Origin of the sequence: Shinella zoogloeoides (genome assembly GCF_003574625.1) — a bacterium.
Taxonomy (GTDB): Bacteria; Pseudomonadota; Alphaproteobacteria; order Rhizobiales; family Rhizobiaceae; genus Shinella; species Shinella zoogloeoides_A.
Map to the genome: position 1 here is coordinate 113,549 of NZ_QNUJ01000002.1, position 56,731 is coordinate 170,279.

At 64.5% G+C, this 56,731-nt stretch carries 55 protein-coding genes and 1 pseudogene (1 of these 56 only partly in view); 23 read left to right on the top strand and 33 right to left on the bottom strand.

Features of this window, described 5'->3' with window-relative positions; genetic code table 11:
* The 9 genes from DSD28_RS04010 to DSD28_RS04045 all read left to right on the top strand — a co-directional run.
* Positions 1-364, top strand: the end of a protein-coding gene (locus DSD28_RS04010) for an ABC transporter substrate-binding protein (RefSeq protein WP_162911241.1). The gene continues 593 nt to the left of window position 1, outside the view; the window shows 364 of its 957 coding nt (coding positions 594-957); its start codon lies off the left edge, out of view; it ends in the stop codon at positions 362-364.
* 63 nt (positions 365-427) lie between these two features.
* The gene (locus tag DSD28_RS04015) at positions 428-2,410 is read left to right on the top strand and encodes an ABC transporter permease (protein ID WP_119255072.1); all 1,983 of its coding nucleotides are present in this window, start codon (positions 428-430) and stop codon (positions 2,408-2,410) included.
* Positions 2,403-3,437, top strand: coding sequence for a quaternary amine ABC transporter ATP-binding protein (locus DSD28_RS04020; protein ID WP_119255073.1), 1,035 nt, complete (start codon positions 2,403-2,405; stop codon positions 3,435-3,437). Before DSD28_RS04015 ends, DSD28_RS04020 begins: the two co-directional genes overlap by 8 nt.
* Before the next feature lie 450 nt (positions 3,438-3,887).
* Entirely contained in the window at positions 3,888-4,139 is a 252-nt protein-coding gene (locus DSD28_RS04025; RefSeq protein WP_119255074.1) for a hypothetical protein, read from the top strand.
* Positions 4,140-4,314: 175 nt separating this feature from the next.
* A complete protein-coding gene (gene mgtA, locus DSD28_RS04030) occupies positions 4,315-7,029 on the top strand; it encodes a magnesium-translocating P-type ATPase (RefSeq protein WP_119255075.1) in 2,715 nt (904 codons plus the stop codon).
* An 80-nt stretch (positions 7,030-7,109) separates the two neighbouring features.
* Complete coding sequence (locus DSD28_RS25755; RefSeq protein ID WP_162911242.1) at positions 7,110-7,394, top strand: hypothetical protein; 285 nt, start codon at positions 7,110-7,112, stop codon at positions 7,392-7,394.
* Positions 7,395-7,424: 30 nt separating this feature from the next.
* The gene (locus DSD28_RS04035) at positions 7,425-8,141 is read left to right on the top strand and encodes an MgtC/SapB family protein (protein WP_119255076.1); all 717 of its coding nucleotides are present in this window, start codon (positions 7,425-7,427) and stop codon (positions 8,139-8,141) included.
* Between the two features lie 65 nt (positions 8,142-8,206).
* On the top strand, positions 8,207-9,277 hold the full coding sequence (locus DSD28_RS04040) for a sensor histidine kinase (protein WP_119255077.1): 1,071 nt from the start codon (positions 8,207-8,209) through the stop codon (positions 9,275-9,277).
* Positions 9,274-9,909, top strand: a complete 636-nt coding sequence (locus tag DSD28_RS04045) for a response regulator transcription factor (protein ID WP_119255078.1) — start codon at positions 9,274-9,276, stop codon at positions 9,907-9,909. Before DSD28_RS04040 ends, DSD28_RS04045 begins: the two co-directional genes overlap by 4 nt.
* A gap of 13 nt (positions 9,910-9,922) precedes the next feature.
* Here DSD28_RS04045 and DSD28_RS04050 read toward each other — a convergent pair whose 3' ends face one another.
* Positions 9,923-11,173 carry a Zn-dependent hydrolase gene (locus DSD28_RS04050; RefSeq protein ID WP_119255079.1) on the bottom strand — a complete coding sequence of 417 codons (1,251 nt, stop codon included), beginning with the start codon at positions 11,171-11,173 and terminating at the stop codon, positions 9,923-9,925.
* 248 nt (positions 11,174-11,421) lie between these two features.
* On the opposite strand from DSD28_RS04050, the gene DSD28_RS04055 reads away from it, so the two are divergent.
* From DSD28_RS04055 to DSD28_RS04075, 5 genes are all read left to right on the top strand, one after another.
* On the top strand, positions 11,422-11,673 hold the full coding sequence (locus DSD28_RS04055; RefSeq protein WP_119255080.1) for a hypothetical protein: 252 nt from the start codon (positions 11,422-11,424) through the stop codon (positions 11,671-11,673).
* A gap of 184 nt (positions 11,674-11,857) precedes the next feature.
* A complete protein-coding gene (locus DSD28_RS04060; RefSeq protein WP_162911243.1) occupies positions 11,858-12,307 on the top strand; it encodes a hypothetical protein in 450 nt (149 codons plus the stop codon).
* Positions 12,304-12,933, top strand: a complete 630-nt coding sequence (locus DSD28_RS04065) for an OmpA family protein (RefSeq protein ID WP_119255082.1) — start codon at positions 12,304-12,306, stop codon at positions 12,931-12,933. The genes DSD28_RS04060 and DSD28_RS04065 overlap by 4 nt, the downstream gene beginning before the upstream one ends.
* Before the next feature lies 1 nt (position 12,934).
* Positions 12,935-13,162 carry a hypothetical protein gene (locus DSD28_RS04070; RefSeq protein ID WP_119255083.1) on the top strand — a complete coding sequence of 76 codons (228 nt, stop codon included), beginning with the start codon at positions 12,935-12,937 and terminating at the stop codon, positions 13,160-13,162.
* Between the two features lie 43 nt (positions 13,163-13,205).
* The gene (locus tag DSD28_RS04075; protein ID WP_119255084.1) at positions 13,206-13,589 is read left to right on the top strand and encodes a DUF6180 family protein; all 384 of its coding nucleotides are present in this window, start codon (positions 13,206-13,208) and stop codon (positions 13,587-13,589) included.
* A 40-nt stretch (positions 13,590-13,629) separates the two neighbouring features.
* Here the strand turns inward: DSD28_RS04075 and DSD28_RS04080 are convergent, their stop codons facing one another.
* The 6 genes from DSD28_RS04080 to DSD28_RS04105 all read right to left on the bottom strand — a co-directional run bounded on the left by DSD28_RS04080 (position 13,630) and on the right by DSD28_RS04105 (position 20,085).
* Positions 13,630-14,424, bottom strand: coding sequence for an ABC transporter permease (locus DSD28_RS04080; RefSeq protein WP_162911244.1), 795 nt, complete (start codon positions 14,422-14,424; stop codon positions 13,630-13,632).
* A gap of 67 nt (positions 14,425-14,491) precedes the next feature.
* Positions 14,492-15,337 carry an ABC transporter permease gene (locus DSD28_RS04085; protein ID WP_162911245.1) on the bottom strand — a complete coding sequence of 282 codons (846 nt, stop codon included), beginning with the start codon at positions 15,335-15,337 and terminating at the stop codon, positions 14,492-14,494.
* A gap of 53 nt (positions 15,338-15,390) precedes the next feature.
* Positions 15,391-16,434: an ABC transporter ATP-binding protein gene (locus DSD28_RS04090; protein WP_162911246.1), complete on the bottom strand. Its 1,044-nt coding sequence runs from the start codon at positions 16,432-16,434 to the stop codon at positions 15,391-15,393.
* A 63-nt stretch (positions 16,435-16,497) separates the two neighbouring features.
* Positions 16,498-17,640, bottom strand: coding sequence for an ABC transporter substrate-binding protein (locus tag DSD28_RS04095; RefSeq protein WP_119255088.1), 1,143 nt, complete (start codon positions 17,638-17,640; stop codon positions 16,498-16,500).
* A 97-nt stretch (positions 17,641-17,737) separates the two neighbouring features.
* Complete coding sequence (locus DSD28_RS04100) at positions 17,738-19,696, bottom strand: FAD-dependent oxidoreductase (RefSeq protein ID WP_119255089.1); 1,959 nt, start codon at positions 19,694-19,696, stop codon at positions 17,738-17,740.
* Between the two features lie 35 nt (positions 19,697-19,731).
* Complete coding sequence (locus DSD28_RS04105; RefSeq protein ID WP_119255090.1) at positions 19,732-20,085, bottom strand: cupin domain-containing protein; 354 nt, start codon at positions 20,083-20,085, stop codon at positions 19,732-19,734.
* 279 nt (positions 20,086-20,364) lie between these two features.
* Between DSD28_RS04105 and DSD28_RS04110 the strand changes: the two genes are divergently transcribed.
* A complete protein-coding gene (locus tag DSD28_RS04110) occupies positions 20,365-20,964 on the top strand; it encodes a helix-turn-helix domain-containing protein (protein ID WP_119255091.1) in 600 nt (199 codons plus the stop codon).
* A gap of 28 nt (positions 20,965-20,992) precedes the next feature.
* On the opposite strand, the gene DSD28_RS04115 is transcribed toward DSD28_RS04110, so the two are convergent.
* The 9 genes and pseudogenes from DSD28_RS04115 to leuA form a co-directional block, all read right to left on the bottom strand.
* Positions 20,993-21,400 carry a GNAT family N-acetyltransferase gene (locus DSD28_RS04115; protein WP_205536160.1) on the bottom strand — a complete coding sequence of 136 codons (408 nt, stop codon included), beginning with the start codon at positions 21,398-21,400 and terminating at the stop codon, positions 20,993-20,995.
* 33 nt (positions 21,401-21,433) lie between these two features.
* Complete coding sequence (locus DSD28_RS04120) at positions 21,434-21,643, bottom strand: DUF2945 domain-containing protein (protein ID WP_119255093.1); 210 nt, start codon at positions 21,641-21,643, stop codon at positions 21,434-21,436.
* On the bottom strand, positions 21,640-22,920 hold the full coding sequence (locus DSD28_RS04125; protein WP_119255447.1) for an NAD(P)/FAD-dependent oxidoreductase: 1,281 nt from the start codon (positions 22,918-22,920) through the stop codon (positions 21,640-21,642). Before DSD28_RS04125 ends, DSD28_RS04120 begins: the two co-directional genes overlap by 4 nt.
* Before the next feature lie 23 nt (positions 22,921-22,943).
* Entirely contained in the window at positions 22,944-23,744 is an 801-nt protein-coding gene (locus DSD28_RS04130) for a family 1 encapsulin nanocompartment shell protein (protein ID WP_119255094.1), read from the bottom strand.
* Positions 23,737-24,789, bottom strand: coding sequence for a Dyp-type peroxidase (locus tag DSD28_RS04135; protein WP_119255095.1), 1,053 nt, complete (start codon positions 24,787-24,789; stop codon positions 23,737-23,739). The genes DSD28_RS04130 and DSD28_RS04135 overlap by 8 nt, the downstream gene beginning before the upstream one ends.
* A gap of 52 nt (positions 24,790-24,841) precedes the next feature.
* The gene (locus tag DSD28_RS04140) at positions 24,842-25,036 is read right to left on the bottom strand and encodes a hypothetical protein (RefSeq protein WP_119255096.1); all 195 of its coding nucleotides are present in this window, start codon (positions 25,034-25,036) and stop codon (positions 24,842-24,844) included.
* A gap of 59 nt (positions 25,037-25,095) precedes the next feature.
* Complete coding sequence (locus DSD28_RS26145; RefSeq protein WP_205536168.1) at positions 25,096-25,350, bottom strand: DUF2171 domain-containing protein; 255 nt, start codon at positions 25,348-25,350, stop codon at positions 25,096-25,098.
* 105 nt (positions 25,351-25,455) lie between these two features.
* Positions 25,456-25,707 (bottom strand): annotated as a pseudogene (locus DSD28_RS26470) (hypothetical protein); the annotation flags it as partial.
* Positions 25,593-27,275 (bottom strand): 2-isopropylmalate synthase, encoded by a 1,683-nt coding sequence (gene leuA, locus DSD28_RS04150; RefSeq protein WP_119255098.1) that lies wholly within the window; start codon positions 27,273-27,275, stop codon positions 25,593-25,595. The gene leuA and the pseudogene DSD28_RS26470, both read right to left, overlap by 115 nt.
* A gap of 305 nt (positions 27,276-27,580) precedes the next feature.
* On the opposite strand from leuA, the gene DSD28_RS04160 reads away from it, so the two are divergent.
* Positions 27,581-28,354 (top strand): AraC family transcriptional regulator, encoded by a 774-nt coding sequence (locus DSD28_RS04160; protein WP_119255100.1) that lies wholly within the window; start codon positions 27,581-27,583, stop codon positions 28,352-28,354.
* Between the two features lie 8 nt (positions 28,355-28,362).
* Here DSD28_RS04160 and DSD28_RS04165 read toward each other — a convergent pair whose 3' ends face one another.
* The 4 genes from DSD28_RS04165 to DSD28_RS04180 all read right to left on the bottom strand — a co-directional run bounded on the left by DSD28_RS04165 (position 28,363) and on the right by DSD28_RS04180 (position 33,746).
* Positions 28,363-29,154, bottom strand: a complete 792-nt coding sequence (locus DSD28_RS04165) for a hypothetical protein (protein WP_162911248.1) — start codon at positions 29,152-29,154, stop codon at positions 28,363-28,365.
* Between the two features lie 193 nt (positions 29,155-29,347).
* Positions 29,348-30,595, bottom strand: a complete 1,248-nt coding sequence (locus DSD28_RS04170; protein ID WP_432430838.1) for a diguanylate cyclase — start codon at positions 30,593-30,595, stop codon at positions 29,348-29,350.
* Positions 30,596-30,829: 234 nt separating this feature from the next.
* Positions 30,830-32,128, bottom strand: a complete 1,299-nt coding sequence (locus DSD28_RS04175) for a TadE/TadG family type IV pilus assembly protein (protein WP_119255103.1) — start codon at positions 32,126-32,128, stop codon at positions 30,830-30,832.
* Positions 32,129-32,414: 286 nt separating this feature from the next.
* Positions 32,415-33,746 (bottom strand): dicarboxylate/amino acid:cation symporter, encoded by a 1,332-nt coding sequence (locus tag DSD28_RS04180; RefSeq protein WP_119255448.1) that lies wholly within the window; start codon positions 33,744-33,746, stop codon positions 32,415-32,417.
* 223 nt (positions 33,747-33,969) lie between these two features.
* Here DSD28_RS04180 and DSD28_RS04185 point away from each other — a divergent pair, with 223 nt between their 5' ends.
* A complete protein-coding gene (locus DSD28_RS04185) occupies positions 33,970-35,808 on the top strand; it encodes a sensor histidine kinase (RefSeq protein ID WP_119255104.1) in 1,839 nt (612 codons plus the stop codon).
* Positions 35,805-37,151, top strand: coding sequence for a sigma-54-dependent transcriptional regulator (locus DSD28_RS04190; protein WP_119255105.1), 1,347 nt, complete (start codon positions 35,805-35,807; stop codon positions 37,149-37,151). Before DSD28_RS04185 ends, DSD28_RS04190 begins: the two co-directional genes overlap by 4 nt.
* Before the next feature lie 89 nt (positions 37,152-37,240).
* Here DSD28_RS04190 and DSD28_RS04195 read toward each other — a convergent pair whose 3' ends face one another.
* The 7 genes from DSD28_RS04195 to kdpF are packed head-to-tail and all read right to left on the bottom strand — an operon-like array spanning position 37,241 to position 45,324.
* Positions 37,241-37,933, bottom strand: a complete 693-nt coding sequence (locus DSD28_RS04195) for a response regulator transcription factor (protein ID WP_119255106.1) — start codon at positions 37,931-37,933, stop codon at positions 37,241-37,243.
* Positions 37,930-40,635 (bottom strand): sensor histidine kinase, encoded by a 2,706-nt coding sequence (locus DSD28_RS04200; RefSeq protein ID WP_119255449.1) that lies wholly within the window; start codon positions 40,633-40,635, stop codon positions 37,930-37,932. The genes DSD28_RS04195 and DSD28_RS04200 overlap by 4 nt, the downstream gene beginning before the upstream one ends.
* 47 nt (positions 40,636-40,682) lie before the next feature.
* Positions 40,683-41,249 carry a potassium-transporting ATPase subunit KdpC gene (gene kdpC / locus DSD28_RS04205; RefSeq protein WP_119255107.1) on the bottom strand — a complete coding sequence of 189 codons (567 nt, stop codon included), beginning with the start codon at positions 41,247-41,249 and terminating at the stop codon, positions 40,683-40,685.
* Between the two features lie 11 nt (positions 41,250-41,260).
* Positions 41,261-43,309, bottom strand: a complete 2,049-nt coding sequence (gene kdpB / locus DSD28_RS04210; protein WP_119255108.1) for a potassium-transporting ATPase subunit KdpB — start codon at positions 43,307-43,309, stop codon at positions 41,261-41,263.
* A 29-nt stretch (positions 43,310-43,338) separates the two neighbouring features.
* On the bottom strand, positions 43,339-43,485 hold the full coding sequence (locus DSD28_RS25760) for a hypothetical protein (protein WP_162911249.1): 147 nt from the start codon (positions 43,483-43,485) through the stop codon (positions 43,339-43,341).
* 9 nt (positions 43,486-43,494) lie between these two features.
* On the bottom strand, positions 43,495-45,198 hold the full coding sequence (kdpA, locus tag DSD28_RS04215; RefSeq protein WP_119255109.1) for a potassium-transporting ATPase subunit KdpA: 1,704 nt from the start codon (positions 45,196-45,198) through the stop codon (positions 43,495-43,497).
* A gap of 36 nt (positions 45,199-45,234) precedes the next feature.
* Positions 45,235-45,324 (bottom strand): K(+)-transporting ATPase subunit F, encoded by a 90-nt coding sequence (kdpF, locus tag DSD28_RS04220; RefSeq protein WP_119255110.1) that lies wholly within the window; start codon positions 45,322-45,324, stop codon positions 45,235-45,237.
* Between the two features lie 466 nt (positions 45,325-45,790).
* Between kdpF and DSD28_RS04230 the strand changes: the two genes are divergently transcribed.
* Positions 45,791-47,479, top strand: coding sequence for a sensor domain-containing diguanylate cyclase (locus DSD28_RS04230; RefSeq protein WP_245424741.1), 1,689 nt, complete (start codon positions 45,791-45,793; stop codon positions 47,477-47,479).
* A 121-nt stretch (positions 47,480-47,600) separates the two neighbouring features.
* Here DSD28_RS04230 and DSD28_RS04235 read toward each other — a convergent pair whose 3' ends face one another.
* Positions 47,601-48,020 (bottom strand): MarR family winged helix-turn-helix transcriptional regulator, encoded by a 420-nt coding sequence (locus DSD28_RS04235; RefSeq protein ID WP_119255112.1) that lies wholly within the window; start codon positions 48,018-48,020, stop codon positions 47,601-47,603.
* Positions 48,021-48,213: 193 nt separating this feature from the next.
* Here DSD28_RS04235 and DSD28_RS04240 point away from each other — a divergent pair, with 193 nt between their 5' ends.
* Positions 48,214-50,031 carry a chloride channel protein gene (locus tag DSD28_RS04240; protein ID WP_119255113.1) on the top strand — a complete coding sequence of 606 codons (1,818 nt, stop codon included), beginning with the start codon at positions 48,214-48,216 and terminating at the stop codon, positions 50,029-50,031.
* 37 nt (positions 50,032-50,068) lie between these two features.
* On the opposite strand, the gene DSD28_RS26205 is transcribed toward DSD28_RS04240, so the two are convergent.
* A complete protein-coding gene (locus tag DSD28_RS26205) occupies positions 50,069-50,359 on the bottom strand; it encodes a hypothetical protein (protein WP_245424742.1) in 291 nt (96 codons plus the stop codon).
* A 213-nt stretch (positions 50,360-50,572) separates the two neighbouring features.
* Between DSD28_RS26205 and DSD28_RS04250 the strand changes: the two genes are divergently transcribed.
* The 3 genes from DSD28_RS04250 (at position 50,573) to DSD28_RS04260 (ending at position 52,196) form a co-directional block, all read left to right on the top strand.
* Positions 50,573-51,262, top strand: a complete 690-nt coding sequence (locus tag DSD28_RS04250; RefSeq protein WP_119255114.1) for an RNA polymerase sigma factor — start codon at positions 50,573-50,575, stop codon at positions 51,260-51,262.
* A gap of 83 nt (positions 51,263-51,345) precedes the next feature.
* The gene (locus tag DSD28_RS04255; RefSeq protein WP_119255115.1) at positions 51,346-51,867 is read left to right on the top strand and encodes a DUF4142 domain-containing protein; all 522 of its coding nucleotides are present in this window, start codon (positions 51,346-51,348) and stop codon (positions 51,865-51,867) included.
* Positions 51,864-52,196, top strand: a complete 333-nt coding sequence (locus DSD28_RS04260; protein ID WP_119255116.1) for a cupredoxin domain-containing protein — start codon at positions 51,864-51,866, stop codon at positions 52,194-52,196. The genes DSD28_RS04255 and DSD28_RS04260 overlap by 4 nt, the downstream gene beginning before the upstream one ends.
* 20 nt (positions 52,197-52,216) lie before the next feature.
* Here DSD28_RS04260 and DSD28_RS04265 read toward each other — a convergent pair whose 3' ends face one another.
* The 4 genes from DSD28_RS04265 to DSD28_RS04280 all read right to left on the bottom strand — a co-directional run bounded on the left by DSD28_RS04265 (position 52,217) and on the right by DSD28_RS04280 (position 56,490).
* On the bottom strand, positions 52,217-53,116 hold the full coding sequence (locus tag DSD28_RS04265) for a homocysteine S-methyltransferase family protein (protein WP_119255117.1): 900 nt from the start codon (positions 53,114-53,116) through the stop codon (positions 52,217-52,219).
* Positions 53,117-53,272: 156 nt separating this feature from the next.
* A complete protein-coding gene (locus DSD28_RS04270) occupies positions 53,273-53,941 on the bottom strand; it encodes an aspartate/glutamate racemase family protein (RefSeq protein ID WP_119255118.1) in 669 nt (222 codons plus the stop codon).
* 87 nt (positions 53,942-54,028) lie between these two features.
* Entirely contained in the window at positions 54,029-55,069 is a 1,041-nt protein-coding gene (locus tag DSD28_RS04275) for a DUF6282 family protein (RefSeq protein WP_119255119.1), read from the bottom strand.
* Positions 55,070-55,140: 71 nt separating this feature from the next.
* Entirely contained in the window at positions 55,141-56,490 is a 1,350-nt protein-coding gene (locus DSD28_RS04280) for an MFS transporter (protein ID WP_205536161.1), read from the bottom strand.
* Positions 56,491-56,731 lie beyond the last annotated feature (241 nt).

The following is a 56,731-nucleotide window of genomic DNA, read 5'->3' on the forward strand; positions in this document are numbered from 1 at the left end:
GCCGATCATCCTTTGGGTCTACCAGCCGCATTGGGTGCCGTCGGTCTTCTCCGGCTCCTTCGTCAAGTTCCCCCCGTATGAGGAAGCCTGCTACACGGATCCGTCCTGGGGCGAAAACAAGACGGCGACCCATGACTGCGGCAAGCCGGAAGGCTGGATCAAGAAGATGGCCTGGGCCGGCGGCGAGAAGGTCTGGCCCTGCGCCTATGATATCGTGCGCAAGTTCACCCTCGACGGCAAGGAACTCGGCGATCTCGTCTACGAGGTCGATGTGAAGGGCCGCGCCGTCAACGAGGTCGCCATGGAATGGGCGAAGACCAACGAAGCCAAATGGCGCTCCTGGGCGGCCTGCGCTGAAAAATAACCGGATGGCCGGGGCTGGCAGATCCGGCCCCGGCCAAAACGTCCACTCTGGGAGGAGCATGACATGGCGGATGTCCTGGCAAGGCCGAAGGATGCGACAGGCGGGCACGGCCTTTGGATTGGCCTTGCGCTGACGCTGGTCGTCGTCGCTGCCAGTCTGCTGATGCCGGCGTCCTTCACGCATCTTTCCGATCAGGCACTCCTGCCGGTTTCCGACTGGGTCGGCACCGGCATGAACTGGTTTGCCCGCGATGCGGCGATCTTCGGCGTCAAGATCGCCGATCTCACCCGCGCGCTGGCCGCCGCGGCGCAGATGCCGATCGACTGGCTGAAATTCATGCTGGCCGACGGCTGGGTGAAGGGGGCGGGCTTCAACAAGGTCCATCTCGCGCCGCCGCTGAGCTGGCTCGGCGTGATCCTGACTGCCGCGCTGCTCGGCCTTCGCCTTTCCGGCCGCGGCCTTGCCGTCCTCACGCTTCTCGCCGGCGCCTATCTCGTCTTCTTCGGCCTCTGGGCTTCGGCCATGACGACCCTCGCCTCGGTCGTCATCTGCGTCGTCGCGGCCCTCGTTCTCGGCCTTGCCATGGGTATCTGGGCCTATCGCTCCGCCCATGCGGAGATCTGGCTGCGGGCGATCATGAACGTCATGCAGACCGTGCCGATCTTCTCCTACCTGCTGCCGACGCTGCTGCTCTTCGGCTACGGCCCGAGCGCTGCCCTTTTCGCCACCGTCGTCTATGCCCTGCCGCCCATGGTGCATGCCACGGTGCTGGCGCTGCGTTCCGTGCCGTCCGAAACGCTGGAGCTCGCCCGCATGACCGGCTGCAGCCGGGCGCAGACGCTGTGGAAGGTCGAGCTGCCGGTGGCCGCGCCGCGCCTTGCCATCGGCCTCAACCAGGTGGTGATGATGACGCTCAACATGGTGATCATCGCCTCGATGATCGGCGCGGGCGGCCTCGGCTACGACGTGCTGAGGGCACTGCGCCGCCTCGATTTCGGCGCCGGCTTCGAGGCCGGCATGGGCATCGTCGCGCTCGCCGTGGTGCTCGACCGCCTGACGCAGGCCGCCGCGCACAACCAGTCGACGGGACGGCAGGGCCTGTGGAGCCGGCGCGACACGCTGATCGCCGCGCTCTTGCTCATCGTACCGACCGTTGCCAGCCTCGCACTGCCCGCGCTTTCGGCCTGGCCCGGCGCCTGGACGCTGACGACCGCTCCCTTCTGGAATGGCGCCGTCAGCCTGATCAACCAGAACTTCTACGAGCCGCTGGAGGCGATCCGCACCGGCATGCTGCTCGGCGTGATCAACCCCTTCCGCAATCTACTTCAGTCCGCGCCCTGGAGCTTGGTCCTCGCCGCGCTGGCGCTGGCGGGCTATGCACTGGGCGGCGTGCGCACCGCGCTTACGGTCTTCCTGCTGCTGCTCTTCGTGCTGGTCACCGGCTATTGGCAGGCAGCCATGTCCTCGATCTATCTCACGGTGCTCTCGGTCGCGCTGGCGCTCGCCATCGGCCTGCCCTTCGGCATCTGGGTCTCGGGCCATCCCCGGCTGCACCATCCGGTGCAACTGGCGCTCGACACGCTGCAGACCCTGCCGACCCTCGTCTATTTGCTGCCGGCCGTCATGCTCTTCCGCAATGGCGACTTTTCCGCGCTGATCGCCATCGTCTCCTATGCGGTGGCGCCGGCCGTGCGCTACGGCATGGCCGGCATGGCGCATGTGCCCTCCGAGCGTATCGAGGCCGCGCTCATGTCCGGCTGCACGCCTTGGCAGTCCTTCCGCTTCGTGCGCCTGCCCGCCGCCCTGCCGACGCTCATTCTCGGCGTCAACCAGACGGTGATGATGGCGCTCTCGATGCTGGTCATCGCCGCCCTCGTCGGCACGCGCGAATTGGGGCAGGAAGTCTACACCTCGCTTTCCCGCGGCGAGACGGGGCCGGGCATCGTTGCCGGCCTCTGCGTCGCGGCCATCGCGCTCGTCGCCGATGCATTGCTGAAATCCGGCGCGATGCGCGCTGCAAGACACGAAGGAGAGGCCCATGCCTGACGCCGCACCCGATCGGAATGCACCGGCCGCAATCGACGCGAAGGGCATCTGGAAAGTCTTCGGCCGCGATGCCGGCGCGTTCCGTCGCCTGCCGGCAGAGGCGCGCACGCCGGAAGCGCTCGCCGCCGCGGGCCTTGTCGGCGCGGTACAGGACGCCACCTTCCAGATCGGCCGCGGCGAGGTTTTCGCCATCATGGGCCTGTCGGGCTCGGGAAAATCCACGCTGCTGCGCTGTCTGACCCGCCTCATCGAGCCGACCGCCGGCGAAATCGCCTTCAACGGCCGCGATGTCCTGAAACTCGGCGACAAGGAACTGGTCGAGCTGCGCCGCCAACGGATGGGCATGGTGTTCCAGCATTTCGCGCTCCTGCCCAACCGGACCGTCGTCGGAAATGTCGCCTTCCCGCTCGAAGTGCAGGGAATGCCGCGCCCGAAAGCCGAGGCCCGCGCCATGGAACTGATCGAAACCGTCGGGCTGAAGGGCCGGGAAGCGCGCTTCCCGGCGCAGCTCTCGAGCGGCCAGCAGCAACGCGTCGGCATCGCCCGCTCGCTCACCACCAATCCCGAATTCTGGTTCCTCGACGAACCCTTTTCGGCCCTCGACCCGCTGATCCGCGCCGACCTCCAGGCCGAAGTGCTGCGGCTCCAGAAAACCCAGACCCGCACCGTCGTCTTCGTCACCCACGACCTCGACGAGGCCATCCGCCTCGCCGACCGCATCGCCATCATGGAAGCCGGCCGCATCATCCAGATCGGCACGCCGGAAGAACTGGTGACCGAGCCCGCCACCGACTATGTCCGCCGCTTCGTCGCCAAGGTCCCGCCCGCACGGGTCGTCAAGGTGGCATCGATCATGACCCCCGACACCGGCCCATCGACATCCGGCGTGAACGCCGGTGCCACGATCGCCGAGATCGCCCCCGACCTCGTGGCCGCGGAAGGCCCCCTCCCCGTCGTCGAAGGCGGCCGCCAGATCGGTTGGCTCGATCGCTCGGCCGCGCTCAAAACGCTGGCCGCACAGGTCTAGGCGGATCGGCGGGAACGGCTTCGAGCCTGCCGCCCGGAGGAGGTCTCGCTTCCTGAGGCCCCATCGTGCCGTTCCCGTGCCACGGCCTCCGTTCCGGGCCTTCCCCACTCGGAGGCGAGGCAGCCCAGCTCCGCCCTGACCCCAGCGTCATCCCGTGGTGGCTGCGAACCTTGCGCGACGGCACTCCCCCGACTGCAAGCATATACCTTGGTATATCCCAGAGAAGCGAACGTATAGCGTTCAATCCCCATGGATGCTGGCGCGAGCCTGCAGACAGGCGTAAGCCAGCAATCGTCAGCCGGACGGGTTCTCCCCGGCCGGAACATTGGAGAAAGACCGAACCATGCCAAGCGACAGTAGTCGAGAAAGCACGCCGTTGCGGCCGGCCGGTCGAGCCTGACATGTTCAGTCTCACCCCCGGGGCGCCGCGACGGCCCCGCGAGGTGAGACATGAAGATCAAGAACCCCTTCCACTGCTGGGCCCATATCCTGGCGCGCCTGCTGCCCGGCGTTCCGGCGCGACCGCGGACACGGATCTCCCACCCGTCCGCGCCTCGGCGCGGCCCGACCGCACGCTGGCGGACGAACCCGGTATCCGGCCGGCTGGAATGCCGCTGGATCATCGCGGACGTGTCCGCGCCTTGCCGCGATCCGTTCGCCAAGCGCGCGGCCATCCGCCATATGCAGGACCAGTTCCCGTGACCGGTCCTATCCCCGTTTACCCGCGCCCGCCGCGACGAAGCCCGTCCGCCGCTCCCTGACAGACAGGCGCGGCGGACGCTCTCCCCAACCGACTTCGCAGAAACCGGCCGTAATCGCACCGCACGGCACGACCCCGCTCGTCCACATGCAGGCGAGCGATACGAGGAGCAAGACGATGAACATGATGATGAAAGGCAAGGCCGCTGCCGCGCCACGCAAGGAACACAGGGCGCTTTCGATGCAGGCGGTCCTTGAAGCCCGCAACGACATCCAGACCACGCTCGCCAATTTCAGGGGCCGCCTCGACGGCCTGACCGACGCGGAGGCAGCAGAGCGCCTTGCGTCGGACGGCCCGAACGAGGTCGCACATGACAAGCCGCCGCACGCAGTCGTGCAGTTCCTGCTGGCGTTCGGCAATCCGTTCATCGCCGTTCTGGCCGTCCTCGCCGCGATCAGTACGGTCACGGATATCATCCTGCCGCTGCGCGCCGGCAAGGATGCCGATTATGTCGGCGTGGCGATCGTCGTCATCATGGTGTTTCTCAGCGCGTTGCTGCGCTTCTGGCAGGAATACCGTTCGAGCAGGGCGGCGGAAGCGCTGAGGGCCATGGTTCGCACCACGGCCACGGTGCTGCGCCGGCCGACAGCGGAGGCCACGCCCGCAATGTGCGAAGCGCCTATGGCGGGAATCGTGGCCGGCGACATCGTGCGGCTCTCGGCCGGAGACATGGTGCCGGCCGATATTCGCCTCATCGAATCGCGCGACCTGTTCGTCAGCCAGGCCGCCCTGACGGGCGAGGCCCTGCCCGTCGAGAAATACGACGCGCTCGGCGCCGTTGTCGGGAAATCCGCCGATGCGGATGCCGTCGCCGCACACCAGGCGGATCTTCTGGACCTGCCCAATATCTGCTTCATGGGCACCAATGTCGTTAGCGGCACGGCGACGGCCATCGTCGTCGCCACCGGCCCGCGCACCTATTTCGGCTCTCTCGCCAGGGTCATCGCCGGCTCCCGGGCGGAGACCGCCTTCGACCGCGGCGTCAACAGCGTGAGCTGGCTGCTCATCCGCTTCATGCTGGTCATGGTCCCGGTCGTCTTCGTCATCAACGGCCTCACCAAGGGCGACTGGATGGATGCCTTCCTGTTCGCGCTCGCCGTCGCCGTCGGCCTCACCCCGGAAATGCTGCCGATGATCGTCTCGTCCAACCTCGCCAAGGGAGCCGTGGCGATGGCGCGGCGCAAGGTCGTCGTCAAGCGGCTCAACGCCATCCAGAATTTCGGCGCGATGGACGTGCTGTGCACCGACAAGACCGGCACGCTGACCCAGGACAGGATCATCCTCGAGCATCATGTCGACATCCACGGCGAGCGCAATGACGGCGTCCTGCAACTCGCCTGGCTGAACAGCCGGCATCAGAGCGGCGTGAGAAACCTGATGGACCAGGCCGTCCTGCGTTTCGCCGGACCGGCAGGAGAACCCCTGCTTCCGCACTATCGCAAGGTAGACGAACTGCCGTTCGACTTCGTGCGCCGCCGGCTGTCGGTCGTGGTCGAGGGAGAGCGGGGCGAGCATCTGCTCGTCTGCAAGGGCGCCGTCGAGGAGATGCTGGCAATCTCGGCGCATGTGGAGGAACAGGGCGTGTTGCGCGATCTGGACGAGGCCGAGCGCAAGCGGCTGACCGCGCTCGCCCGCGCCTACAATGCCGACGGGTTCCGCGTTCTGGTCGTCGCCACGCGCGCGATACCCGGCACCGAAGCCAGAACGCGCTACGACATCGAGGACGAATGCGGCCTCGTCGTCCAGGGCTTCCTCACCTTCCTCGATCCTCCGAAAGAGACCGCGGGCCCGGCGATCGCCGCCCTTGCCGAGCATGGCGTGGCGGTAAAGGTGCTGACCGGCGACAACGAGGTCGTTACCGCGAAAATCTGCCGCGAGGTCGACCTCGAACCCGGCCAGCCCGTCATCGGGCGCGACATGGAGGCCCTCGACGACATGGCCTTGCGGCAGCTTGTCGAGGAGCGCACGATCTTCGCCAAGCTCACGCCCCTGCAGAAGTCGCGCGTGCTGAAGGCGCTTCAGGCGAACGGCCACACCGTCGGTTTTCTCGGCGACGGCATCAACGACGCGCCGGCCCTGCGTGACGCCGATGTCGGGATTTCCGTCGACAGCGGCACCGACATCGCCAAGGAATCCGCCGACATCATCCTGCTGGAGAAAAGCCTGATGGTGCTCGAGGAAGGTGTCGTCAAGGGGCGCGAAACCTTCGGCAACATCATGAAATATCTCAACATGACCGCGAGCTCCAACTTCGGCAACGTGTTCTCCGTGCTGGTGGCCAGCGCCTTCATCCCCTTCCTGCCGATGCTGGCGATCCATCTGCTGATCCAGAACCTGATGTACGACATATCCCAGCTTTCCCTGCCCTGGGACCGCATGGACAGGGAATTCCTGAAGACGCCGCGCAAATGGGACGCCCGCAACATCGGCCGTTTCATGCTCTGGATCGGCCCGACCTCGTCGATCTTCGACATCACCACCTTCGCGCTCATGTGGTACGTCTTTTCCGCCAATGCGCCGGAACACCAGTCGCTGTTCCAGTCCGGCTGGTTCATCGAGGGCCTGCTGTCGCAGACGCTGGTCGTGCACATGCTGCGCACCCGAAAGATTCCCTTCATCCAGAGCACGGCGGCACTACCCGTCATGCTGATGACGGGGCTCGTCTGCGCGCTCGGCATCTATATCCCCTTCTCGCCGCTCGGCGCGATGGTTGGCCTGCGGCCGCTGCCATGGGCCTATTTCCCCTGGCTGGCCGCGACCCTCTTCTCCTACTGCGTCGTCGCCCAGACGATGAAGACCATCTACATCCGCCGCTTCGGCCAATGGTTCTGAACGCGGCCCGCAGCCCCGATCGGGCGGCCGAAGCCGCCCGATCGCAACCTCCATTTCGCAATGCCGAGGGGAGATTCGATATGCCCGTCGATCGTTTCATGCCACGCCCGTCATCCGTTCCTCCATACGGCAAGAAAGGCCGCTCCGTGCCGCATCCGTCATCTCGCGGGCTCGCGCGGCAGGCGGAGGCTGTCGACCGCTGGCTCTGCTGGGCCTTCGCGGCCGCCGGCGCGGTGCTGTTCAGGTCTGCCGTTCGCCTTTCCCGTCACGGCCTTCTGAACCGGCGGCAAACGCTGCGGCTGGTCCGCTGGTCGACCCATCTCCACCGCGTTGCCATACGGCTGCTGCGGCAAGGCCGATGGTAGAGGCCGCCCTTTCCCAAAGGACCACCCGACATGAAATTCCTGCAGACATTCGATCTTCTACCCTTTCTCGACACGGCGGCTGCCTTCACCGCCGCCTTCCTCCTCGGCACGCTGATCGGTGCGGAGCGCCAGTATCGGCAGCGCACGGCGGGGCTGCGCACGAACGTCCTCGTCGCGGTGGGAGCCGCCGCCTTCGTCGATCTCGCCCAGCGGATCGCCGGCACGACGGAAGCGGTCCGGGTGATTTCCTATGTCGTCTCCGGCATCGGCTTTCTGGGCGCGGGCGTTATCATGAAGGAAGGCATGAACGTGCGCGGGCTGAACACTGCCGCGACGCTGTGGTGTTCGGCGGCGGTCGGCGCCTGCGCCGGCACCGACATGCTTGCCGAGGCGGTGCTGCTGACCGTCTTCGTGCTTGCCGGGAACACGCTGCTCCGTCCGCTCGTCAACATGATCAACCGCATTCCCATCGACGACCGCACGACGGAAGCCACCTACGAGGTCAGCGTGATTTCGAGCCGCGAGGCCATGCCCGAAATGCGCGACCTGCTGGTGGAGCGGCTGGAACAGGCGAACTATCCGGTCAGCGATGTCGAAGTCGCCGATCGCGGAGACGATACGGTCGAGATCGTGGCAACACTCGTTTCCACCGCGGTCGATCCGCGTGAAATCGAGGCCGTCACCGCCTTTCTGGAAAGGCAGGCGCCGGTCTCCGACGCCTCCTGGGACGGAAGCACCAGGGATTGAGGTCCGATACAAGCGGCGCGCGCTATGATATTCCCGAAACGAGCACAACTGGACGGCCGGCCTCGATGACAAACAGCGGAAAATTCAAGTTCGAACGCAGGCTGGTGCTCACCATCGTCCTGTTGCCTGTCGCCATGGTCGTCATCTTCGTGGGCGATACCGTAACCGACTATGCGATTGCGGCAGCCGTCTTCTATACGCCCGTCATCCTCGTCGCGACACGCCTGCTTCCGGCGGGCACCGTCGTGGCTCTCGCCTTCGCCTGCGTGGCGCTGACATTGCTGAGCTTCGCCCTCACCCATTCCGGTGCCTACGAGGTGGGCATCGTCAATACCGGCATCAGCATCGTGGCAATCGGCGTGACCACCTATCTTTCCCTGAAACTCGTGGCCGCCGAGGCAGCCGCCCATGAAAGCCGGGAACGATTGCTGCGCATGGCGCGCATCACCAGCCTCGGCGAATTGACGGCATCGATCGCCCACGAGGTGAACCAGCCGCTCGCAGCGATCGCCACCAGTGCCGGCGCGTGCCGGCGATGGCTGGCCCAGGAGCCTCCAGCCATCGCGAATGCGCAGCGCGCGGCGGACAGGATCGTGGAGGATGCGAACCGCGCCAGCGCGGTGATCGCGCGGGTGCGCGGCCTTGCCAGCGGCAAGGCGCCCCACAGGGAGCGGTTCGATTTCAACGCCCTGGTCCGCGAGGTCGTAGCGCTTGCCGGTGAGCGCGGTGAGCGGAGCGGCATAACGGTCCGCCTCTCCCTTCAGCACGACCTGCCGGCGATCCTCGCCGACCGGGTCCAGGTCGGGCAGGTCGTCGGCAATCTCCTGTTGAACGCCGTCGAGGCGATCGAGGCGAAAACAGGCGGCGCGAAGACGCTGGAAATCGTCTCGGAGACGGAAGACGGTAATCGCATCCGCTTTTCCGTCATCGACAGCGGCGCGGGGTTTCGCCAGGGCGAGCTCGAGCACCTCTTCGATGCCTTCTGGACCACCAAGAAGGACGGCGTCGGCCTCGGCCTGACCATCAGCCGCTCGATCATTGAGGCCAATGGCGGCCGTATCTGGGCGGAGACCGGCAGGGACGGCGGGGCGATCGCCCGGTTCAGCCTGCCGGCGGGGATCGGAGCAATCGAATGAAGCCGCAGCCGCCCACGGGAAATTTGGCAGAACCCACCGTCTACATCATCGACGACGACCGCTCCGTCCGTGAGGCGCTGGAAGATCTCCTCGCCTCGGTCTCGCTGCGCGCCAAATCGTTCGCATCCGTCCAGGACTTCCTCGCTTTCGATTTGCCCGGCGCACCCGCCTGCCTCGTCCTCGACGTGCGCATGCCGGGCCAGAGCGGCATGGACTTTCTGGAACACATGACCGAATACGGGCTGTACCTTCCCACCGTGATGATCACCGGCCACGGGGATATCGCCATGGGCGTCAAGGCGATGAAAGACGGGGCAATCGAATTCCTGACCAAGCCGTTCCGCGATCAGGACCTGCTCGACGCTGTCCATCGCGGGATCGAGGCCGACCGCACAAGACGTCTGCGGGAGGCGGCGAATGCCGATGTCGCACGACGCTGGGCCTCGCTTTCCAGCGGCGAGAAAGACGTGGCGCGGCTGGTCGCGACGGGCCTCCTCAACAAGCAGATTGCCGCGGATCTCGGTGTCAGCGAAATCACCGTGAAGGTGCGCCGCGGTCACCTGATGCGCAAGATGAATACGCGCACGCTGGCCGACCTCATCCGCTTGCTGGACCGGATTCAGCCGACATGATCGCTTTTGAGGTCTATGACTGCGGCGTGGCGCCGGCAAGCTCGCAAAGCGCCAGGAAGAGCACGTCCACTCCCCTGGCGAGCTGGTGGTAGCTGGTCCACTCTTCCGGTGCATGCGAGATGCCGTTGCGGCTCGGCACGAAGACCAGCCCGGTAGGAGCGAAATCGGCCATGATCATCGCATCATGCCCCGCACCGCTGACCATGGTGCGACGTTTCAGGCCGAGCGTATCCGCGTGACGCGACAGGGCTTCATGCAATTCCGCCGAAAGCGGAACCGGGGGAAGGAATATCTGCTCCTCGACATCAACGCCCAGTCCGTTGCCGCCCACCCGTTCGATTACCGAACGGGCCTGGTCGATCAGCGTGCGGACGACCTCTTCCCCGGGCGCGCGGATATCGACGGTGAAGGATACGAGATCGGGGATCACATTGGCCCCGCCCGGACGGACATCCATCTTGCCGACGGTCAGCACCGCATCCTGACCGATGGCGCGCGCAAGGTCCGGCAATTGCGACAGCGCCGCCACCGCGCCGACAAGCGCGTCACGGCGCACGTTCATCGGCGTCGTACCGGCATGGCCCGCCTGACCTCTGAACGTCGCCCTAATCTGGCCGAGGCCCACGATACGATCGACGATCGCAACATCGTCAGCATGGGCTTCCAGCACGGGGCCCTGCTCGATATGCAATTCAAGGAAGGCATATACGGAACCGGCTTCGCGCACAGCCAGAGGCGCCTGTGCCGGATCCAGGCCGTAAGCCTGCATCGCATCCGCGACCGTGACCCCCGCATCGTCGGCAAAGGCGAGGAACTCGTCCATATCCACTTTGCCGGTCATGACGCGCGAGGCCAGCAGTCCGCCGCCGAAGCGCGTGCCTTCTTCCTCGATCATGGCGACGAATTCGATGGAACGCTCCGGGACAAGGCCCCGCTCCTTCAACAGGAAGGCGATCTCGATACCGGCAATGACGCCGGCCGGGCCGTCGAACTTGCCGCCGTTCGGCACGGAATCGAAATGAGAGCCGATCATGACCGGAGCAAGAGCAGGATTATGTCCGACGAGGCGCCCGACGAGATTGCCGATCGCGTCCTCGCGGACCGTGAGCCCGGCGGCCTCCATCTGCCCGCGCAGATAGTCGCTGGCCTGGCGGAACTCCGGCGTGTAGGTCAGCCGGGTCGTGCCCTTGCCCGGAGTGGCGTTGAACCGGTCCAGCCCCTCGATCAGTCGTTCAAGACGCTGCGGATCGGAAAAACGTGTCATATCAATATCCTGAAAACCCGGACGGCAAGACGGAAGCCCTGTTGGCGGCGAAGCCGGCTGACCATGCCGGAACGATGCATAGGTCTGCTTGTTCTCGCATGCGAATTCAAGGACATCCTGTCGCCAAGGGAGTTTCCCCAACGTTTTCCCGAAAGCTTCGACGGGATTGATCTCATTGCCTCGATGTGAATGGTTGAGCAGTTCATTGGAGACCGGCGAATCGATCCGGGAATATAGTAAAGCGCACAGTGACGTTCGAAGCCCTGTTTGTCGTGATGGCGCTGGCATTCACCGCCGGCACCGCCCTTTCGGTATGGCTCTGGTTTCAACCGGTGCCCCGAAGGCTCCGCCTGTTCGCGCTGATCTGGGCGTTTGCGGGAGGCGCCGGAATGCTGCTCAGCTACGGCAAATCCGGCATCATTCCCGACCGCAATGCCCTTCGCGTCTGTATCGAGAGCGGCCAGACCTGGGACTATCGGAGCAATCGCTGCCTCCCATAAGAGGCTACTGCCGCACGCGCCGCTTTGCGCGGAGGACAAGGCTGTTTTCAGGGAAAGCAAGGATCGTCGATGAGCACCTGCGGCGCAGAGGGAGCGCGCAGCAATTTTTCCGGGAAACGGTCACAGCTCCGTCATAATGCATCTGTTTTGTGGCGAACGATCTATCTGTTCTGGGGAGTCGTTCTTGCTGAAGAAATTCATGGTTGTCGCCACGCTTCTGTTGCCCGCCGCCGCCTATGCCGAGGAGCACAACTTCACGATTACCGGTGGTCAGGCCAGTGTTCCTGTCGGCCTGACGGTACAGGTCAAGACCGTTACCGTCGGCGAGGATGCGACAACCGTCCGGTTGTTGGCGAGCTTCGACAGCCACGTTACCAACAGCGTCAACATGAACGACGACGAAAATGCCTATCTCGCATGGGGAGAAGGCGAGCAGGAACGGCTGCATCTGCGCCAGATCGCCGACAACCGCTGGATGCGGATCGGCAACGGGCAGACGATGGAGGGCGACCTGGTCTTTCCCGGCGTCATACCGGCCGGCGTGACGAAAGTGACCCTCGTCTTCAATCCTGCACATGACGGAAACGACAGCAGCGCGCCGGGCGTGACCATCCCCCTGGAACTGGCTCAATGAGACAGGGCGCCCTTCTCGCGCTTTCTCTTTTCCTTCCTGCGACGGCATCCGCCTATACGGTGACGACGGGCGCCGGCGCAGTGGGCGAGCGGGCATCGACATTTGCCGAATTCACGCTGCCTTCGTCCCGCTTTGCCGAGCGCAAGGAGGAGAGCGGCGCATCCGTTTCCTCCGGAACGTCCACCTTCGGATTGAAGAACATGGATGCGCAGACGCGGACGGAAACTGCGCTTTCCGAACTTGGCGCACGGCAGGAGGGCGAGCGCATCATCGTGAACCTGCCGAGCGATGTATTGTTCGATTTCGACAAGTCGGACATCCGTACCGACGCGCGCCCCGTTCTCGCCCGCCTCGCAGAGGCACTTCAGGCGCTGGCGGATACCCCGGTCGCGATCATCGGCCATACGGATGCGAAGGGGTCGGACGCCTATAACCAACGTCTATCGGAACGCCGCGCCGCCGCCGTGCGGCACTGGCTTTCCGACAGCGGCGTAAATGCCCGGATGACGACGTTCGGCAAGGGCGAGAGCACGCCCGTCGCGCCGAACGAAAATGCGGACGGGTCCGACAACCCCGCAGGCCGGCAGCAGAACCGGCGCGTGGAATTCATCATCGGAGGGGGCTGAAATGGCGCTCGTCGCATGCCCTGAATGCGCTGGCAACGTATCCGACAAGGCATTTTCATGTCCTGCCTGCGGGTATCCGCTTGGACAGAAGGACGGCAATCCGTGGCCGTCCGTCCTCGGCGGCGTGGCGGGCACCTATATTTCGGCCAAGGCGGTCACCAGCATTCTTCTCGGCAGCGTCATGTTCCTCGCCTTCGCGGCGATCATGATCGCCCTGATACTAAAATGAGGCGGCATTGCCGGGATACAAACGGAAAGACAGGCGGTTTTGCATGATGAAGATGTTTTGCGCGATGCCGGTGGCGGCCTCCATCCTTGCGGCCTTGCCGGCGGCAGCGGCCGATGATCCGTTCATGATCACCTATCACGTCGAGAGAACCGCATCGGATGCGCTGAGCCTCGATGCCTGCACGGACCTGATCGAGCAGCAGGCTCAGGGGGTGGGCTACCACGTTATCGTCAACCGCTTCGAAGGCCAGCTCGGCGTCATCAGCGGCGGCCCCGCCGCGGGCGGATCCTTCATCTCGCACTGCATATCCGTCGACGACAAGACCGTCAGCGTGATCCAGGGCCTGGACTACAAATCCACCAAGGGACCGGTCGGTGATTTCGCCGACCGTGTCCATCGAGCCCTGCTCGACGCCGCGGGGAAGTAGATGCCTGGATGGCGCTGACAGGCACATAACCCCTGGCCCGTCACGTCTTCCTCAGTTGCCTGATGTACCAGACCATGATCAGCGACAGGCTGACGAAGACGGCGGCCGCGAGGATGACGGACGCCACCGCAAGCCGCGGCGTGCCGGCCGAGCGCAGGCTCAGCCACATCAGGACGGGAAGCGTCTGCGTATCGCGCGTCGTCAGGAACAGGGCCATGACGAATTCGTTGAGCGATATCACGAATGCAAAGAGCGCCGACGAGATGATCCCGGTGGAGACGGAGGGCAGGACGATTTCGAAGAAGGTCTGCACCGGCCGGCCGCCGAGATCGTAGGACGCCTCGACGATGCGGTGATCGACGGTCCGGAAGGTCGCCTCCATCAACATGAAAACCAGCGGCATCGCCCAGAGAGAATGGGCAAGCATGACCAATACGCGCGACCCGTAGATATTGACGCCGAACAGCGACACATCACCGAACGCCATCGCAACGCCAAGGCCCAGCACCACCCCCGGCATGAAGAGCGGCAGCATGATCAGGAGGTAGACAACCGGCTTGAAGGCGAAGGTGAAGCGCTCGAAGGCCCAGGCGGCAAGAACGCCGGATACGGTGGAAATGACCGTCGTGCCGAGCGCGATAATTACGCTGCTCTTCAGCGCGTCGACCCATTGGGGGCTGCCGAAGAAGTCGCCGTACCATCGCAGCGACCACGCCTTGATCGGAAAGCGGATCACCGACGCATCATTGAAGGACATGACGAGCGTCACGATCACCGGGATCGCGATATAGGCGATGATAAAGACGGTGAAGGCCAGCGCCAGGACTCGCAGCATCACGGCGTCCATCCGCCGCCTCGCGACCGGGGCAACAGCGATATCACGCGTCGGAAGCATGGACGTATCAGCCATTGAGCGCCGTCCGTTTCGAGGTCAGCATGCGGATGATCATCATCACAACGGCAACTCCACTCGTCAGCACGATCGAGAAGGCGGCGGCGCGGGGCCAGTTGTGCTTGCCCAGCATCTGTTCCTGGATCAGGTAGCCGATCGTCCAGAGCGTATCGGGCCCGAGCGCGGACGGCGTCGCATAGGTGCCGACCGCCCAGATGAAGGACTGCGCGAAGGAGGCGGCAATCCCGCCCTTGGTGAGCGGCAGGAGCACCTCATAGAAAGTGCGCACGGGCGAGCCCCCGAGGTCCGCGCTCGCCTCCAGCACCTTCTTGTCGATGCCGTCGAAGATCGACAGCAGGATGAAGAAACAGAATGGCAAGGTGACATAGGTGAGGCCGACAAAGGCTGCGAATTCTGTATACATCAGGCTGATCTTGTCCGTGATCAGGCCGGAGGAGACGAGCGCATAGCTGAGCAGGCCGTTCTTCGGGAAGAACATCCACCAGCCGAAGATGATGGAGATTTCCGAGATCAGCAGCGGGCAGAGCGCAAGCGCGATGAAGGCCAGCCGCCAGCGTTTCGGCTTCAGCCAGACCAGCATCGCGAAGACATATCCGATAGCGACCGTCACGATGGACGAGATCAGCGCCAGCCGCATCGTCGTCCAGAGCGCCGCGCTGAAGGTCGGATCCGTGAGCATGGCCGCGTAGTTGTCGAAGGTGAAGCCCGGCACATAGAAGCGCTGGTCGACATGTTCGTTGAAGCTCATGCGCCCCATGAAGGCGATCGGCAGGCCGAAGAAGGCGATGGCGATGAGCAGCGCCGGCGACATCAACAGCCAGGGCGTCAAACGCATGCGCCAGCCGGGGCCCCGCGGGCCGGAAGGCGCCATATCCGAAGCGCCCGCGCTCATTGATAGGCCATCATGTCGGCCGTCTGCCAGCCGATATCGACGGCGTCGCCCGGCTTGTGGACGACGGAGCCGGGGTGGTCGACGAACAGTTCCAGTTTGCCGGCCTTGAAATGGTAGCGATGGACATCGCCCAGGAATTCGGTGAAATCGAGCCGTGCCTTGAGGCCATTCGGCATGTCGGCACGGCCAAGATGCAGCCGGCTCGGCCTGATGTAGATGCGCCACGCGCCCTCGCCGAGCGGCTGGGCGAGACGCAGCTCCAGCGGCGCGCCGGCGCTGTCGGCGGCGGCACCGGCGGAAACCTGCGCCCTGAGGCAGCAGCTCTCGCCGATGAAGGTATAGACGAATTCGCTGGCCGGCTCGGCAAAGACCTTTTCCGGCCGGTCGATCTGTTCGATCCTGCCGCTGCGCATGACGGCGACGCGGCTCGGCATCGCCATCGCTTCCCCCTGGTCGTGGGTCACATAGATGGCGCTGAAACCGATCTCGTCATGCAGCCGCCTGATCTCCGCGCGAAGCTGCAGCCGCAGCGACAGATCGAGCGCCGAGAGCGGCTCATCGAACAGCAGGATCGTCGGGCGCACCACCATCGAACGGGCAAGCGCGACGCGCTGCTTCTGCCCGCCGGAGAGCTGGGCCGGATAGCGCTCCTCGTAGCCGGAAAGGCGGACGACTTCGAGTGCCTGCCTCACGCGCGGCGCAATGTCCGCTTTGGCGACACCGCGCATGCGCAAGCCGTAAGCCACATTTTCAGCCACCGTCTTGTGCGGAAAAAGCGCGCCCGTCTGGAAGATCGTCGTGGTATCCCGCTGGTAGGCCGGCAGGTGATCGACGCGGCTGCCATTGATGCGGATCGCACCGGCATCCGGCCTTTCGAACCCGCCGATCAGCCTGAGCGTCGAGGTCTTGCCCGAGCCCGAGGGGCCGAGCAGGGTGACGAATTCGCCGCGCCTCACGTCGACCGAGACATTGTCGACCGCGACGACGCCGCCAAAGGCGCGGCGAAGGCCGTCGAGCTCCAGTGCATTGGTGTCTGCCAAAACAATCAACTCCGCATCGAAATACGCGAAGCGCCGCTGCGGACGCTTCGCGGAAGGGCTGGGTCAGCCTTCGGTCGTCCTGGTGATGGTTTCCTTCATGCGGACGCTGTAGGCGTCCCAGTTCGGACCGAACTTGTCCCAGCCGTCGATGCCGAACAGCTTGTAGGTCTTGCGCAAGCCTGCCTCGTCGCGCGGATAGCTCTGCCAGTGCGGCGGCGCCTCAAGGCCCTGCAGGGACATGAAATCCGTCGAGGCATTGAGGAAATTCTGCTGCGTTTCCTTCTCGAGAAGATAGCTCATGAAGAGATCGCTCAATTCCGAATGCCGGGTCCCGCGCACCTTCATGAACCAGTTCGTGTAGGAGGCCGTGCCTTCCTCGGGGATCGCGGCTTCGAAGTCGTCGCCGTATTCCTTGATGAAGCCGTAGGCGTCGGCGGAATACATCATCGCCACCGCCGCTTCTTCCTGGGTCATCAGGTTGGTGAGCTCTGCGCCGTCCTTGTACCACTTGGCGACCTTCAGCTTGTCGAGTTCCTGGAAGAGCAGTTCGACGTCGGCGGGCGTACCGAACACTTCGTCGATACCGGGCTTGGCCGACGAGAGCAGCGCGGGGATGCACAGATCCCAATAGAATGCGGAAGCGTCCAGCGTCGCCTTGCCCTTTGCCTTGTCGTCCCAGAATCCCTTCCAGCTCACCGGCTTCAGGCCGCTCGAATTGGCGGTCAGCATCCAGAGCGAGCCCGTGCCGAAGGGCACGCCGTAATCCCTGGCCGGGCCGCGGTTCTCGTCGAACCACGGATAGACATTGGCATTGCCGGGAATCTTCGACCGGTCGACCTTGGCGAAGACATTCTGCGCCATGCCGGTCGTGGTCGTGTATTCGTCGGCGATGGTGATGTCGAAGGGCGGATTGTCGGCCGGCGCCGCCACGATCTGGGCGATCATCTGGTCCCAGCCGCCGACGGTCTCGACCTGCGTACCGTACTTTTCGTTGAAGGACTTGACCACCGTTTCACGGAAGCTGAGCTCGTGATTGCCCGACCAGGAAACGACGATCAGCCCTTCGCCGGCGAAAGACGTCTGCGCGGAAGCGACGCTTGCGCGCCCCAGAATAGCAGGCGCGCCGATCGCCGCCGCCGCCGCACCGAACGCGAGCTTCATCACGCCGCGGCGGCCGATACCGTTTTGGATTCCTTCGAAAGCCATGAAATTCCCTCCCGTTTGCTCATCCGGGACTGCCGGCTTTCTGCCGATCGAGCCCCGTTCACCCGTTTAATCCCTATCCGGCCAACACGCGCTTCGCCTAGAGTGCGGTCCCGACCTTCAATCCCTCGTAGACCGCCTCCTCCGCGGTGCGTGGCGCAAGGCTGTCGCCGATGATGTGCAATTCCTCCACGCTGTCGGCCAGCATGGCGCTCAGTTCATCCACCGGCTCGTGGCCGAGACAGAGCACCAGCGTATCGACATTCTCGAAAAGGATCGGCTGCTCGCTGACGGAATGCTGCATGTAGACGGTGCCGCCATCGCAGCCGTAAAGGCGTGCATAGGGGGTGACACGCACGCCGATCTTGTGCAACTCGGCCGCGACATTGTCGCGAACGTAAAGCGGCAGCAATTCCCCCGGATGGGTGCCGTTGACGGCGAGATCGACGCTGCAGCCTTCGTTGACCAGCCGTTCGGCAATGCCGGGGCCGATCCAGTCGCAGCGCCAGTCGGCGACCACCACGCGGCTGCCGGTCTTCACCTGGTTCCTCAGAAGCTGCCATGCATCGACGACCTGCACGCTGCCGTCATCGGCGATTTCGGGCAGATAGGGCTTGGCGCCAGTGGCCAGAACGACGGCGTCCGGCCTTTCGGCGGCAACCGACGCCCGATCCACCCGCACACCCTTGACGACGCGGACCTGCGCCAGCTCCAGTTCGCGCGAAAGGTTGGTGACGATGCCGCCGAACTCCGCGCGGCGCGGCAATTGCTGCGCCAGCAGCGCTTGCCCGCCCAATTGGCCGGATGCTTCGTAGAGCACGACCTGATGGCCGCGCGCCGCCGCGATCGCCGCGGCTTTCATGCCGGCCGGACCGCCGCCGACCACCATCACCTTTTTGGGGCGCGTTGCGGGCACCAGGGTGCCGAATTTAAGCTCACGGCCGGTTTCCGGATGCTGGATACAGGAGATCGGCACGCCGCGATGGAAATGGCCGATGCAGGCCTGATTGCAGGCGATGCAGGCGCGGATATCGTCCGTGCGGCCCTGCTCCGCCTTTGCCGGCATTTCGGGATCGCAGATCAGGGCGCGGGTCATGCCGCAGACATCGGCGGAGCCCTGTGCCAGCACCGCTTCGGCCTCATGCGGCTGGTTGATGCGTCCGGCGACGAAGACGGGTATGCCCAATGCCTTGCGAAAGCGGGCGGCATCGCTCGCGAGATAGGCGTTGCGATAGGCCATGGGTGGGACGATATGCACCGCGCCGCCCTGCGAGGCCGACGTGCCGGCCGTGACACTGACGTAATCGAGCAGGGGCTCCAGCAACCGACAGCTTTCGAGCACCTCGTCCATGGCAAGGCCATGCTCGTCGCGCTCGCCGCCACTGATGCGCATGCCGATGACGAAATCGTCCGATGTCGCCGCCCGCATCGCGGCCAAGGCTTCGACGGCGAAACGAAGCCGGTTCTCCAGCGACCCGCCATAGGCGTCGGTGCGGCGATTGACACGCGGATTGAAGAATTGCGCCGGAAGATAACCATGGCTGGCGACGAACTCCACGCCGTCAAGCCCCGCTTCGTGCATCCGCCGCGCCGCTTCGCCGTAGCCGGTGACGATCTCGTCGATCATGCGCTTGTCGAGTTGGCGCGGCATGACGCGAAAGCGCTCGTTGGGCGATACGGACGGCGCATAGGCAACCGTCAGCAGCCCGTCGCCGCCCTCCATGATTTCCCGGCCGGGATGGAATAGCTGCGAGACAATCCGGCAATCATGCGCATGACAGATTTCGGCCAGCTTGCGGTAGCCTTCGATACACGCGTCTTCCGTCGCCATCAGCATATGCGAGGTATAGCGCGCAGTCTCATGAACGCCCGCCACCTGACAGACGATCAGGCCCGCGCCGCCACGCGCCCGCGCCTCGTGATAGGCGAGCAGCGCCTCGTTGACGAGACCATCGGTGGGCAGCGTCGTGTCATGCCCCGTCGACATGATACGGTTCTTGAGGCGCACGCCGCGGATCTGCAAGGGCTGGAACAGGTGTGGAAATGCGGAGGTCGTCATGGATTGGAAACGCCGTTCGGTTGCGGATTGCACGGTCAGACCCTGATGTCACGCGTGCGCCAGTCGACGGGGGCGAGCGCGTAGAACACCGTCGCGTGCTCCCCCTCATAGGCGAGCGCGGTCCCCTTCGGCACCCAGAGAACGTCACCCGGTACGGTGTCGAACACCTCATCGCCGACGCGCAGGCGGAACTTGCCCTCGAGCGTGACGATCAGCTCGTCGTAAAGAACGGTCCAGGCAATGGAGCAATCGTCGAAGCGGGCTATGCCGGCGCCCATGGTCTTGCTCGATTTGGGCCCGACCAGACGCGAAATTGTCGCGCGGCCGGAATCGTCACCGTAGGGCTCGAAGCTCCGCTCGGAGCTCTTGAAATGCGCGACGCCGGTCATTCGGGCCTCCCCACCCAAAATCAGCAAACTGAAGCCTACATATTTTGTTATTTGTAAAAAATCGAGCTATTTTTTTACTATCGACAAAAAGATCGATGAAATTTAACTATACACCCGCCTTTCAAGGTTCTGCCGGCCGAAAAGTCGAACGCGCTTCACCCCGAAGTGGAAATTCGGCTTCGCATCTTGCGGCCCGACCATCGATCGGCAACAAGAGCAGGGCACCTTTGGCCCAATCGGATGCCGTCGCGAGACGGGAAATTCCTACGCGGAGCGAGCATGTCGTCTGGGGGCGGTCTTGGAACGGAAGCGGAAACCGCAATCGAGGATCCGGTCCTCGGCGAACGGATCCGGGGTTTGCGCAAAAGGCGCAAGATGACGCTTTCGCAGCTGGCCGAGAGCTGCGAACTCTCGACCGGCTATCTTAGCCAGATCGAGCGAAATCTCGCCTATCCCTCGATCCCCGCACTGGTGAAGATCGCCAGGAGCCTGGGGGTGACCGTGCAATGGTTCTTCGCAGGGGCCTCCCCGGTAGCGCAGGAAGAGCACGGCTATGTCGTGCGAAGCGGCAACCGCCTGAAAATCCAATACGAACACGGCATCATCGACGAACTGGTCACGCCGAAGATGAGCCTGCAGGTGGAAATGATCTATACCCGGCTGCCGCCGGGAACGGAAAGCGCCGAAAGCTACGTGAACGCTGCCGACGGCGTGGGTTTCGTCCTCTCGGGCGAGCTCGACATGTGGGTTGGCGAGCGCCATTTCCACCTTTATGAAGGCGATAGCTGCTCCTATTCCTCAGGCGAGCCGCATCGCTACAAGAATTCCAGCGAGCGCGAAGCCGTCGTGATCTGGGCGATCAGCCCTCCCAGTTTTTGAAATACGGCCTCGTCGGCCCTGCTCTTTGCTAAGCGGCGGGTGAAACGAAAACGCTCTCGGGATCGCCATTATCGAGATTGTCGATGTATCCGCTCGGCTTGAAGCCGCATTTTGCAAACAGCATCTGCATTGGCCTGTTGGACATATTGGTGGAGCTGAACAGCTTCGAGCCTGCCGTCATCCGCCGAAAATGAACGATGGCGAACTCTCCCAATCCCTGGCGGCGAAATTCTCGGCCGATCATCACCATCTCGATAAAGGCATGGCCGAAAAAATGGCCCGTCAGCACCCCATAACCGCAGATCCGGCCGTTTGCCTCGACAACATAGCAACATCCTGATCCGATCCAGGCGCGTATTTGGCGACACCGTCCGTCATCCGTGGCAGCGACCGTATCGACAGCGCAAAGCGCCTCGCTGTCCTCCGATATCGCCAATCGTATATGCACGCCCTTTCCTTTCACGTGCGGTCACGCGTGATCAAGCGCGCTGCCCTTGTGGGCGGCGATGTGGTCGGTCTTGTCGCTCTTGATCTCGTATTGCGGATCGTCGGGCGACGCGCGGTGGGTATGGCCCTTGTAGTCGAAATCGCTGGTGTGGACGGCGATGATGGTGCCCGACACGCGGCCGGCCTCCGAATTCCAGGCGACGTGATCGCCGACGGCAAAGCTCTTGCTCATTGCGGTCTCCTTTCCGGATTTTCGGCATTCGCGCCGGTGATCAGGCGGGCGCTGCGCTGCCCGGTGGAATAGATCCACAGCCAGCTCAGCGCGACAGTGAGCCGGTTGCGCAGGCCGATCAGGAAGTAGACATGGGCGATCCCCCAGGTCCACCAGGCAAGCCGGCCCTTGAGCTTGATCCAGCCGAGATCGACGATGGCGGCCCGCTTGCCGATGGTCGCGAGATTGCCGTCGTTGCGATAGGCGAAGGGGCCTGGCGAGGGCTTTCCTTCGATGCGGGCGCGGATCACGCCGGCGACATAGCGCCCCTCCTGCTTGGCGGCGGGCGCAATGCCCGGCACGGTCCTTCCCTCTCCCATGGAGACATGCGCGGTATCGCCGATCGCGAAGATATCCGCGAAGCCCGGCACGGAAAGATCGGGCGCCACGACGACCCGCCCTGCCCGGTCGGCCGGCACGCCCAGCCACTCGGCCGCCGGCGAGGCGGCGACGCCCGCCGCCCAGAGGATGGTCGCGGCGGGCAGGAATTCGCCGCCGAGTTCGATGCCGTCGGCGCTGCATTGCGAGACCGCGTGGCCGGTGCGCACCTCGACGCCGAGCCGGGCGAGCGCCCGCTCGGCATAGGCCGAAAGATCCTCGGTGAAGGCCGCAAGGATGCGGGGGCCGGCCTCGACGAGCACCACCCGCGCCTCGCGCGTGTCGATATTGCGGAAATCGCGGCGCAGCGTCTCATGGGCAAGTTCCGCGATGGTGCCGGCAAGCTCTACGCCGGTCGGCCCCGCGCCGATGATCGCGAAGGTCAGGAGGCGGCGGCGCTCGTCGGCATCCGTAAGCCATTCCGCTCGCTCGAAGGCGGAGAGGATGCGCCGGCGGATCGTCGTCGCATCCTCCAGCGTCTTCAGCCCCGGCGCATGGGGTTCCCATTCGTCATGGCCGAAATAGGCATGGCGCGCACCGGTGGCGAGGATCAGCGTGTCGTAGGCGACCCGCCGCCCGTCCTCCAGCAGCACGGACTTTCCCGCCGCATCCACGCCGCCGACCGCGCCGAGCAGGGTCGTCGCATTCTTGTGGCGGCTGAGGAGGGAACGGATCGGCCAGGCGATCTCCGAAAGGGCGAGCGAGGCCGTCGCGGCCTGGTAGAGCAAGGGCTGGAACAGGTGATGATTGCGCCGGTCGAGCACCGTGATGCGGAACGGGCCGGCCGCCAGATGCCGCGCCGCCTCCAGTCCGCCGAACCCGCCGCCAACGATGACGACGTGATGCTCGCCCTTATCCATCATGCCGGCCTCCAGCCGTTTTCCTACTCCGCGGACAGCGCCACGGCCGCTTCCGTCGTCAGCGTGCGGAAGGTGAAGCTCTCCTGCACGTAGAGATCGACGGTCGTGGCGGAATGGGCGAGGTAGCCGATGGAGAAATCCTCGCCGACGGTCAGCTCGAAATCGCCGCCGCGCAGCGACAGAACGAGGCCGCCCTCGATGGCTGGCGCCCAGATGATGCCGCCGTCCACCACCCGCTCGATATGGTGGAAGACCGGGTAGCCGTCGTCGCTGCCGCCGCTTGCCGCCATATAGGCATCGGCGCCGAGCACCAGCGCATAGGGGCCTTCCACGCCGGCAAGCCGGAGTTCGCCGACCGCCCGCGCCACGGCATCCGAATAGCGCTTCACGCCCGACGGCAGCGGCACGGCCGGATTGCTCGCGGCCGCGCGGATCCCCTCGATATTGGCGGCGGCGTAGCCGTCGAACACCGCGCGGTCCTCGGCAAACGCGATCTTGCGCATGGCCTCCTTGACGGGCGACCAATCGCTGTCGAGCGCGCCGCGCTCCACATCGTCGATGGCGCTGCGCGAAAGCTGGAAGGGCACGCGAAGCTCGACCAGGGCCTTAACCTCGCGCCGGAGGGACTGGATGCCTTCGTCCGGCGGCGCGATGGGCAGGACATGGCCCGTACCCACCGCCGAAAGCCCGAGCCCCGACGGACCGACCATGTCGACGACACGCCGGCCGGCGAGGTGACGCTTCAGCGTGCGCGCCGCCTCTTCCTCGATCTCGGCCCAGGCGGCTTCGGAAATGGGTGCAAGTTCGCGGTGCAGGTTATTCATGGGAAACCCCTTCTTTCAGAGAGCCTATGCCGAGCGAGCCGTCGCGGCGCGGGGGCGGATCCGTCGCCGCGGGCGTCGCGGCCGCGGGGGCGGCCGGCGCGGCATCGGGCGTCACCGCGTCGAGGAACGAAGCGGAGGGAATGAAGAACAGGGAACCGGTAACGGCGCGGCTGAAATCCAGCAGCCGGTCGTAATTGCCCGGCGGCAGGCCGATGAACATGTTCTCCAGCATGCGCTCGATGCGGTGCGGCGAGCGGGCATAGCCGATGAAATAGGTGCCGAACTCCCCCTTGCCGACATCGCCGAAGGGCATGTTGTCGCGCAGGATCTCCAGCGGCTCGCCGTTCTCCTCGATGGAGGTGAGGACGTTGTGGGCATAGCTCGGCTTCGCCGCGTCGTCGAGCTCGATGTCGGAGAGCTTTTCGCGGCCGATGATCCGCTCCTGCTCGGCGACCGGGACGCGGTTCCAGCCGGGCAGGTCATGCAGGTATTTCTGCACGATGACATAGCTGCCGCCGGCAAAATCCGCGTCCTCGTCGCCGATGATCGTCGCCGCGACGGCCGCGCCGTCGACGGGGTTTTCCGTGCCGTCGACGAAGCCGATGAGGTCCCGGTCGTCGAAATAGCTGAAGCCGTGCACCTCGTCCTCGGTAGCGACGAAACCCGCCAGCCGGCTCATGATGTGGGTTGCAAGCTCGAAGCAGAGGTCCATGCGCGTGGCGCGGATATGGAAGAGCAGGTCGCCGGGCGTGGCCACCGCATGATGCTTGCCGCGGATCTCGCGGAAGGGATGCAGGTCCTTCGGGCGCGGTACGCCGAAGAGCCGGTCCCAGGCATCCGAGCCGACGCCGAGCACGCAGGAAAGCCCGCCCTCCAGATCGCGGAAGCCGACGGCCCGCAGGAGGCCGGAAAGATCGGCGCAGAGCTTGCGCACGGCGGCTTCGGCCGCGCTGCCGGGCTCCAGTGTCACGACGAGAAAGATGGCCGCGCGTGTCAGCCGCGCCGCGACCGGCTGCGGGACGACGGAAGGAAGAACTGCATCCATGCATGATCCATTCGGCAAGGGCTGGAAGGCGGCAAGCCGACAGGATGCCGGCTCAATCCATGTCGCGGAAGGCGTGTCCGTTCGCCTCCAGGGCTTTCAACACCTCGGAAGGTAGCGAGTCTTTTTCCACCGTGCCATCGAAAATCCAGTCCTTCGCATCGGCGATATCGGGAAGGCCCGCGCCGGCACGCACGTAGAGGCCGATCGCCGGCTTCTGCGGGTTGAGATAGAGATCGTAGTTTTCCATCGGAAGCACCCTGCGCTTGAGAAAACGGGGCGGCCGGAGGAAAGCCGCCCCGGAGCTGGTCAGAGCTTGACCGGACGGCCGGATTTTTCCTCTTCCAGCGTCACGGCGATGTCGGCATTGGCCGACAGGCGCACCTTGTCGCCCTCGACGTCGGCCACGAAGCCCATCTCGATATAGTGGTGATGACCTTCGTGATGGCCGAAGCTGTCGCTCTTCTTCAGCTTGATGCGGTTGCCTTCCACGCGGTCGACCGTGCCGACATGCACGCCGTCGGCGCCGATCACTTCCATGTTTTCCCTGACCTTGTCGCTCATGCCATTTCTCCCTTTCGGATGTTCAGACCGTTCGGATTTCCTGCCGTTGAAGGGAATGTCTCCCTGCCGGCGACGGAGGCGCGAACACCCGCTCCGTCGCACACTGTGGGCAAGGATCATTTCCGCCAGCGAATCCTGTACATAGCGCTGGATCGCCCGTTTCAAAGGGCGGAGCCTCATAGGCGGGATAGGCGCCTGACCGAAAGCGTTGCGAGCTGTCGCGCTCGGCAACAGGAACACGGCTATGCGCTGTCGGAGCAATTGGCAGCGGCGCTGAGGACGGCCCGCACCGACGCGGTCGCGATGTCGGTATCGATCCCGACACCGAATACCTTTCGACCATCGCGGGTGCGGCATTCGATATAGGCGGCGGCCTGCGCAAAGGTACCCCGCTTCAACGAATGCTCGTGATAGTCGACGACGTCCAGATCGATGCCACAGCCGGTCTGCAGTGCCGACAAAGCGCTCGAGATCAACCCGTTGCCGCGACCCGTGATCGCAAGCTCCCTGCCGCGATGGCGGATGCGGCCGGCAAAGACCCGCGCCTCGCCGTTGCGCGCCGCTCTGCCGTCCTTGTAGCCCAGAAGCTCGAAATCGGCATTGCCGTCCAGATGGTAGACGTCGCAAAACAATGCCCAGATCGTCTCGGCGGTGATTTCCTTGCCCGTATCGTCGGCGAAGGCCTGAACGCGGCGGCTGAAGTCGATCTGCAGCGGGCGCGGCAGCTTCAAGCCGCGGTCCTGCTCCAGCACCCAGGCGATGCCACCTTTGCCGGACTGGCTGTTGACGCGGATGACCGCCTCATAGGTCTCGCCGATATCCTTGGGATCGATCGGCAGATAGGGCATTTCCCATATGCCGTCGTTTCGGCTTTCATGTGCGGAAAAGCCCTTGCGGATGGCATCCTGATGCGAGCCGGAAAAAGCCGTGTGGACCAGTTCGCCGGCATAGGGATGACGCGGATGGACCGGCAGGGCGTTGCAATGCTCGACGGTGCGCACCACCGAACGCATCTCGGGAAAATAAAGCTTCGGATCGATGCCCTGCGTGTAGAGATTCAACGCGAGCGTCACGAGATCGACATTGCCCGTGCGCTCGCCATTGCCGAAGAGGCACCCCTCCACCCGGTCGGCCCCGGCCAGCAGGGCCTGCTCCGTCGCTGCGACCGCCGTGCCCCGGTCATTATGCGGATGCACGCTTATGATCACGCTGTCACGACGCGAAAGATTGCGGCAGAACCACTCGATCTGGTCCGCATAGACATTCGGCATGGCGACTTCCACCGTGGCGGGCAGGTTGAGGATCGCCTTGTTTCCGGGCGTCGGCTGCCAGACATCGAGAACCCGCTCGCAGATTTCGAGGGCGAAATCTGGCTCCGTAAAACAGAATGTCTCGGGCGAATATTCGAAGGTCCAGCGGGTTTCCGGCTGTTTCATGCTTTCTTCCAGCATGGCGGTCACGCCGCTGATCGCCAGATCGACGATCTCGTGCCTTTCCATCCTGAACACGACGCGACGAAAAAGCGGCGCCGTCGCGTTGTAGAGATGCACGATGGCCTGGTGCGCGCCGCGCAGGGACTCGAAGGTACGCGAAATCAGGTCGGCGCGCGATTGGGTCAGCACCTGGATCGTCACGTCCTCGGGCACGAGATCGTCTTCGATGAGCCTGCGGACGAAGTCGAATTCGGTCTGCGATGCCGAGGGGAAGGCGACCTCGATTTCCTTGAATCCGATGTCCAGCAGCATTCGGTAGAAACGCATCTTCTTCTCGCCGTCCATCGGATCGGCAAGCGCCTGATTGCCGTCGCGCAGGTCGGTCGAGACCCAGCGCGGCGCCTGCGTCAATCGCCGGTCGGGCCATTGGCGATCCGGCAACGCGATGGGAGAAATGAAGGGACGGTATTTGATATCGGGGTTCTGTATCATGGCTATGACTTCCTTCTGCTCTTGGAGCAGCGACTTCGACAACGAAAGGGTGCTGACGGCGGACTACGACCGCCGGGTCGCCATCAGGCCCAGCGGTCGCCGATAAGTCGAAGGGGAAGAAGGAGCAGGGCCGGGCGCGCGCCGTTCGACGGCGCATCGGACACCGGCGAAACGGACAGGATGGGGCGGGCGCAGGCGGACACTCTATAGCTTTCCGAAAATATGCTTCTGCGGCCGATGATATGCGGGCGGGGGTTGGCATTCCTGCGCGCGAAGGCCATCTTAAAGCGCAAAAGGGTCAACCCATGTCGCTCAATTATCCCGCACCGTCTGCGCTCGCCGTAACCGCCATCGCGCAGGACGATGTTTCCTTCGCCGGCCCGCCGCATCGCCACCAGGATGCACAGCTGATCTATGCGCGATCCGGTGTCGTGTCGGTCTCGACCGAAAGCGGCACCTGGATCGTGCCGCCCAATCGGGCGGTGTGGGTCCCGCCCATGGTGGAACATGCGACACGCAGCCACGGCCCGGTGGAGTTCCGCGCGATCTTCGTTCGCCCCGATGCCGCGGGATCGCTGCCCGGCGCCTGCGGGGTGGTGGAGGTGTCGCCCCTGCTCAGGGAGCTCATCCTGCGGCTGGTCGAACTGCAGGGACGGGACATTACGGATTTCAGCCGGCGCGTGTGCGAGCTGTTGCTGGAAGAACTGACGTTCCTGCCCGCAGAACCGCTCAACCTGCCGATGCCGTCCGACAGACGGCTTCGGGATCTTTGCCAGACATTGCAATCCGATCCCGGCATGGCGCTTGCCCTTGTCGATGCAGCATCGCGCACCGGCATGAGCCGGCGCAGCTTCATGCGTCATTTCGAACACGAGACGGGCATGACCTACGGCCGCTGGCGCCAGCAGGCAAGGCTGCTTGCCGCCCTGCCCGCACTGGCCGGCGGGCAACCGGTTCTATCGGTCGCGCTGGACTGCGGCTATCAAAGCGCCAGCGCTTTCGCGGCAACGTTCAAGCGCAGCCTTGGACGAAGGCCATCGGACTACTTCAACAACAATGCGAAAAACACCGCGGGGTGACTCCGTCCTTATCTGAGAGTCTCGACAATCGCATCGGCATCCCCGCAATCCTGGTCCGAAGGCGCGCTGCCAGCCCGTTCGTTGATTGCCGCGGCCGCCTCAATGGCTGCCTTCATCCGTGCGATGGTGTCAGGCGACTGATCCTTCATCATGATCTCGGAAGCGAGGGTCGATACGTTTACGGAGCGCATGTTGAGCTCCAGCTCGGAGCAGCTTGCGGAAGCAGGCGCGCTGCCGGCCTCGTTGGCGGCAGCAGGATCGGCTGTCCCCAGGCGAACGGTCGAGACGGCAAGGTCACAGGCGGGTGAGAAGCGCCCGGATTTATCTTCGGGATAGATGCATTCGAAATTATAGGCTTTCCCGTCGACCACCGTGAATATGTAGCGGTTGATGGCGACGTTGCTGAACCTCGCATTGGTGAACACCATGTCGATGGCAGGCTGGCCGAGCAGGGTGGTCATTGCGGTGGACTTGAGTCTGATCGAGGGCAGAACGGCGATCGCCTTCGTGAATTCATCGACGATGACATCGCGCGTTTGCTCGCTTACTTGCGAGATGCTTCCAGGGTCACGCGGCCCGAGGAAAGTGATAAGCACGTCGCCGTTGCTCATCGTCGAGGCCGTAACACCCGTTACGTCACCGGTCCCGTCAGGGAACATATGGCTTAGCGTGAAGTCCACCGGGTATTGGAAGCTGTACGATCCGTCATCCGCCTCGAAGCTCCGCGTTTCCTGCGCCGCGGCCAGCGCCGGGACGATGAGGACCAGTGCCAGCAATCCGGCGCGCGCGAGCAATGTCATTGCGATACCACTCCAAACAATCCGATTCGCGGACATTTTTCCTATACCGTCACATGCCCGATTTCAGTAACAGAAAGAACCCCTTGCGACGCAAGCGAGGACAACAAATGTGCAGCGCCCGGTGATTTCGGTCCCGTCTCATGACGCCCCGGAACGAGACGCGAGACCGATGAATCGCCTGACGCTTGCACGATCAGCGGAAGGCGACCTCGAGGTTCTGCCTGTCGCCTGAGATGACGGAGCAGGCCGTCTCAAATCCCTCCGCTTTTATCGCGAGCCGGAACTCCGACGGGATGCCGGCCGTGTTGGTGACCGTAATGCCCGCGCCATCCACGCCGAGGCTTTTCACGGTGCAGTCGACCGTCGAGCGGCGATCGTTGAAGATGACACTTCCCGCCTTCAACACGCGGCGGCGCGCGCCCATCCCGTTGGCGGCCTGCATCGAGGACCAGGAAACGCAGCGATTGCGGCCACTGCCCTTTGCCCGGTACATTGCGGCATCCGCCTGGGCCAGCAGGGTATCGACATCCCGTCCGACGATGGACAAAGCCGAGACCCCGAAGCTGGCGGTCACGGCGAGCGTGCCGAAGTCCCCGCAGATCGGCCGGGCGCAAACTTCCGCCCGCAGCTTTTCGGCCGCGGCCATCGCGTCCTCCGCCCCAATATGGGGGAGCAGGATCGCGAACTCCTCTCCGCCGAGCCGCCCGAACAGGTCGCTGGCGCGAAGGTTGGCGCGGCAGGTCGCGGCAACGGCTTTCAGCACCTCGTCGCCCGCTGCATGGCCATGCGTATCGTTGACCAGCTTGAAACGGTCGACATCGAGCAAGATGCAGGCGAGATCGTGCTTGTGGCGCAGTGCGGCGGCGATAAGCTGCTCCGCCTCCCGCTTGAAGGCGCGGCGGGTCAGTGCCTCGGTCAGGCTGTCTGTGGAGGCGGTCTGCATCAATTCGATCCTGTCCATCGCCACTCCCGCCAGCTCCTCGAGAACGCAGAGATCCCTGCGGCCAAAGGAGCGAGGCGCCCGGTCGATCGCGCAGACCGTACCGATCGTGATCCCGGCTTTCGTCTTCAGCGGCACGCCGGCATAGAAGCGGATATGCTCAGGGCCCGTGACGGCCGGATGCGCGACAAATCGCGGAACCTTCATCGCATCCTGCACGATCATCGGTTGCTCGTCGGCGGCGACATAGCGGCAGAAGGTGTCTTCAAGAGGCACCTCATCGGCAGAAAGGCCCGAACAGGCCTGATACCATTGCCGATGCCCGTCGATGAATGAAACAAGGCCGATTTCGACATCGAATACCTGCTGGATCAGCCGAACGATCCGGTCGAAGCCACTGTCACGCGGACCATTGAAAAGGTCGAGTTGCTCAAGCGCAGCCAGACGCCCCTTCTCACGTTGAACAGCTTCCGCCGACGACTTACCGAATACCCTGGCCATCACTCGAAACTCCCCCATTCCCATTCGCCTCGACAAAAGCGAATTGGACAAATCAGGTGGTTCCTTTGAACATGGCGATGTCGTTCAGGCAATCGACGAAAACGGAAATGCCCGTTTTTGCCGTTTGGGCATGATCATGGAGCGTTTGCGCAAGGCGCCTGGCCAGGGAGATTCACCCGGACGCAATCCATCGGGTTTGGCGAGCAGGCGGCTGCGGGAAATCCGCCGTCCTCATCAACTCGTGACGCGAGGGCTTTTTACAGCCTTGATGAAAAGGGCTTTCATGGCTGCCTCGATGCCCTCCGTGGGGCTGACTTCAAAATAAAGGTCGTCGCTTGCGCATTCCTTCATCTTGCCGCCGATCTCGCTCTGGAAGGGCTTGATCCAGGAATTGTACCAATCGTTCGTCGGCAGGGGGAGATAGGTCGTATAGAGGACGGCCACCCGGATGCCGCGATCCTTCAAGGCCTTGCAATACTTGACATCGATCGGCTCCTGACAGCGATTGCCGGTGAGCTTCTTCGTGCAGCCCTTCGGTTTGTTGCTATCGCCCACGCCGTCTGCGACGAAGAAGACGATCTTCTCACGATTCGTCATGGTGGTGCCGTCGCCAGGCTGGTCGATCTCGGCATTGATCTTGGTCAGGGCGTCATCGAAGCTCGTCTGCTGGTCGTTGTCGTAGCCCTGATAAGGTATGCTCATCAGCTTGATATTCTCGGCCGCCTTCTTGATCGCGGAAAGATCCGCAGTCAGTTTCGAGACCGTGTAAAGCTTCACGTCCGTCGCCGCTTCACCGAACGTATAGGCGGCAATGCGGAACTGGCCGGAGTATTTCTGCGTACTGACAGCCTCGTCCATCAGGGCGGCGGTCGCCTTCGCGACGACGTCGATGCGTATCGTCGCGCCGATCTTGCGTGCAAGATTGTAATAGCTGTTTTTATCGCTGACGCCGTTGTTGACGATATGGCAGGCGAAGGCGCATTTGTCGGAGGTGGCGTTGACGAGCTTGGTCACGTCTGCCGGAGTTGCACCCACGCCCATGGAGGGGGTGTTGTCGAGCAGCATGAAGAAGTCGATAAAGCTGTCCGTCTGGTAGGTGGCCGTCGCCGTTCCCGAGACGGTGATCGAATTTTTCCCCAGGATCCTCATGAAGGTCGTTGGAATCTCCGCCGTGAAGTCGACGCGGGAGTTCAGGTTGCTGCCCTTCTTGAAGACAGACATGTCGACGGACAGGGTCACGTCCGTCAACGCATTGGGGCGCTGCGCCAGGAAGAACAGACGGCCATCCTCCGCGGCGATCTTGACCTCGCCATCGGCACCCATCTTGACCGCTTCGGCAACCCCTTGCGATTTTTCAGTAATGGCCGCCAGAGCGGCGGCATCCGCAGCATCGAAAAGTTGCGACCGAATGAAGACGGCCTGGCTGAAGTCGATCGCAGCGCCGGCGGCGCCGAAAAACGGCACGCTGACCAAGGCTGCAAGCATCCCGAAATTGCCAGATTTGCTGCGTGCAAACGCTGAAAACCAACGCATGTTGCCCCCTCGGTCCAGATCGAAACAACATCGGGCCAAAGCGATAACGGGCAATTAAGAAGTTAGAAAAATATGTTCAAAAGCATGCGGTTTTCTCGAACACCCCATCCGTTCCGGCGAGTAAACTCCAGGTCATTCAATTCTGGTCTGACATGCGGATCACTCGAACCAGCACATGGCCATGGGCCAACACCGTTTCGACGGCGCCTGAAAACGGTACGGGCATCCAGCCTTCACCGGATGCCCGTATATCTGCATGATTTCGGGATAATCCCTGCTTCCAGCCTTATTGCGCCGGCGACAGGGCGGGCACTTCGGCCAGCGTCCCGGTGGCGCCGCCCTCCAGCGCCGCATTGAGCTTTTCGACATCCAGCTCGTTTTCCCAGCGCGCGACGACGATCGTCGCGACGGCATTGCCGACGAAGTTGGTCAGCGCACGGCATTCGGACATGAAGCGGTCGATGCCGAGGATCAGCGCCATGCCGGCGACCGGCACGGAGGGCACGACCGAAAGCGTCGCGGCCAGCGTGATGAAGCCAGCGCCCGTGATGCCCGCAGCCCCCTTCGAGCTCAGCATGGCCACGAGCAGGAGGAGAATCTGGTCGCCGATCGGCAGCGAGATATCCATGGCCTGGGCGATGAAGAGCGCGGCAAGCGTCATGTAGATGTTGGTGCCGTCGAGATTGAACGAATACCCCGTCGGAATGACAAGGCCGACGACCGAGCGCTTGCAGCCGGCCTTTTCCATCTTCTGCATCAGGCCCGGCAGCGCCGCTTCCGACGACGAGGTACCGAGAACGAGCAGCAGCTCTTCCTTGATGTAGCGGATGAGCGCCAGGATGGAGAAGCCGTTGTACCTGGCGACAGCTCCCAGCACCACGAAGACGAAGAGGAACGCGGTGATGTAGAAGGTGGCGATCAGGAAGGCGAGGTTGGCAACCGAACCGATGCCGTACTTGCCGATGGTGAAGGCCATGGCGCCGAAGGCGCCGATGGGCGCGGCCTTCATCAGGAGGGCGACAAGGCGGAAGATCGGCGAGGTCAGGGACTGCAGGAAATCGACGACGGGCTTGCCCTGTTCGCCGACCATGCCGAGCGCGATACCGAACAGAACCGAGAAGAACAGCACCTGCAGGATATCCCCATCGGAAAAGGCGCCGACGATGGTCTGCGGGATGATGTTCATCAGGAAACCGGTAATGGTCGATTCATGCGCCTTGGTGGCATAGGTCGCGACCGCATTGGCATCGAGCGAGGCCGGCGCGATATGCATGCCGGCGCCCGGCTGCACGACATTGGCGACGACCATGCCGACGGCAAGCGCCAGAGTCGAGAATGTCAGGAAGTAGATCATCGCCTTGCCGGCGACACGGCCGACCTTCTTAAGGTCCGACATACCGGCAATGCCGGTGGCGACAGTCAGGAAGATCACCGGCGCGATGATCATCTTGACCAGCTTGATGAAGGCATCTCCGAGCGGCTTCAGGCTGGCGCCGAAATCGGGATAGAAATGGCCGACGAGCATGCCCGCGATGATGGCGACGATCACCTGGAAATACAGATGGGTGTAGAACGGTTTGGGGTCACGCGTTTCGGTGACGGCGGACGAGATATGCACGGCTTCCTCCTTTCGCACCCCCACCGATGAAACGGCTCTTCCCGGGGTGGCTTGCTGTAACTGCCGGCTAGATCAGCAAGGGATGTGCCAAGTCGCGTGGAGGCGACTAAGCGCCGATTATTATTGATCTATTTCTTTCGCACCGAGAGGACCCAGGCGAATTTGTGCGACTATCCGCACAGGCTCGATTGAATATCGTGCGATTTCATGCTCAAATTTGACGATGGACGTCACGGCCAACCGCACCGCCGCCGATCTTTCCCGCTCGACGCGGCGGCAGTGGCTTGTCTTCACCGTGCTGCTCCTCGCCCTTTCGCTCGGGGCGCTCCATGCGGCCGGCGTCTACGGACGGTCCTCCGCCCTTTCCATGCTGGAGGAACAGGGAAGGACGGAAGCCAACCTCAAGGTCGCCTTGCTGCGCGCCGTGCTGGAACGCCCGCGCGCCCTGCCCTTCCTGCTTTCGCGTGACCGGGACGTCACCGACGCCTTGACGGATAACGCACAGGCCAAGCGCCGGTTTCTCGACCGGAAGCTGGAGGAACTCGTCGCCGGCACGAGTGCGGCGGTGATCTACGTCATCGACGCCAGCGGCATCGCGATCTCCGCGAGCAACTGGCGGGAACCGACGAGTTTCGTGGGCAACGACTACACGTTCCGCGCCTATTTCTCCCGCGCCATGCAGCAGGGCACGGCCGAACATTTCGCGCTCGGCTCGGTCAGCAAGAGGCCGGGCCTTTACATCTCGCATCGCATCGGCCCGGTCGACGCTCCGCTCGGCGTCGTCGTGGTCAAGATGGAGTTCGACCAGCTCGAAAGGGACTGGCGCGAGACACAGCGTCCCTCCTATGTCGTCGATGCCCATCATATCGTGCTGATTACCAGCATCCCGTCCTGGCGCTTCATGAGCACGGAGCCGCTGCCGGCCGAGAGCCTTGCCGCCATCCGGGAAAGCCTGCAGTTCGGCGCGGCCCCGCTTCTGCCCCTTCCCTTCGAGAGGCAGGCGGAGGGCAATCTGGTACGCGCCCTCCTGCCGGGCGGCGGCGCGGAGACCTACCTGCGTATCACGGCGCCCGTCGCTTCGACGCCATGGCAATTTGAATATCTCATGCCGGCGGGCCGGGCGGTTGCGGCCGGCATGCGTGAAGCCCGGCTCCTGACCCTCCTGCTTCTCGGGGCGGGCGCTTTTCTCGCCGCCCTCTGGCTGCGCCGGCGGCAGGTCGCACGCGCCAATGCCGCACGCGAACAGGCAGCGCGTGAAGAGCTGGAGCGTCGCGTGATCGAACGCACCAGCGATCTCAGCCGCGCGCGCGACCATCTCGAAGCCGAGATCGCCGACCATCGCATGACCGAGACGAAACTGCAGGCCACCCAGCAGGATCTGGTGCAGGCGAACCGCCTTGCCATTCTCGGGCAGGTCGCGGCGGGCGTCGCCCATGAAATCAACCAGCCGCTCGCCACCATCCGCGCCTATGCCGACAATGCCAAGGTGTTTCTCAGCCGTGGCAGGTCCGGGCCCGTACTGGAAAACCTGGACCATATCGCCGGCCTGACGGAGCGGATCGCCACCATTACGGAAGACCTCAAGGCTCTCGCCCGCAAGGGCAGCACCGCCGAGGAACCCGTCGCCTTGCGGGACGTCATCGACGGCGCGGTCCTGCTGCTGCGCAGCCGCTTCACCGGCAGGCTGGAGCGGCTGAGGATCGCGCCGCTGCCGGCGAACCTTACGGTTCGCGGCAACCGGCTCCGGCTCGAGCAGGTGCTGATCAACCTCTTCCAGAACGCGCTGGAGGCCGTCGAGGCGCAGGACGACGGCCGGGTCGATGTCACCGTCGCCGTAAGCGAACGCGACATCGTTCTCCATGTCTCCGACAACGGCCCCGGCCTTCCGGATGCGATCCTCGCCCAACTGTTCGAGCCCTTCAACACATCGAAGGAAAAGGGGCTCGGATTGGGTCTCGTCATCGCCAAGGATATCGTCTCGGACTATGGCGGACGGATCGAGGTCGAGACGAATGCGTCCGGCGCCACGTTCCGCGTCCATCTCAGAAAGGCTGGAACATGAACGCGCCCGTCCTCCTCATCGATGACGACCGGCAATTGCTGCGCGCCACCGCGCAGACGCTGGAGCTTGCCGACTTCTTCGTCACGCCCTTCGCATCCGCCGCCGAAGCACTGCCACAGCTCGACCTGAATTTCGCGGGTGTCGTCGTCTCGGACATCCGCATGCCGGGCATGGACGGCCTCCAGCTTTTCGAGCGCATCCGCGCCCTCGACGCGGAGATCCCCGTCATCCTCATCACCGGCCACGGCGACATTCCCACGGCCGTCAAGGCCATCCAGGACGGCGTCTACGATTTCATCGCCAAGCCCTTTCCGGCGGAGCGCCTTATCCAGTGCGTGCGCCGCGCCGCGGAAAGACGCAGCCTCGTCCTCGAAAACCGCCGCCTTCGCGAGGCGGCGCGGCAGGCGGAGGACGACATCCCGCTGATCGGCCAGACGCCCGTCATGGAGCGCCTGCGCCAGACACTTCGCCAGATCGCCGATACCGACGTCGACGTGCTGGTGACGGGCGAGACCGGCAGCGGCAAGGAAGTCGTGGCGCGCCTGCTGCACGGCTGGAGCCGGCGTGCGAAGGGCAATTTCGTGGCGCTCAATTGCGGCGCCTTGCCCGAGCAGGTCATCGAGAGCGAACTCTTCGGCCACGAACCCGGCGCCTTCACCGGCGCGCAGAAAAAGCGCATCGGCCGCATCGAGCATTCAAGCGGCGGCACGCTCTTCCTCGACGAACTGGAGAGCATGCCGCTCTCCACCCAGATCCAGATGCTGCGCGTACTGGAAATGCGGGAGGTAACGCCGCTGGGCACCAACGAGGTGCGCCCCGTCGATATCCGCATCGTCGCAGCCGCCAAGGTCGATCTTTCCGATCCCGGGCAGCGCAAGGCGTTCCGGGAAGATCTCTATTATCGCCTGAACGTCGTCTCGATCCTGATCCCGCCGCTACGCGAGAGGCGGGAAGACATCCCGCTTCTCTTCAGCTACTTCGCCGAGCGCGCGGCGCAACGGTTCCAGCGCGCCGCACCGGCCCTTTCCAGCGATATCCTGCGGCACCTGCGCGCGCATGACTGGCCGGGCAATGTGCGCGAACTCTCGCATTTCGCCGAACGCGCCGTCCTCGGCATGGTGTCGCGTGCGGCCACGGCCGCCGCCTCCTCGCAGGCGACGGGCGCTGGCTCGCTTCCCGAGCAACTGGACAGGCTGGAAGCCGAGATTATCCGCGATGCGCTTTCCGCTCACGGCGGCAACGTGCAGCAGACGCTCGTGGCGCTCGGCATTCCCCGCAAGACCTTCTACGACAAGCTGCAGCGCCACGGTATCGTGCGGCGGGAGTTTGTTGCCAGGGAATGAAGCGTGGGCGCCTCACGGGCACGGCGACATTCTCCGGATGAGAAAATCGTGAGGACGAGGGGGTACTTCCCCGAACAGCGCAGGATGCGTCAGCCCTCGTCGGCGAGCCTGTAGCCGACGCCGGTTTCCGTGAGGATGTATCGCGGCTGGTCCGGCATGCGCTCGATCTTCTGCCGGATCTGGCGGACATAGACGCGCAGATACTGCACGTCGGTCTGGCCGTCCCAGACCTGTTCGAGCAGGAAGCGATGGGTCAGCACCTTGCCGGCATGCTGCACGAGGATGCGCAGGATGTCGTATTCCTTCGGCGAGAGTTTTATCTCCTCCCCGGCCACCTTGACGATGCGCTTGACGAGATCGACCGAGAGATCGCCGACCTGGAAGACCGGCTTTTCCCCGTGGCTCTGCAGCCGATGGCGCAGGGCGACGCGAATTCGCGCAACCAGCTCGTTCATGCCGAAGGGCTTGGCGACATAGTCGTCCGCGCCGAGTTCCAGCGCCTTCACGATGCCGGCCTCGTCGGTGCGGCTCGACAGGATGATGATCGGCAGGTCCACCCCCTCGCCGCGCCATCTGGCCAGAAGGTCATGCCCCGGCATGTCGGGCAGGCCGAGATCGAGCACGATGAAATCGGGCCTTTCCGACTTGACCAGTTCCGTCGCCACCCTGGCATTCATCGCCTCGATCACGACATAGCCCTGCGCGGAAAGCCCGACGCGCAGTAGCTTGCGGATGGGCGGCTCGTCGTCGACGACCAGGATGCGGACGCCGGCGCCGGTCATTCGTCTTCTCCCGGCATGGACATCCCGGCCATGGCCGGCATGCGGATCGTGAAGACCGCGCCGGAGCGATCGGCGCGGTTCGCCGCGGTGATCGTGCCGCCCATCGCCTCCACGAAGCCGCGGCAGATGGAGAGCCCGAGTCCCGTGCCGGCGCGCACCTGATCCGCCTTGCGCACCCGGTAGAAGCTGTCGAAGACGCGTTCGATATCGCCGGAAGGAATGCCGGGGCCTTCATCCTTGATGCTCAGCATGATCGTATTCCCGTCCTGTCGACCGTCGATTTCGATCGATGTGCCGTCCGGCGCGTATTTGGCGGCGTTGTCGATGAGATTGAACAGCACCTGCTCGAAAAGCACCGGATCCACCCTCAGCATCGGCAAGGTCTCGGGAATATGCACCTCGACCCTGTGATGCGAAACGATCTTCGCCGCCCGTGCGAGCGCCGAGCCGACGATATCGCCCGCGAAGTGCCATGCATAGTTCGGCTCCATCGCGCCTGCGCCGATGCGTGTCATGTCGAGCAGGTTGGCGATGAAGCGGTTCAGCCGCTCGGATTCGTCGATGACGGTGGATAACAGCTCGCGCCGCGTCTCCTCGTCAAGCCGGACGCCGAGATCCTTCAGCATGTCGGCCGAACCCATGATGGCGGCAAGCGGCGTCTTCAGGTCGTGGGAGATGGAGGTCAGCAGCGCCGCACGAAGCTTGTCCGTCTCCGCGGCAAGCCGGGCGCCGTCGACATCGGAGACCAGTTGCACGCGCTCGATGGCGAGCGCCGCCTGATCCGAAAGCGCATCGAAAAGACGGCGCTGCTCGGGCGCCAGGATCGGCCCCTGCCGGTCGTTGTCGAGACCGATGACGCCGACCGCCTCGCGGCCGGTGCGCATGGGAAGGTAAAGCCGCCGCGCGCCCGGCAGCGTGTCGGCACCGCGGCCGGCCGGACGATTGTGCTCCCAGGCCCATTTGGCCGCGGCGATATCGGCGTCGACAAGCGTGTCGTCGGGCGGATAGCCGGCCTTGACGGCGACCACTCCCGCCTCCGGCAGCAGAATGACGACCCTTACCTTGAGCATGGACGCTATCTGGAAGGCGGTCGCCCACAGCACATCGTCCAGCGTGCCGGTACCGGCGAGCTTCCTGGAGAAGAGGTAGAGGTCTTCCGTCATGCGCGCCCGCTGGCGGGCAGCGGCCGCCTGGCGGTGGACGGCCGCGGTGAGATTGGAAGCGACGAGCGCGACGCCGAAATAGAAGAACAGCGCGACGAGGCTTTCGGGATCGCGGACCGTGAAGGTATATCGCGGTTCCAGGAAGAAGAAATTGAAGGCGAGCGCGCCGAGTATCGAGGCGAACAGGCCGGCGCCGAGGCCGCCGCGCACCGAGGCCGCGAGCACCGCCATCAGGAAGACCAGCGCCAGGTTCTGGACGTCGAGCGTCTGGCTGAGCGCGACCCCGGCGAGGATCGCCAGCGCCACGAAGACCACGCTGAGCAGGTACGGCCTGATACGGAACGGCTGCAGCGCCTCGGCGCTCCTCACGCCCCGCCGCGGTTCTTCCGCCCTCGCATCACCGGAGATGACGTGCACGCTGATATCGCCGGCATGACGGATCAGGTCGTAGGTGACGTTGCCCTGCCAGAACCGTCGCCAGCCGGACCGCTCCGGGCGGCCGACGACGATGTGGGTGAAGTTGTTGGCATTCGCATAGGCGATGATCTCGCGCGAGGGGGCGAGCGCCGGCAGCGTCACCGTCTCGGCGCCCAGCTGCTCGGCAAGGCGCATGTTGGCGGCGAGCCTGTCCTTGTCCTCTTCCGAAAGGCCTGCCGACTGCGGTGTTTCGAGGTGCAGCGCTGCCCAGGGCGCCCGCAGCCGATCGGCCTGGCGCCGCGCGTAACGCACGAGACTGGCGCCTTTCGGACCATGGTCTATGCAGACCAGCAGGCGTTCGCCGGCCGCCCACGGACCGGAAATGGCATGCGCCTGCATGTGGTTGAGCAACTGGTCGTCGACCCGCTGCGCGGTGCGCCGCAATGCGAGCTCCCGCAGTGCCGTCAGGTTGCCGGGCGAGAAATAGTTCTCGATGGCCCGCTTCGCCGTCTTCGGCACATAGACCTTGCCGTCCGCCAGCCGCTTGATCAGGTCGTCGGGCGTTATGTCGATGATCTCGATGTCGTCGGCACGGTCGATGATGGAATCGGGCACGGTCTCACGCACCCTGATGCGCGTGATCTGCGCCACCACGTCGTTGAGGCTCTCCACATGCTGGATGTTGAGCGTCGAATAGACGTCGATGCCGCGCGAGAGGATTTCCTCGACGTCGAGGTAGCGCTTGGGATGGCGGGCGCCGGCGACATTGGTATGCGCAAGCTCGTCGACGAGGACGAGCGCCGGCCGGCGCTCAAGGATCGCGTCGAGGTCCATCTCCTCGAGCTGCTGCCCGCGATATTCGATCTTCCGCCGGGCGACGACCTCGAAGCCCTCGACGAGTGCGGCCGTTTCCACGCGGCCGTGCGTCTCGACGACGCCGATGACGACATCGACGCCGTCTGCCTGCCGCGCCCGGCCGGACATCAGCATCTCGTAGGTCTTGCCGACGCCCGGCGCGGCACCGAGGAATATCTTGAGCCGCCCGCGCGTTTCCCGCTCCGCGCGGTCCAGGAGGGCGTCCGGCGATGGCCTGCTGTCGATCTCGCGATTGTCGTCCGGCATGAGCATCCATCCACTGTTCCCGGCCGCCCGGGAAAGCTCATTTCAGTTTACGAGGGCGCGCCGTCAAGCGCCATGTTGAGACGCAGCACATTCACGACCGGTTCCCCCAGAAAGCCGAGCTTGCGGCCCTCGACCTGCCGGTCGACCAGCGCACGGACGGCAGCCTCGTCCAGCCCCCTCGCCCTGGCCACGCGCGCCACCTGGAAGTAGGCGGCTTGCGGCGAGATGTGCGGATCGAGACCGCTGCCCGAGGCGGTGACGAGGTCGATCGGCACCTCCGCTGTCGGATCGGCGGCTTTGGCCGCATCGTAGTCGGCCTTCACCCGGTCGATCAGCTTCCGGCTGGTTGGGCCAAGATTGGAGCCGGAGGAGCCGGCGGCGGCGTAGCCATTCCCCGCAGCCGAAGGACGTCCATGGAAATACCGGTCGCTCGTGAAGGCCTGTCCGATGAGCGCCGAGCCGATCACCCGGCCGTCCTTCTCGATCAGGCTGCCATTCGCCTGCCGCGGGAAGACGGCCTGCGCGATGCCGGTCATGGCGGCGGGATAGAGAAGGCCGGTGATGGCGGTGGTGGCAAGGATCATGACGATTGCCGGGCGCAGTTGCTTGAACATGGTCGATTTCCTTAGGCAAGGCCGAGGGCGGTGATGGCGACATCGATCGCCTTGATGCCGATGAAGGGCACGACGATGCCGCCGAGGCCGTAGATCAGCAGGTTGCGGGAGAGGAGCGCACCGGCCCCGACGGCGCGGTACTTCACGCCCCTCAGCGAAAGCGGGATCAGCGCGACGATGATGAGCGCGTTGAAGACGATCGCCGAGAGGATGGCCGATTGCGGGCTCGACAGGCCCATGACGTTCAGGACGCCGAGCTGCGGATAGAAGGCGAGGAACATGGCCGGGATGATCGCGAAATATTTCGCGATGTCGTTGGCGATGGAGAACGTCGTCAGCGCGCCGCGGGTCATCAGCAATTGCTTGCCGATCTCGACGATCTCGATGAGCTTCGTCGGGTCGCTGTCGAGATCGACCATGTTGCCGGCCTCGCGGGCGGCGACCGTGCCGGTGTTCATGGCAACGCCCACATCGGCCTGGGCAAGGGCCGGCGCATCGTTGGTGCCGTCGCCGCACATGGCGACGAGCTTGCCCCTGGCCTGCTCCTCGCGGATGAGCTGGAGCTTGTTCTCCGGCGTGGCCTGGGCGAGAAAATCGTCGACGCCGGCTTCCGCCGCAATGGCCGCCGCCGTCATCGGATTGTCGCCGGTGATCATCACCGTGCGGATGCCCATGCGGCGCAATTCCGCGAAACGCTCGCGAATGCCGCCCTTGACGATGTCCTTGAGCTGGACGACGCCGAGCAGCCTGTCCTCCCTCGCCACCGCCAGCGGCGTGCCCCCGGCTTTTGCGATCTCCTCGGCGATGGCCTGAAGCTCGCGCACCGCATCGGAAGACGCGCCGGCGCCGACATGGGACAGCACCGCATCGACCGCGCCCTTGCGGATCTGTGCCCCTTCGAGGTCGACGCCGCTCATGCGGGTCTGGGCGGTAAAGGGCACGAAGCTCGCCTTGAGGCCGGCCATGTCCCGGCCGCGGATATCGTATTTCTCCTTGGCAAGAACGACGATGGAGCGGCCCTCCGGCGTCTCGTCGGCAAGCGAGGCGAGCTGGGCGGCATCGGCAAGCTCCTGTTCGGTGACCCCGCGCACCGGCCTGAAGGCCGTCGCCTGACGATTGCCGAGCGTGATGGTCCCGGTCTTGTCGAGCAGGAGCGTATCGACATCGCCCGCCGCCTCCACCGCCCGCCCCGACATGGCGAGCACGTTGAAACGGACGAGGCGGTCCATGCCGGCAATGCCGATGGCGGAGAGCAGTGCGCCGATAGTCGTCGGAATGAGCGTGACGAACAGGGCGACGAGCACGATGATCGGGATCGAACCGCCGGCATAGGAGGCGAAGCTCGGGATGGTGACGGTCGCCAGAACGAAGATCAGCGTCATGCCGGCGAGCAGGATGTTGAGCGCGATCTCGTTCGGCGTCTTCTGGCGCTCCGCCCCCTCGACCAGCGCGATCATGCGATCGAGGAAGGTCGAGCCGGCGGCGGCGGTGATGCGCACGAGGATCCAGTCGGAGAGGACCTGCGTGCCGCCCGTCACGGCCGAGCGGTCTCCGCCCGATTCCCGGATGACGGGAGCGGATTCGCCCGTGATCGCCGCCTCGTTCACCGAGGCGACGCCCTCGACGACCTCGCCGTCCGAGGGGATGATATCCCCGGCCTCGACGAGCACCAGATCGCCGACCTTGAGACTGGTGCCGGGCACCAGCCTGTACTCGGCGGAGCCGTTTGCCGCGAGCAGCTTGGCCTGGGTCTCGCTGCGGGCGCGGCGCAGCGAATCCGCCTGCGCCTTGCCCCGGCCCTCGGCGACCGCTTCGGCGAAATTGGCGAAGAGCACGGTAAACCAGAGCCAGAGATTGACCTGGAAGGAGAAGGCGAGGCCGCCGCCACCGGATGCCAGATCGCGCAGGAAGAGGAGCGACGTCAGCAGCGAGACGGTCGCCACGACGAACATGACGGGATTGCGGGCGAGCGTGCGCGGGTTCAGCTTGGTGAATGCTGCGCCGATTGCCGGAACGAGAATGCGAGAATCGAGGATACTCGCGGATTTTGCCTGGCTCATACGAGACTCCAGCGTTGAAACGGACGCGGTCACCCGCGCAGAAATTCGATGATCGAAACGATGGCGATCATCGCGACCAGCATCACCAGGATGAGGTTGGAAGCACACCATCGGGCTGGCATCGCCCCCCTGCGAACGGGGGACGAAGGAGAGGAACCTGTCGTGCGAAGCGTCATGGCCAATCCTCAGAAGGTCTGTCCGGCCAGCATGGCGAGGTGTTCGACCACCGGGCCGAGCGCGAGCGCCGGGAAGAAGGTGAGCCCGCCGACGATAAGGATCGTGCCGACGAGCAGGCCGACGAAGAGCGGGCCGTCCGTCGGGAACGTGCCGGCGGAAGCCGGGACGGTCTTCTTGGCGATGAGCGAGCCGGCAATGGCCAGCGCCGGTATGATGACCAGAAAACGCCCCATCAGCATGCCGAAGCCCAGCGTGACATTGTACCAGGGCGTGTTGCCGGTCAGACCGCCGAAGGCCGAGCCGTTGTTGGCCGCCGCCGAGGTATAGGCATAGAGGATCTCGGAGAAGCCGTGCGGGCCGGCCGTGCCGACGGAGGCGACCGCCGTGGGCAGCACGCTGGCGATGGCCGTGAAGACGAGCATGGCAAGCGGCAGGCAGAGGATCGCGAGCACCGCCATCTTCATCTCCTTCGCCTCGATCTTCTTGCCGAGATATTCCGGCGTGCGGCCGACCATCAGGCCCGCCACGAAGACGGCCACGACGATGAAGAGGACGATGCCGTAGAAGCCCGCGCCGACGCCCCCGACGATGACCTCGCCGAGCTGCATGTTGATGAGCGGAATGAGCCCCCCGAGCGCCGTGAAACTGCCATGCATGGCGTTGACCGCACCGCAGGAGGCCGCCGTGGTGACGACCGCAAAGAGCGAGGAAAGAGCGATGCCGAAGCGGGCTTCCTTGCCCTCCATATTGCCGCCCTGGAGGCCGAAGGCGTGCATGAGCGAATTGCCGGAGGCTTCCGCCCAGTAGGTAACCGTGACGCCGGCGAGGAACAGAACGCCCATGGCCGCAAGGATCGCCCAGCCCTGGCGCTGGTTGCCGACCATGCGGCCGAATACGTTGGTGAAGGCCGCGCCGATCGCGAAGATCGAGACCATCTGAAGCATGTTCGAGAGGACGTCGGGGTTCTCGAAGGGATGGGCGGAATTGGCGTTGAAGAAGCCGCCCCCGTTGGTGCCGAGCATCTTGACGGCAAGCTGCGAGGCGACCGGGCCGAGCGCGATGGTCTGCCTTGCGCCTTCCAGCGTCGTCACCTCCACATAGGGGCCGAAGGTCTGCGGCACGCCGAGCGCCACATAGGCAAGCGTCAGCACGACACAGACCGGCAGCAGCACGTAGAGCGTGGCGCGGGTCATATCGACCCAGAAATTACCGATCGTCTTGCCGGATGCGCCCGCGAAGGCGCGGATGAGCGCGACGGCGATCGCCATGCCGGTGGCTGCGGAAACGAAGTTCTGCACCGTCAATCCCGCCATCTGGGTGAGATAGGACATGGTGCTCTCGCCGCCGTAGTTCTGCCAGTTGGTATTGGTGACGAAACTGACAGCGGTGTTGAAGGCGAGTTCCGGCGCGACGTCGGGCATGCCGGCGGGATTGAGCGGCAACGCGCCCTGCAGGCGCTGCAATGCGTAAAGCAGCAGCAGCCCGGCAAGGTTGAAGGCCAGCATGGCGACGGCATAGGCCGTCCAGCGCTGCTCCTCGCGCTCGCTGGTGCCGGCCAGCGCATAAAGGCCCCGTTCGACGGGAACGAGCACGGGGGAAAGGAAGGTTCGCTCCCCGGCAAAGACGCGCGTCATATAGGCGCCGAGCGGTTTGACGAAGGCAAGGACGATCCCGCAGAAAAGAAGGATCTGTAGCCATCCGATGAAGGTCATGGGCAAAACTTTCGTTACCGGCAGCATTGCTTCCGTTCAGAAGCGTTCCGGGCGAATGAGGGCGTAGGCGAGGTAAATGGTCAGGAAGACGGCAACGGCGCCGCCGAACGCATAATCGAACGACATCGCACCCTCCCTCACAACCGTTCGCAGGCATGCGTGTAGACAACACAGAATGCGAAGAAGGCGAGCACCGCGCCTGTCAGGAGAACATCCATCATCACTCTGGACTCCGTTATCGGGGGCCAGACAAGCCGCGGACGCTCTTCGAAAGCGCACCGCGAAGTCACCTGGCGCAGGGATCCTTCGATCTCCCGCGCTTCAATATGCAGCCGAACCGGATAGGCTTTCGAGAGCGGCCGGAAGGTGAAAAAATAGGAATTCCATAGGAATTTCAGCCGGTGTGCGCCTCCGGCCTGTCGGCCTGCGTCCGAAGACCGCCAGATGGCGATTTTCCGAACCCGCACGGCTATCTCTCCAGCGTGACAGCGGAAGATCGGCCCCATGCCGGGCCGCAGCGATTAACGGCATCAAAAGCTTTTTGCCCTAACGGAGATGCATGACTTCGAGTGGGTTTCGAAACAGACGTCCGGTGGCCTTCCTGCTTCTAGTGATGCTGACATATTTCAGCACTGCATTGGCAAGCGCAGCGGATTCTTCCGAAATTCGCAGTTCCTGCTGGGCATCCGGCGATCTGTCGGAGGACGTGGTCGCGATAGCACGGCAGGAAAGCCGGTGGTCCTGCGGCACCCGGGAATTCGCCATCGATGCCGAGCGCGTATTGCTCCGCTTCGACATCACACCCGACAATGCCCTTCCCCGATATCTCCTCTCAAGGCGAAGTGCACTTGAGACGGTGCATCTTCTGGCGATCGATCGGGAGGGCGCGGTCCGGCAAACTTCCGTTCCCGCGGCCGCCCTGCCCAGTTCGCTGGCTGGCGGGTACTTCAAGGCTTCCCTGCCGGAGGTGACGCGCGAGACCGCGCATGTCGTCGCCGCGATCGACCTGCCGAGCCACCGGATGACGCTGGAGGGGGCCTATCTTGCCCCGACGGATCCGGCCGGCGGCACGGGTGACATGCGGTTCCTGCTGGTCCTGGCAGGGCTTGCCGGCATGCTCGTCATGCCCCTTATCTTCAACGCAGCGTTCTACCGGGCCCTGCGTGAATCTTTCGTTCTCTGGCACTCGGCCCTCACGCTTTCGCTGCTGATGACCGTTCTGGTTTCATCCGGCCTGTCAGTCGTGCTTTTCGATCCTCCGGCGATGACGTTGAGCTGGATGACGACATTGATCTTCGGGATGACGGTCGGGTCGGGAGCGATGTTCACCCACAGCTTCATCGAGCCCGGATTGATGCATCCGCTCCTGCGGCGTCTGCTACCCTATTGCGCGGTGTGGGCGATATTCCTGAGCGTGTTTCATGCGGCGTTTCCCTTCGTTGCGCGCCCCATGCAGGCGAGCGCCTACACGGCAGCGTTTGCGCCGATCCTCGGTATCTTCATATTGTCCATGATCGATTCTCTGCGTCGCGGAAGCCGCGCCGCGAGGTATCAGGCGATAGGCTACACGCCGATAATCGTGGTCGGGCTGGTTCGTCTGGTGACGGGTGTTGTTCCCTGGCTGCACAGCACCGACGCCATGTTCCTATTCTATATGGGTTGCGCGTGTGAAGTCCTTTTCACGACGCTTGGCGTGGCAGAGCGCTTCGTCACCATGAAGCGCGAGCGGGACCGCGCACGCAACGAAGCCGAGCTGCTCGAACGGCTGTCCGAAACGGATGCGTTGACGGGATTGTTCAACCGGCGGGCCATCGAGCGCCAGTTCGAGCAACTTCGCGGCGAAGGCTTCGCCGCGCTGGCTGTCATCGACCTCGACCATTTCAAGGCGATCAACGATATGAACGGGCACGGCGTCGGGGACGAGGTGCTCAAGGCTGTGGGCAGTGCACTCCAGGCAAGTCCTGACGTTCGCGCGTATCGCCTCGGCGGCGAGGAATTCATGCTTCTCTTGCGCGGAGACGATGCCGAAGCCCAGGCCGAGCTTCGCCGCCAGGCAATTCCCGCAATTGTCGCTCATGCCGTTTCGGGGCTCGGGCGCCCCGTGACTGCCAGCATGGGCGTGACGAACATCTTTGGCAGCGAAGGTTTCGCTGCACTTTACGAACGCGCCGACAAGCTGCTTTACGAAGCCAAGAGCGCGGGGCGCAACCGAACCCGCAGCGCGATCAAGGCGACGCCGGTGCTGGTGTCATTTCCAAACGACCAGGCGATGATCGCCTAGGCCGGCGCGCCGCTTGCCGCTTCATTCCGACCCGGCCCATCACGACGATCCCGCATCAGATTAACTTGCTGCCGTCCCCATCGTTTCGGCAATCATCGCCGGGATTTGAAGGAGCCCTATCCTAACGTCCGACATCGAGCGTACGGAGAATGTCGATCAGCCGCGGCGCCATTTCGCGGATTTCCGTGAGATGGATGGCGGTCAGCCTTTCCAGGATGGCATCGGCCTTGTCCGTCAACGTGAGGGTCTGGCGGCGGCGGTCGGCGGGGTCGGAATGCCGCGTCACATAGCCGGCGGCAACGAGCCGGCCGACGAGTTCCGTCGCTGAATGGGGCGCGATCAGCAGCCGCTCGGCAAGCCGGCCGACGGTCATCGGCTCTTCGTCGCGGTGCCCCCTTATCGTCAGGAGCGCCTGATGCTGCTGGGCGGGAAGCCCTTCGTGATGCGCCGCCGAGGTGCTGAAATCCATGAAGCGGCGCAGCGTGTAGCGCAGGTTCGAGAGCGCTTCGTAATCGGCATCGCTCAGCCTGTCCTTCGCCATTCTCCGCTCCCGCTTCCGCGTTCCGGCCGCCGCCGGCATTTTCCGCAACAACATCCCTCCACCGGCTTACCGCAGGTCGGGCCGGCGGGCTAGTGCGCCAAATGACCTTCTCGCCAGCCGGCAATCCCTGTTGATTTATATCGTATTACGATGTATCTGCGGCCGCCTTCACCATTTCAGCGACGGGAAAGCCATGCCCCAAACGAAGCCCCACCACCGCCCGCACGACTTCACGGGCGGCCTAGCCCGGCGCGAGGCCGGCGATTTCACGACGGACCGGCGCGTGCTCGCCCTGATAGGCATGGCGCTCATCGTCGGCAGCGGCGGCGCGCTCGCCGCCAAGCTCCTGGTGAGCCTGATCGCGCTCGTCACCAATCTCGCCTGGTTCGGGCAGTTCAGCCTTGCAGCAACCTCTCCAGCACAGGCCCCGCGCTCGCTCTGGATGGTCCTGACGCCCGCCATCGGCGGCCTGATCATCGGCCTGATGGCGCGCTTCGGCTCGGAGAAGATCCGCGGCCACGGCATTCCCGAAGCCATCGAGGCGATCCTCATCGGCGGTAGCCGCATGTCGCCGAAGGTGGCCATCCTGAAGCCGCTCTCCTCGGCGATCTCCATCGGCACGGGCGGCCCGTTCGGCGCCGAGGGGCCGATCATCATGACGGGCGGGGCGATCGGATCGCTCTTCGCCCAGTGCTTCCACATGAGCGCGGCCGAGCGCAAGACGCTGCTGGTGGCGGGCGCCGCCGCCGGCATGACCGCCATCTTCGGCTCGCCGATCGCCGCCGTGACGCTCGCCGTCGAGCTTCTGCTTTTCGAATGGAAGCCGCGCAGCTTCATTCCCGTCGCGATCGCCGCCTGCGTCTCGGCCTGCTGGCGCCCGTTCCTCTTCGAGGCCGGCGCCCTCTTTCCCCGGCAGTTCCACATGGACCTTCCGTGGTGGGGCATCGGCCTTTGCGCCGTCGCCGGCCTCATCGCCGGCCTGCAGTCCGGCCTCCTGACGATGCTGCTCTACCGGATCGAGGACGCCTTCGAGGCACTGCCGGTCCACTGGATGTGGTGCCCGGCGATCGGCGGCCTTGCCGTCGGCCTCGGCGGCCTGATCGAGCCGCGAGCGCTCGGCGTCGGCTACGACATCATCGACGGCCTCCTCAACAGTCGCATGCTGCCGCAGGCCGTGCTGACGATCCTGCTGGTCAAGGCCGCGGTCTGGCTGGTCTCGCTGTCGTCGGGCACGTCGGGCGGGGTGCTCGCGCCGCTTCTCATTCTCGGCGGGGCGCTCGGCTGGCTGGTCGGGCTGGTGTTTCCCGGCGATCCCGGCTTCTGGGCGCTGCTCGGCATGGCGGCGATGATGGGCGGCACGATGCGCGCGCCGCTGACCGGCACCTTCTTCGCGGTCGAACTCACCGGCGACGTCTCCAGCCTGCTGCCGCTGCTCGCCGCGACGATCTCCGCCTATGCCGTCACCGTGCTTCTCCTGCGCCGCTCCATCCTGACGGAGAAGATCGCCCGGCGGGGCCAGCACATCACCCGCGAATACGGCATCGATCCCTTCGAATATGCCCGCGCCCGCGACATCATGATCGAGGCGGTCGATACGCTTCCCGCGCAGATGCGCGTGGGCGAGGCCTCCGCTTTCTTCGCCACCACGGAGAAGACGCACCGGATCTATCCGGTGATCGACGCGGACGGGCTGCTGAAAGGCGTCGTCTCGCGCGGCGATGCGCTGCGCTGGCAGCAGAACCCGGCACTCGCCGACCAGAGCCTCGACGAGCGGGTTTCCGATACGTCGGTGCCCGTCGCCCATCCGGAGGATACGATCGGCTATGTCGCCGACCTGATGCTTGCGACCGATGTCGGCCGCATTCCGGTGGTCGATCCGCAGAGCGGCCGGCTCGTGGGGCTGGTGGCGCGCAAGGATCTGCTGCGGCTGCGCCATGCCGCCAACACGCTGGAGAACGAGCGCAAGCCCTATCTCGGGCCGAGAAAGACGGCGCCCGGAAAGGCCGGCTAGCGAAAAGGCCACCTCGGCACCGGGCTGCCCCTCAAGATCATTTCTTCAGGACGGGCCCGGTGTCGAAGCTGGCGTCGACCTGCGCCATCCAGAGGCGGATCTGGTCGAAGAGAAGCGCGAAGTCGTAGCGCCATTCCAGGAGGAGGACCTGCCAGGCGCTGCCGTCCAGCGTGGCGAGACGCTGGTCGAGCCGCTGCCTGAGAGCGGCGAGCTGCCCGGATTGCAAGGCCTCCGCCTCGGCGCCATGCGCCGGATGGTGCGCCGCCTTCTGAAGCTGCCGATCCAGTTCGAGAAGCTCGCTCTTCAATGCTGCCAGATCCGTCGCCATCGGATGGTCCTCCGTTCGATGCAAAATAATTATATCGTGATACGATATATTTTCAAGGCCCGTGCCGGAGGAAGGGCCGTCGACATCCTTCCGGCAGCGGCGCAAAATGCGGGTGGTTACCGGCGGGCAAAGGGCCTTTCCGCAGAAAATCGCATCCCGCGGGAACCTCGCCGGAAGTCTGGCATCCAATGTCCGTTTCGAAGGAGCGTGCCGATGCCAGCCATGCCGACCATTCCCATAGCCGTCCCCGTGGAAGGGGAAGCCGATCTCGTCCGGCGTGCTACGGCGGGCGAGGCGCAGGCTGTCCGTGCCATCATCAGGACTCATAACCAGCGGCTCTACCGGCTCGTGCGCGCCGTGCTGCGGAACAATGCCGATGCGGAGGACGTGCTGCAGGAGGCCTATCTTCGCGCCTTCGCCAATCTCGGCCGCTTCCAGTGCGAGGCCTCGCTATCGACCTGGCTGTCGCGCATCGCGCTCAATGCTGCGCTGATGCGGCTTCGCGCGCAGAAGCGGATGAAGCGGATCGCGCCTGCGCCGGAACTGGCGAAAGCCGAGATCATCCCCTTCCCGCTTGCCTCTTCCATTGCCGATCCGGAGCGCGTCATGGCGCAGCGACAGCTTCTTCACCTCGTCGAGGAGGCAACCGACGCGCTTCCCGAAACCTTCCGCCTCGTCTTCGTCGCCCGCGTCATCGAGGGCCTCAGCGTGGAGGAAACGGCAGCGCTGCTGGAGCTTGCCCCGGCAACGGTCAAGACCCGCCTGCACCGCGCTCGCAAGCTCATCCGCACCCAACTCGAGGAGCGGATCGGCCCAGTCCTCGTCGAGGCCTTTCCCTTCGCGGGGGTGCGCTGCGAGCGGCTGACGCAGGCCGTTCTCTCGAAACTCGGGCTTGCGGAATAGCGGGAACCTCTCAGCGGGGCCGGCATCCAATGCCGCGTCAACAAAACCGGCGCCGGCCACCCGGCGGCGCCAAGGAGAGCCCGATGAAAACCCTGATTTCCACTCTCGCCGCGACCTGCATGGCCCTGACCGCCTCTTTCGCGCTGGCCGCCGACAAGCCGACCGACCCGCAGATCGCCCATATCGCCTACAGCGCCGGCGTCATCGATGTCGAGGCCGCCAAGCTTGCCCTCCAGAAGACCAAGAACGCCGAGGTCAAGGCCTTTGCCGAATCCATGAAGAAGGACCACGAGGCCGTCAATGAGATGGCGCTGGCGCTCGTCAAGAAGCTCAAGGTCACGCCGGAGGACAACGCGACCAGCAAGGCGCTCGTCAAGGCGGCCGACGAGAAACGCGCCGAACTCGGCAAGCTCGAAGGCAAGGCTTTCGACAAGGCCTATATCGAAAACGAGGTCGCCTACCACAAGCAGGTGAACGGCGCGCTGGAGACCCTGCTCATCCCCTCGGCGCAGAATGCGGAACTGAAGAGCCTGCTGGAGACCGGCCTCAAGCTGTTCCAGGGCCATGAGCAGCATGCCGAACATGTCGCGGCGGACTTGAAATGACGATCCTCCTTCTCACCCGAAGGCAGGTGCTTGCCACGGGCGCGGCGGCGCTTGCCGGCGGCACGCTCGCCCGCGCTCATGACGGCACGGTGCATGTTGCGATCAGGAACCTCGCGTTCCAGCCAGCAGAGATCGAGGTCAGGGCGGGCGAGACCATCGAATGGACGAACGACGATCCCTTCGCCCATACCGCCACCGTCAAGGGCGGCTGGGAGGTCACGATCCCGCCCGGCAAGAAAGCGACGCATGTCGTAGCCGCCGGAGACACCGTCGACTACTATTGCCGGTTCCACCCCAACATGAAGGGGCGGATCAAGGTCGTCGAGTAGCCGGCCGCCATCGGCGGCGGTCAGCCGAGCCGCCGGCGCAGGTTATGGATATGCGACGCGCCGACCCCGCAGCAGCCGCCGATCATCGTCGCGCCGCTTTCCGCCCAGTCGCAGGCGAAGGCGGTGTAGCGGTCTGCCGAAAGGTCGTCGCGAATGGCATGCAGCGCCTCGTTCGCCGCGCCCTCGTCCTCCGTGGTGAAGGCATTGGCATAGACGCCGATCTCGACCGGGCGGCCGCTTTCCGCGAGGATGGCGGCCGCGACATCGACCGCCTGCCGCATCACCTCGGGCCGGCTGCAATTGAACAGCATCGCCGAAGCCGTAGAGGCCGCGATCCAGCGAGCCGCGTCCGCCACGCTCTCGCCGGAGCGCAGCGCGGGCGGTTGCGTTTCGGCGCCCGGCTCGTCCTGCAGCGTGAAGGAGATCCAGAAAGGTTTTCCGGTGGCCGCCACCGCCCGCTCCACGGCTTGCGCCTCCGCGATCAGGCTCAGCGTCTCGCCGAGAAAGACATCGACGTAGGGATCGAGCTCCGCGACCAGGAGGCCGATATAATCCTGCACGCGCTCCGGCTGGAAAAGCTGCGGCTCGTAGGACCCGAAGATCGGCGGCAGCGAACCTGCGACCTTGACCTTTCGCTCCCCGGCCGCGTCCGCCGCTTCCCGCGCCAGCCGGCCGGCCAGCGCGATAAGCCGGCGCCCTTCCGCGCGAAACCGCGCCTCGCCGATATGGAAGGGCACCAGCGCATAGCTGTTCGTCGTGACGACATCCGCCCCGGCGGCAATGAATTCCGCATGCACCTGCCGGACGATATCCGGGCTTTCCATCAGCGCCACCGCCGACCATTCGGGCTGCCGCAGCTCGGCCCCGAGGCGGACCAGCTCACGACTCATGCCGCCGTCCAGAATTGTGATGCCCGTCATGAAATCCGCCTCCCATTGTCCGCCGGAGCGGCGAACATCCGTTTATACCTCTCCTGCCAGAAGTTGCCGGCACGGTCCACAGCGCTCGCCCGAAACACGGGTGCTGGTCGACCACGGGTAGGGAAAGGTCGGGCGGGCGGCCATAAGCCTCACGGCTCAGGCCGTCGCGTCCGCCATGGCGGTCCTTGCAAGCGCCAGGCGAATGGCCGCCGGGACGGGCTCGATGATGGGGACCTCGAAACGGGCGCCCAGCGCGACGGCGTGAACGGCGAGCGGCCCGCCGCCGATGATGACCGCCTCCGCACGATCCTCGGAGATCGCAAGGGCGCAGGCCTCCATGAGGCTTTCCTCCAGCCGCACCGGGTCGCTCATCACGCTGGCGACGTCGCCCTCCGTGAGGCGGACGCCGGTGAAGGATGCGGAAAAGCCATAAGCTTCCACCCGCTTTTCGATCGCTTCGACGAGGTCGGGCGTCGTGGTGACGATGGAGAAGCGCCGTCCGCCACTGGCCGCCTCGATGATGCCGGCCTCGGCGATGCCGGTGACCGGCACCGGCGAGAACCGCCGCAGCGCATCGATGCCCGGGTCGCCGAAAGCCGCGACGACGATGCCGGAATAGCGGGCAAGATCGAGCGTCCTCGCCAGTTCCATGACGGCGGAGGCTCCGACCGACAGCAGCGCGTCGTCATAGATGAGCGGCGCGCCGCGCCGGACCGTCGCGCCCTCCACCGCCTGGCCGGCAGGCGCGGTGTTGCGCGCGATCGCCACCATTTCCTCGGTCGTGGCGGCATTGGTGTTGGGATTGATGAGAAGCAGGGGCTTCATGGCCTATTCCTTGTGTGCGAAGGCAGCCGGGCATGCCCGTCTACCTTCGCCGATGGGTTCGCCGGGCGTTTCCGCCCGGCACTCTTCCTAGAGGTCCAGCAGGTTTTCGGGATTGGTCTTGACCATGGTGTGGATTTCTTCCGGTGTGAACTCCAGATCGAGAAGCGAGCTGATCAGGACACGCATGCCCTCGACGGGCGTCGGGCCGGAGCGGATGCCGTAGTCGGTGCCGACCACGAAATGCTCGATGCCGATTTCCCGGATCTGCCGCGCCCAGGGCACGATGCCGCTGAAGGCATCCGGCGAGCTGGCGATGCCGGCGATCTGGTCCGCCCATTCGCGCTCGACATAGTAGTTCGTGCGCGGCAGGCCGCGATGGAACATCCAGTCCGACACGCAGCCCTCGAGCAGCACGCCCTTCTTCGCGAGGTCCTTCTGCTGCTGCGTCGACAGGCGGACGCGGCAGGGATGGGCGACGACGATCTTCCTGATACCGAACTCGATGGCAAGGTCCACGAGCCGGATCGCCTCTTCGGCGGAGATGTGCCCGGTATTGAGATGGACATGGGGATGATCGGCGATGAGCTGGAGGATCTCGGCAAGCTCGTCCGAAATCGGCCCTTCCAGCGGGATGCGGACCGCGCGGGACAATTCGTCTTTCGCGAATTTCGGATACTGGTCCTTGAAGTAGACCGGCTTGCCGTCGACGAAGGAGCCTTCGTGGCTCGCCATGTAATGGGTGCAATGAGCGCCGAAATGCACGAAGCGGGCGCCGGCGCCGTAATAGAGCGCCGTCTTGACGGCGCGCGGATTGAGGCCGCCGAAGTTGGAGGTGAGGATGATGCCGCCGAAGATATCGATGCCCGGCACCTGCCAGTTGACCAGCTGGGACGTGCCGTTGCTGACGCCGAGCGTGTGGTCATAGAAGACAAGCGCCTTCATGCCTGCCGCCTTCGCCTGCTCGGCGATCTCGAAGGGCGTCAGCCGGCCGGGGCAGGATTTCAGCCAGGGGCCGCTATGGACATGGATGTCGGTGGTGCCGATCATCAGCTCGTCCGGCAGGCTCATGGAGCGATTGTAGAAGGTTTCGCGCGGCAGCGGCTTTGCGGTTTCGGGGGCGTCGGTCACGTCGGTTCTCCTTGTATGCTGTTATAGTGGCCGCCGCCCGCAGGCTTTCGGCATGCGGGCGGCGCGCCGGATCACGAAGCTGCAGCTTTTCCGGCCGGCAGGGCGGTGGTTTCGGCCGGCTCCTTGCGGATGAAGAGAAGGATCAGCAGCACGGCGATGAACTCCACCCCGGCGATGATGAAGAGGCCCGGCGAATAAACACCGGTAGCGGTCTTGATGGCGCCGAGGAACTGCGGGGCAAAATAGCCGGCAAGGTTCGCGATAGAATTGATGAGCGCGACACCGGCGGCAAGCGCCGTTCCCGACATGAAGCGCGGCGGCAGGCTCCAGAACACCGGGATGGAGCCCATCGTACCCGCTGCCGAAAGGGCAAGCGCCGCGATGACACCCGGCGCGCTGCCGGCTTCCTGGGCGAACGCCGCCAGCACGAGGCCCGTGGCGCCGAGCGCCGCGGCGACGGCCGTGTGCCAACGGGATTCGTGGCTGCGGTCGGAAAGCCAGCCATTGGTCATCATGCCCATCCAGCCGAACAGGAAGATGCCCGACATGATCCAGCCGACCACCGTGATATCCGTAAAGCCGGCGGCGGTGATGAGGCTCGGCCCGTAGAAGGAGAGCGTCGCATTGCCGGTGATGATGCAGAAGAGGGTGAGGATGAGGACCCAGACGTCCCGGCTGCGCAGCGCAGCACCGAACTTGTGCTCGCGGCCCTGCATCTGCGCCGCCTCCTGGTCGAGCTCATAGGCCACCTGGTCGCGCTCGGCCTGGCTCAGCCACTTTGCCTCGCTCGGCTTTGCGGTCATCACGAAGACGGCGAGCAGGCCGAGGATGATCGACGGGACGCCCTCGATGATGAAGAGCCATTGCCAGTCCCTGAAGCCCATCAGGCCGTCGGTGCTCGTCATGATATAGGCGGCGAGCGGGCTGCCCAGAAGCAGGGCGATGGGCGAGGCGGACATGAAGATGGCGATGGCGCGCGAACGCCGGTGCGCCGGAAGCCAATAGGTGAGATAGAGGATGAGGCCCGGATGAAGACCGGCCTCGAAGGCACCCTGAAGGAAACGCAGCACGTAAAAATGCCAGGGCTGCGTGCACAGCGCCATCAGCACGGACACGACGCCCCAGCCGAGCGCGATGCGCAGGATGGTCTTCGGCGCGCCGATCTTCTGCAGGAGCAAATTGCTCGGCACCTCGAACAGGAAATAGCCGAAGAAGAAGATGCCCGCCCCCGCGCCGTAGACGGCGTCGCTCCAGCCGAGATCGTCGAGCATCGTGAGTTTGGCAAAGCCGACATTCACCCGGTCGAGCCATGCGAAGATATAGACCAGCGTGGCGAAGGGCAGAATTCGCCAGGCGATGCGCTTGAATGTCCGGTCCCTCTCCTCAAGGGTCGAGACCGTCGTTTTCGGTTTCGTTTCCACAGCTATCCTCCCATAGGACTGTGTCGCATGCCCAGCCGGAAGGCGAGCCTGCATATCTGATGGTTGCGCCGGCATCCGTCCCGTTTTCCAACCGCCGGCCGGCAGGCGGTCGTCTCTTTCGAAGAGCAGCCGGAAACCTCCGCCGGCCACGACTTTATGAAAGCATTTTTTCACGGATGGCGTCTACAAAAAAATACATTCATGGAAAAACTATTTTCAGGCACACCCTTCCGGCCTACGA

Coding starts and splice junctions, on each gene's coding strand:
- DSD28_RS04235 (WP_119255112.1), bottom strand. CDS start 48,020: ATGGCGAAGGACAGGCTGAGCGATGCCGATTACGAAGCGCTCTCGAAC.
- DSD28_RS25760 (WP_162911249.1), bottom strand. CDS start 43,485: ATGACGCTTCGCACGACAGGTTCCTCTCCTTCGTCCCCCGTTCGCAGG.
- DSD28_RS04015 (WP_119255072.1), top strand. CDS start 428: ATGGCGGATGTCCTGGCAAGGCCGAAGGATGCGACAGGCGGGCACGGC.
- DSD28_RS04050 (WP_119255079.1), bottom strand. CDS start 11,173: ATGACACGTTTTTCCGATCCGCAGCGTCTTGAACGACTGATCGAGGGG.
- DSD28_RS04260 (WP_119255116.1), top strand. CDS start 51,864: ATGACGATCCTCCTTCTCACCCGAAGGCAGGTGCTTGCCACGGGCGCG.
- DSD28_RS04140 (WP_119255096.1), bottom strand. CDS start 25,036: ATGGAAAACTACGATCTCTATCTCAACCCGCAGAAGCCGGCGATCGGC.
- DSD28_RS04255 (WP_119255115.1), top strand. CDS start 51,346: ATGAAAACCCTGATTTCCACTCTCGCCGCGACCTGCATGGCCCTGACC.
- DSD28_RS26205 (WP_245424742.1), bottom strand. CDS start 50,359: ATGGCGACGGATCTGGCAGCATTGAAGAGCGAGCTTCTCGAACTGGAT.
- DSD28_RS04110 (WP_119255091.1), top strand. CDS start 20,365: ATGTCGTCTGGGGGCGGTCTTGGAACGGAAGCGGAAACCGCAATCGAG.
- kdpB (WP_119255108.1), bottom strand. CDS start 43,309: ATGAGCCAGGCAAAATCCGCGAGTATCCTCGATTCTCGCATTCTCGTT.
- DSD28_RS04125 (WP_119255447.1), bottom strand. CDS start 22,920: ATGGATAAGGGCGAGCATCACGTCGTCATCGTTGGCGGCGGGTTCGGC.
- DSD28_RS04095 (WP_119255088.1), bottom strand. CDS start 17,640: ATGGCTTTCGAAGGAATCCAAAACGGTATCGGCCGCCGCGGCGTGATG.
- DSD28_RS26145 (WP_205536168.1), bottom strand. CDS start 25,350: ATGAGCGACAAGGTCAGGGAAAACATGGAAGTGATCGGCGCCGACGGC.
- DSD28_RS04130 (WP_119255094.1), bottom strand. CDS start 23,744: ATGAATAACCTGCACCGCGAACTTGCACCCATTTCCGAAGCCGCCTGG.
- DSD28_RS04100 (WP_119255089.1), bottom strand. CDS start 19,696: ATGACGACCTCCGCATTTCCACACCTGTTCCAGCCCTTGCAGATCCGC.
- DSD28_RS04045 (WP_119255078.1), top strand. CDS start 9,274: ATGAAGCCGCAGCCGCCCACGGGAAATTTGGCAGAACCCACCGTCTAC.
- DSD28_RS04265 (WP_119255117.1), bottom strand. CDS start 53,116: ATGACGGGCATCACAATTCTGGACGGCGGCATGAGTCGTGAGCTGGTC.
- DSD28_RS04200 (WP_119255449.1), bottom strand. CDS start 40,635: ATGCCGGACGACAATCGCGAGATCGACAGCAGGCCATCGCCGGACGCC.
- kdpC (WP_119255107.1), bottom strand. CDS start 41,249: ATGTTCAAGCAACTGCGCCCGGCAATCGTCATGATCCTTGCCACCACC.
- DSD28_RS04240 (WP_119255113.1), top strand. CDS start 48,214: ATGCCCCAAACGAAGCCCCACCACCGCCCGCACGACTTCACGGGCGGC.
- DSD28_RS04270 (WP_119255118.1), bottom strand. CDS start 53,941: ATGAAGCCCCTGCTTCTCATCAATCCCAACACCAATGCCGCCACGACC.
- DSD28_RS04195 (WP_119255106.1), bottom strand. CDS start 37,933: ATGACCGGCGCCGGCGTCCGCATCCTGGTCGTCGACGACGAGCCGCCC.
- DSD28_RS04165 (WP_162911248.1), bottom strand. CDS start 29,154: ATGACATTGCTCGCGCGCGCCGGATTGCTGGCACTGGTCCTCATCGTC.
- DSD28_RS04020 (WP_119255073.1), top strand. CDS start 2,403: ATGCCTGACGCCGCACCCGATCGGAATGCACCGGCCGCAATCGACGCG.
- DSD28_RS25755 (WP_162911242.1), top strand. CDS start 7,110: ATGCCCGTCGATCGTTTCATGCCACGCCCGTCATCCGTTCCTCCATAC.
- DSD28_RS04170 (WP_432430838.1), bottom strand. CDS start 30,595: ATGGCCAGGGTATTCGGTAAGTCGTCGGCGGAAGCTGTTCAACGTGAG.
- DSD28_RS04175 (WP_119255103.1), bottom strand. CDS start 32,128: ATGCGTTGGTTTTCAGCGTTTGCACGCAGCAAATCTGGCAATTTCGGG.
- DSD28_RS04075 (WP_119255084.1), top strand. CDS start 13,206: ATGATGAAGATGTTTTGCGCGATGCCGGTGGCGGCCTCCATCCTTGCG.
- DSD28_RS04185 (WP_119255104.1), top strand. CDS start 33,970: ATGGACGTCACGGCCAACCGCACCGCCGCCGATCTTTCCCGCTCGACG.
- leuA (WP_119255098.1), bottom strand. CDS start 27,275: ATGATACAGAACCCCGATATCAAATACCGTCCCTTCATTTCTCCCATC.
- DSD28_RS04070 (WP_119255083.1), top strand. CDS start 12,935: ATGGCGCTCGTCGCATGCCCTGAATGCGCTGGCAACGTATCCGACAAG.
- DSD28_RS04065 (WP_119255082.1), top strand. CDS start 12,304: ATGAGACAGGGCGCCCTTCTCGCGCTTTCTCTTTTCCTTCCTGCGACG.
- DSD28_RS04250 (WP_119255114.1), top strand. CDS start 50,573: ATGCCAGCCATGCCGACCATTCCCATAGCCGTCCCCGTGGAAGGGGAA.
- DSD28_RS04120 (WP_119255093.1), bottom strand. CDS start 21,643: ATGAGCAAGAGCTTTGCCGTCGGCGATCACGTCGCCTGGAATTCGGAG.
- kdpA (WP_119255109.1), bottom strand. CDS start 45,198: ATGACCTTCATCGGATGGCTACAGATCCTTCTTTTCTGCGGGATCGTC.
- DSD28_RS04025 (WP_119255074.1), top strand. CDS start 3,888: ATGAAGATCAAGAACCCCTTCCACTGCTGGGCCCATATCCTGGCGCGC.
- DSD28_RS04085 (WP_162911245.1), bottom strand. CDS start 15,337: ATGCGTTTGACGCCCTGGCTGTTGATGTCGCCGGCGCTGCTCATCGCC.
- DSD28_RS04080 (WP_162911244.1), bottom strand. CDS start 14,424: ATGCTGCGAGTCCTGGCGCTGGCCTTCACCGTCTTTATCATCGCCTAT.
- DSD28_RS04040 (WP_119255077.1), top strand. CDS start 8,207: ATGACAAACAGCGGAAAATTCAAGTTCGAACGCAGGCTGGTGCTCACC.
- DSD28_RS04190 (WP_119255105.1), top strand. CDS start 35,805: ATGAACGCGCCCGTCCTCCTCATCGATGACGACCGGCAATTGCTGCGC.
- mgtA (WP_119255075.1), top strand. CDS start 4,315: ATGAACATGATGATGAAAGGCAAGGCCGCTGCCGCGCCACGCAAGGAA.
- kdpF (WP_119255110.1), bottom strand. CDS start 45,324: ATGTCGTTCGATTATGCGTTCGGCGGCGCCGTTGCCGTCTTCCTGACC.
- DSD28_RS04105 (WP_119255090.1), bottom strand. CDS start 20,085: ATGACCGGCGTCGCGCATTTCAAGAGCTCCGAGCGGAGCTTCGAGCCC.
- DSD28_RS04135 (WP_119255095.1), bottom strand. CDS start 24,789: ATGGATGCAGTTCTTCCTTCCGTCGTCCCGCAGCCGGTCGCGGCGCGG.
- DSD28_RS04160 (WP_119255100.1), top strand. CDS start 27,581: ATGTCGCTCAATTATCCCGCACCGTCTGCGCTCGCCGTAACCGCCATC.
- DSD28_RS04035 (WP_119255076.1), top strand. CDS start 7,425: ATGAAATTCCTGCAGACATTCGATCTTCTACCCTTTCTCGACACGGCG.